The sequence below is a fragment of the Dechloromonas sp. H13 genome (genome assembly GCF_009469615.1).
Taxonomy (GTDB): Bacteria; Pseudomonadota; Gammaproteobacteria; order Burkholderiales; family Rhodocyclaceae; genus Azonexus.
In genome coordinates this window covers 170,507-228,177 of record NZ_SSXX01000003.1, presented here as the reverse complement: position 1 = coordinate 228,177, position 57,671 = coordinate 170,507, and the positions used below count along the sequence as shown (strand labels likewise).

The window sequence follows — 57,671 nt, the reverse complement described above, 5'->3', positions numbered from 1 at the left end:
GTCGAGCAGCAGGACCTTGGGTTCGACGGCCAGCGCCCGGGCCAGCGCGATGCGCTGGCGCTGGCCGCCGGAAAGTTGCGACGGGTAGCGGTCGGCCAGCCAGCCGAGCTGGACGAGGTCGAGCAGGCGGCTGACGCGCTTGCGAATCTCGGCTTCGCTCGGGCGATGTCGGCGCGGCCGGACACGCAGCCCGAAAGCCACGTTGTCGAAGACGGTCATGTGGCGGAACAGCGCGTAGTGCTGGAAGACGAAGCCGACCTGGCGCTCGCGCACATGGCGGTCGGAAGCGTCGTCGCCTTCGAGCAGGATCTGCCCGCGGTCGGCGTACTCGAGACCGGCGATGATGCGCAGCAGCGTGGTCTTGCCGCAGCCGGAGGGTCCGAGCAGGGCGACCAGCTGGCCGGACGGGATGTCGATCGACACGTCGTCGAGGGCCTTGAAGGCGCCGAACTTCTTGCTGACGTTGCGGATGGCGATGCTCATGATTCGATCTCCGAAGCTTTGATGGATTCCTGCCGCTGGCGGCGGGTCTGCCGTTCGACCAGGGTCTTCAGGCCGAGGGTGACGATGGCCAGCAGGGCAAGTAGCGAGGCGACGGCGAAGGCGGCCGCGTAGTTGTATTCGTTGTAGAGGATCTCGACGTGCAGCGGCATGGTGTTGGTCTTGCCGCGAATGTGCCCGGAAACCACCGACACGGCACCAAACTCACCCATGGCGCGGGCGTTGCAGAGGATCACCCCGTACAGCAGGCCCCATTTGATGTTTGGCAGCGTGGTATGCCAGAAGACCTGCCAGCCGGAGGCACCGAGGACGACGGCGGCCTCCTCCTCTTCCGCGCCCTGCGCCTCCATCAGCGGAATCAGTTCACGCGCGACGAAGGGAAAGGTGACGAAAATGGTCGCCAGCACGATGCCCGGCACGGCGAAGATGATGCGGATATCGTGCTCGGCGAGCCACGGCCCGAACCAGCCCTGGGCGCCGAACATCAGGACGTAGATGAGGCCGGAAATGACCGGCGACACCGAAAACGGCAGGTCGATCAGGGTGATCAGCAGGCGCTTGCCGGGGAACTCGAACTTGGCGATGGCCCACGCGGCGGCAACGCCGAACACCAGGTTGAGCGGTACCGCGATGGCCGCCGTCAGCAGCGTCAGCCGGATCGCTGCCCAGGCGTCGGGCGACGACAGCGAGGCGAGGTAGGTTCCCCAGCCCTTGCGCAGCGCTTCGGCAAAGACCGTGCCGAGCGGCAGCAGCAGGAAGACGGCGAAGAAGGTCAAAGCAATGGTGATCAGGACCACCCTGACCCACGCCGGTTCGCAGGTACTGGGCGTCTCGTAGCGCTCGAGGGCGCCCGGTTGCAATGCGATGCTGGCGCTCATCTCAGGCTCCCTTGGTGTAGCGGTTCTGCATCCAGCCCTGCAGGCCGTTGATGACCAGCAGCAGGACGAAGGAAATGACCAGCATCACCGACGCGATGGCGGTGGCACCCTGGTAGTCGTACTGTTCGAGCTTGGTGATGATCATCAGCGGGGTGATTTCGGAAACCATCGGCACGTTGCCGGCGATGAAGATGACCGAGCCGTATTCGCCGACCGCCCGTGCGAAGGCCATCGCGAAACCGGTCAGCAGCGCCGGCGTCACGTGCGGCAGGATGATTTTCAGGAAGGTATGCCAGCGCGAGGCGCCGAGCCCGGCGGCGGCTTCCTCGACCTCCTTTTCGAGATCGGCGAGGACCGGCTGCACGGTACGCACGACGAAAGGCAGGCCGATGAAGACGAGCGCCAGCAGCACGCCGTTGGGCGTGTAGGCGATCTCGATGCCGAACGGCGCCAGCAGGCTGCCGATTGGCCCGTTCGGGGCATAGATGGTGGCCAGGGCGATGCCCGCCACCGCCGTCGGCAGGGCGAACGGCAGATCGACCAGGGCGTCGACCAGCCCCTTGCCGGGGAAGCGGTAGCGCACCAGCACCCAGGCGAAAATCAGCCCGAAAACGACGTTGACCGCAGCAGCCAGCAGCGAGGCGCCGAAACTGAGCTGGTAGGAGGCGACGACGCGCGGGTTGCTGATCGCAGCCCAGAACGCCTCCCAGCCCATGCCGAAGGTCTTGCCGGCGACGGCGGCGAGCGGAATGAGGACGATCAGCAGCAGATAGAACAACGTGTAGCCCAGGGTCAGGCCGAAGCCCGGCAGCGGACTGAAACGTTTCAGTTTTCCCATGAACAAGCTCCCGATGGATTTTCTTGTGCGCACCGCTGTTGCAATGCAGCATCGATGACTGCAGTGTAGGGGGCGCTATTTATAAGCAGAAATACTTAATTCAAAAATGTAAATTCATATTTTGAATAAAGAAGGGCGGGCGCCATGCCGGCCGCCCGCCCTTCCCGCTTCAATTCCGAATCAGCGCTTGGCGCCCGGGGCGTAGATCTGGTCGAAGACGCCGCCATCCGAGAAGTGCACCTTCTGGGCATTGCGCCAGCCACCGAAGACTTCGTCGATGGTCACCAGATTGACCTTGGCGAACTGCTTGCCGTACTTGGCCGCCACCTTGGCATCGCGCGGGCGGTAATAGTGCTTGGCAGCGATTTCCTGGCCCTCGCCCGAATAAAGATATTCGAGGTAAGCCTGCGCCACGTTGCGCGTGCCGCGCTTATCGACGATCTTGTCGACCACGGAAACCGGCGGCTCGGCGAGGATGGACAGCGACGGCGTGACGATCTCGAACTTGTCGGGTCCGAGCTCCTTGACCGCCAGGTGCGCCTCGTTTTCCCAGGCCAGCAGGACATCGCCAATGCCGCGCTCGACGAAGGTGGTGGTCGAGCCGCGCGCCCCGGAATCGAGCACCTTGACGTTGCCGAAAACCTGGCCGACGAACTCCTTCGCCTTGGCCTCGTTGCCGCCCGGCTGCTTGAGCGCGTAGGCCCAGGCCGCCAGGTAGTTCCAGCGGGCGCCGCCGGAGGTCTTGGGGTTGGGCGTGATGATCGAAACGCCCGGCTTGACCAGGTCGTTCCAGTCCTTGATACCCTTCGGGTTGCCCTTGCGCACCAGGAAGACGATGGACGAGGTGTAGGGCGAAGCGTTCTGCGGCAGGCGCTTCTGCCACTCCTGCGGCAGGATGCCCTTGTCGGCGATGGCGTCGATGTCGTAGGCCAGCGCCAGCGTCACGACGTCGGCCTCGATGCCATCGATCACCGAGCGCGCCTGCTTGCCGGAGCCGCCGTGCGACTGGTTGATCGTCACGTTGTCGCCGGCCTTGCCCTTCCAGTATTTGGCGAACGCCGCGTTGTAGTCCTGGTAGAGCTCGCGCGTCGGGTCGTAGGACACGTTGAGCAGGGAAACATCCGCCGCCAGCGCATTGCCGGCGACAAGCGAAGCGGCGATCAGGCCGGCGACGAGGGATTTGAGTTTCATGGTGACTCCGTTGCGTTGAGGTGGAGCGGAGTCTAAAAACAACGAAACGGCGCCAGAACGAATCATTCTTCATTTGCTTATACGCCGATCGGCAAATAGCTTGTGCCGGGCGCTGATAAGCGGCTCAGGTGCCGGGATCATCGCCGGCGAGGCGGATCAGGTAGCCGTGGGTGCGCAGCAGGCGGACAGCCTGCTCGATGTTGCGGCGGCTCCCTTTCTGCCTGACCGATACGCCGGCCGCCGCCTCCGGCGGCTTCAACTCGCAGCCGCAGCCCTGCAGCCAGGCGGCGATCACCTGCAGGCCCTTCTGGCCGATGCCTTCGGCCTGCTGCAGGCGGCGATACCCCAGCGCCGCCACCTCGGCCGGCGTGAACTCCGGGCGGTCGAAGATCTTGCGCAGCGCGTTGCGCTGCAGCGTCGGCAGGCGGCGCAGGGCGCCGGCATCGAGCGTCGCCGGCGGCACCCGCTGCGGGGCGCCGGGCGGGTCGTCCGGACAGGCACACAAGTCATCGACCATAGGGAATATTTCGGGCGCCGGTTGGCCATGCAAGGAAACAGGCGCGAAGCATAAAACCGCGGCCGGCGCTCCCGAACGACAATTTGCTGATATCGATATGCCTGAAAGCTGCCCTTTCCCCGGGCGCTTGGCGCGCGTCGTCGTTCTTTGCTTATGCAAATATTTTCGTTGGCCGCGCGCCGCCCCTGCCGCACAGTCGAAGCGTTTGCAACCGCTCCCGGCTGGGAATGAGTTCGATCCTGGCCCCCCATAGACAGGAAATACCCATGAGATCCATCCTGCCCACGCTGTCGGCGCCGCTGATGCCCGAGCCCGGCCACATGGCCAACACCTGCTACTCGCTGATCGACGACCGCCGCGGCATCCATGTCGCCGCGGTGCACCGCTACGACGCCGAGAAGAAAGTGCCGCTGCTCGGTGCTGGAGCGAGCGGTGTGTCGCCGGGTCCGTCGGTCGAGGAAGGCCTGTTTACGCAGGCCCGGGCCGGGAACCTCCGGTCCGACACCCTGCCCTGAGCGCAAGGCCATGACCAAGGTGCTCATCGTTCCCGGCCTGCGCAACAGCGGCCCGGCGCACTGGCAGAGCTGGTTCGAGGCCCTGCTCCCGGAAACCCGCCGCGTCGAGCAGGCCGACTGGGAGCGGCCCCGCCTGGACGCGTGGGCCGCCCGCGTCGGCGCCGCCATCGACGCCTGTGCTAAGCCGCCCTGGCTGGTCGCCCACAGCTTCGGCTGCCTGGCGACGGCCAGCGCCGGGCTGACGCGCGGCACGCGGATACGCGGCGCCCTCCTCGTCGCCCCGGCCGACCCGGCGCGCTTCGGCGAGCCGGTGGCGCCGCTGGCCCGGAAGCTGCCCTTCCCGAGCCTCGTCGTCGCCAGCGCCAACGACCCGTGGATGAAAAGCGGCGTCGCCGCGCAATGGGCCGAGCACTGGGGCAGCAGCTTCGTCAATATCGGCGCGGCGGGACACATCAACGTCGACTCCGGCCACGGCCCCTGGCCGCAGGGGCTGCAATTCTTCGAGCAGCTGCGCACCGGCAGGCTGCCGGCCGCCGACACCGCCTGACGCTGTCCGGCGCGGCATTAGATGAATTTCATATAAGCAACTGAATATCCGTTCTTTTGCCAGGTCGCCGGCAAGCCGTAGACTGTGCGGATCACCGCTGTCGCGTGCCATCGCCCTCTGCAATTTTGCCCATTTTCGGGCGTCGACCGCAGCAGGCTGCCCCGGCGGCACCTGCAGCTCCGAACCGTCCATCGCCAACCCCATGCCCGCAACCATCGCCGACACCGAGACCGAATCGATCGCCAGGGGACTGAAGTCCGTCGCCCATCCGCTGCGCCTGGGCATGCTGTGCCTGCTGGCCGACGGCGAACTGTCGGTCGGCGACATCTGCCAGGCGCTCGGCACCTCGCAGCCGAACATCTCGCACCACCTGTCGCTGCTCGCCAACCGCCGGCTGCTGACGGCCAGGAAGGACGCCAACCGCGTCCTCTACGCGCTGGCCAACCGCAGGATGGTTCCCGCCATCGAACTGCTGCGGCAGATCTACTGTCCGTGACCGGATACGGAAAAGCATTCCGCTGACCAACGAATCGCATCCGACCTGACCGGCTCAGATCGACCCTCAGCGGCCCGTCGCGACGTCAAGGGTTCAGCGGCAGGTATCCGAGGGGAGCGGTCGCAAAGTGTCTATGAGAATTAGGGCGAATCAATACGACGGCGAATCAATTCTTTCTATTTGAATACCAAAACCTTCTTATTTCGTCAGCGGTATATGCGGAGACCGAACCTACTCCGTTTTTCCAAATAGCCCATTTAAATCCATCATGGCTAACACTCCATCCGCGATCTTGAAAATCGCGAAGCAATTTTTCTTTTTCAGGGTCGCTTGGCAGGGAGACTAGTTCGGGTCTAGAAGATGCAAGAGCTTGCATTGATTGTGAGGTCGCCGGCTGCAAATGATTGGATGCCCCGTCCCCATCCTTCCTTGATAGAACGTCTGCTCGTTTCTCTATCGCTGCTGTATTAAGAAGTCTGTCAAGGTCAAGTCTCGAGTATATTTTTGTATGCGCACCATCTGGTGCAATAGCTACATCAATGATGCCCAATCCAAAGGGTTGAAATTTGTATCCGGCCTCGATAAGCCTTTGTTTGCGGGATTCAAATCGTTCGTCAACTGGATTAGGTGGAGTATTGCTTTGTGCGAATGCCTCAGGGCGTATGTTGCCTAGCTTTTTATTGGTAATCGTGGCGTCTTCATGTGACTGCCCATGGCTCTCTGACTTGGAACGCGCACTCTTGGGATTGAGAATCGACTTGGGAACCCCTCGTGCTTGGGCACTTAGGAGCTTGTCAAAATCCCACGAAAACCAACTTAACCCAACCCTGGCATCTCTTGCTGCTAGACCTGCAAAGATCAATCCAGCGGTTTTCTCAAGATCAACAGTGTTCAACGTCATTACATCTGCAAGCTTATCCAGGTTGGCCTGCGGATGCATGGTCTCAATTGCGTACAGCGTCCAACTAGTAATGCTCTTGTCAATAAATCGCGCTTGCGGATGACGATAGAAGCGAAGCTTGGCATCCAGAATACGGCTCACCCTTACGTTTTGGATTAACCCGGCTTCTCCGAGATGGGCAATGGCACACTCTTCGACGTGCTCAAAGGACTCATCATCCATCTCAAAATTTCTTGAAGCAATGGTTCTTCTCAGTTGCTCCAATACAGTGTGATCAACACTGGTCACGATACGTGTTTTCGTGAGTAGGCCTTCAATGCTGTGTTCAACCTGCTTGATGAACAGTTGGAAATCTTGACCACGCGCCATCGAGTCAAAAGCCGCTCTAGTCAGGGTGACTGTGCCGGCATGGTAAAGCTCACAATCTAGAGAGCTTCCCTTGTGATGGACGAAACAGTGATTCTCCTCAGGCGTATGGCGAACCCGTTTGAATACCTTTCCGCCGCAAACAGGACAGATCAAGTTAAGTGCTTTTGCCTTGTCGTAAGTGACGGCCACTGCGCGGTGCTCAACTCCGTCCTTCTGGCTCAGTGCGTATTCCATATCAATTTGGCCACTAGGATCAATGTCGGGTTTCTGGAGCGGGCAGCGCCGCACGACGTCCAAGGTTCTGCGTAAATTATTCAACTTGCCATGGGGTTGCACATGCGCCCGGAACCGCGTCGACGATGCGTTCAATCGTAGAGACTATACTTCCGAATAATGAGCTTTGCTTCACCGCAATTGGGGCATATATACGGTCCGGGCAAGAAGTAGACAAACTCATCTCCTATAAACCATTCAGCAACCTGCCTCATCGGCCCGGCTGGCTCGGTCGACCCCAGTGCCAACTCGATATTCTTAGAACCACAGGATGAACAACGGGGCGAATCCTCTGTATTCAAACCGCTCCCCTGGCTCTCAGATGGATGCCACATCCCGAGTACCCATGGCGCGAGTTTGCCTTCCTCCAGAACGTTTGTGGTTCCAATGTGACCACAATCATTGCAGATCACGACGGCATTGCAGACGGTGGCGAAATTCGCCATGCCCCCGGCACAAAAGAGTTCATCGGACTGAAATCCGCATGAGCACCTAGCGATCGATGAGTGTCCCATTGTTTGCCCCGCCATTTCCATTTTTAGATGCTGATAGCTTACGCGCAAACGCATAACTCAAACCAGCGACCGGTATCGGATGAGTTACCTACCGTTCGCGTGGCTCGATTCTTCACAGTCGCTACGTCCGCAGTTGGCCGACTGCTGTCTGACAACCCCTAGCCAGGATGACAATATTTCGTGGTCAGCAGTAATGAGACCAGGTGGTCGACTCAATCGAAATTTCGCAACCAGACATCCCGGCCAATGAAAACGGGCCCGCTTGGCGGGCCCGTTTCGTTTCCGGCGGCGATGCCTAAGCGGCGACCTTGCCCTTGCCGCGCGCCAGGCGGCGGATGACGGCCAGCATGCGGTCGATTTCCTCGCAGGTGTTGTAGAACGCCAGCGAAGGACGCACCGTCGCCTCGACGCCGAAGCGGCGCAGGATGGGCTGGGCGCAGTGGTGGCCGGAGCGCACCGCGATACCTTCCTCGTTCAGCGCCCGCCCGACTTCCTCGGTCGAGTAGCCGGCCAGCACGAAGGAGGCCACGCTCGCCTTGTCCGCCGCCGTGCCGATCAGGCGTACGCCGGGAATCGAGGACAGGCCGCGCGTCGCATAGACCAGCAGGTCGTGCTCGTAGCGGGCAATGTTCTCGATGCCGATGCGTTCGACGTAGTCCAAAGCCGCACCGAGGCCCACCGCGTCGGCGATGTTGCCGGTACCGGCTTCGAACTTGTTCGGGGCCGGCTGGAACAGCGTGCGCTCGAAGGTGACGTCGGCGATCATGTTGCCGCCGCCCTGCCAGGGCGGCATCTGCTCCAAGAGCGCCTGCTTGCCGTAGACCACACCGATGCCGGTCGGCCCGAAGATCTTGTGGCCGGAGAAGACGAAGAAGTCGGCATCGAGCGCCTGCACATTCACGCGCAGGTGCGACACCGATTGCGCCCCGTCGACCAGCACTTTCGCGCCGGCTGCGTGGGCCATGTCGATCACCTTCTTGATCGGCGTCACCGTGCCCAGCGCGTTCGAGACCTGCGTCACCGAAACCAGCTTGGTCTTCGGATTGAGCAGCTTCTGGTACTCGTCGAGCAGCAGTTGGCCGGAGTCGTCGACCGGGATGACACGAATCTTCGCCCCGACCTGCGCCGCCAGCTGCTGCCAGGGCACGATGTTGGCGTGGTGTTCGAGCAGCGAGACGATGATCTCGTCGCCCTCGCCGATGTTCTGCACGCCCCAGGTCTTCGCCACGAGGTTGATCGCCTCCGTCGCACCGCGCACGAAGATGATTTCGTCGGCCGAACCGGCGCCGAGAAAACGCTGCACCTTGTTGCGCGCCGCCTCGTAGGCATCGGTCGCCCGCGCCGCCAGCTCATGCGCCGCACGGTGAATGTTGGAATTCTCGTGGGCGTAGAAGTAGGACAGGCGGTCGATCACCGACTGCGGCTTTTGCGTCGTCGCGGCGTTGTCGAACCAGACCAGCGGCTTGCCGTTCACCCGTTCGTTGAGGATCGGGAAATCGCGGCGCACGGCACTGACGTCGAAGGCGGGTCTTGCCGTCGGGCCGGCATCCGGAACACGCGCCGCGTCAAGGAAATAGAAATTCCCCGTCTGCTGCGGTCGACCGTCCAAATCGGCCGATTTCCGTTCGCCGCCGATATCGGCCAGTAGCGCCAGTAACTCGCCCTGCCCCGGCAGGCCGAAACTCTGTGCGACGACCCGGTTTTCCGGCACCGACGGCGCCCCACCCGACTGGGTGTAGGGACTAGCGTCGCCCAGGAAATAGTAAGGCGAGCCTGGAGGCGAAACCGGCAACTGGTCGGAAAACTGGCTGGGCGGCTGCGGCGGCGTCACGCTCGGCAGTGAAGCCGCGTAAGCCTCCGGCACACCAAACTCGGCGCCACCACTGCCGATCGGGTCGACCGGATCGGGCGCTACCGGCACCGGTACGATGCTCGGGCCGGATTGCACCAGACTCGGCTCCGGTGCCGGTGCGCTACCGGCGCCGAGCGAAGTCGGCAGTCCGTCGAACGCAGGCAGCGCCGCACCGGGCAAGGTGCGGAAGAATTCCGAGGCAAGCCGTCCAAGCGTGGCTTCGTCCGGGATGCCGGGCAAGGGTGTGCCCGCCAGCCGCGCGACGCCGTTACTTGTAGGTGTCGGGATAGTCATGGTACTTGCCGATCTCCACGTCTTCGAGAACCGCCAGCGCGTCCGGAACCAGCACGGCCAGCGAGCAGTAAAGCGAAATCAGGTAGGACGCGATAGCGTTGCGGTTGATGCCCATGAAGCGCACCGACAGGCCCGGCGACTGCTCGCCGGCCAGACCGGGCTGGAACAGGCCGACGACGCCCTGGCGCTTGTCGCCGACGCGCAGCAGCAGAATCTTGGTCTTGCCGCCGTCGACCGGCACCTTGTCCGACGGGATCAGCGGGATACCGCGCCAGGTCAGGAACTGCGCGCCGAACAGCGAAACGGTCGGCGGCGGCACGCCACGGCGGGTGCATTCGCGGCCGAAAGCGGCGATCGCCAGCGGATGAGTCAGGAAGAAGGCCGGCTCCTTCCAGACTTTGGTCAGCAGTTCGTCGAGGTCGTCCGGGGTCGGGGCGCCGGTCAGCGTCGAGAGGATCTGGTCGTCATGGACGTTGGCGAGCAGGCCGTAGTCCGGGTTGTTGATCAGTTCCGACTCCTGGCGCTCCTTGATGGTCTCGATGGTCAGGCGCAGCTGTTCCTTGATCTGGTCGTGCGGGCTGGAATAAAGGTCGGAGACGCGGGTATGGACGTCGAGGATGGTGGTGACCGCGTTGAGGAAATACTCTCGCGGCGCCTCGTCGTAATCGACGTAGGTCTGCGGCAGTTCGGATTCGTCGCGCTGCGAGCAGGCGACGCGGACGTCGCGCGGGTTCTTGACCTGGTTCAGCCGGTAGATGCCGGCCTCGACCGGCAGCCATTGCAGCAGATGCACCAGCCAGCGCGGGGTGATGGTCGACAGCTGGGCCGTCGTCTTGGTCGCATTCGCCAGTTGCCGTGCGGCGATGTCGCCGAGGGCGGTCGCTTCGGGATGTTGTGCCATGCAGCATTCTCCTCAGATGAATAAATTAAATGGTTATGAAAAAATCAGATAAGCATTGTCGAAACGGGGGCTGCCGGCTTCAACATGCTATAGCCATCAAATGCCCTCGCCGCCTAGGCGGCGCGCCGCTCGCAATGCGCGAGCAGCCCGGAGAGCGGCAATTCCAGCGCCGAAGCCAGCTTGGCGGCCGTCGCCAGCGACGGAATCGCCCTGCCGCGCTCGACCTCGCCGATATAGGAACGGTTGAGGTCGGCCTTCTCGGCCAGCAGTTCCTGCGACCAGCCCTGCGCCTCGCGCAGTTCGCGCACCGCCCGGCCGAAGCTGTGGATGAACCCGGTCATTGCGCGACCCGGCCGGCACCACCCGGCTCGTGCTGCAGGCTTGCCTGCGAGACGTGGCTCCCCGGCGGGACGCTGCGGGTCAGCCAGACGTTTCCGCCGATGCTCGACCCGCGGCCGATGGTAATGCGTCCAAGAATGGTCGCGCCGGCATAAACCACCACCTCGTCCTCGAGGACGGGATGGCGCGGCGCGCCCTTCTCCAGCGCCCCGCTTTCGTCCTGCGTGAAGCGCTTGGCGCCCAGCGTCACGGCCTGGTAGAGCCGGACATGCCTGCCGATGATGGTCGTTTCGCCGATCACTACGCCGGTCCCGTGATCGATGAAGAAGCCCTCGCCGATCCGGGCGCCTGGATGAATGTCGATGCCGGTGGCCGAATGCGCGATCTCGGACAGGATGCGCGCGATCAGCGGCACGCCCTGCGAATACAGGGCATGCGCCAGCCGGTAATGGATCACCGCCAGGATGCCGGGATAGCAGAGTAGCACCTCATCGACGCTGCGCGCCGCCGGGTCGCCCTGGTAGGCGGCGATCACGTCGGTGTCGAGCAGAGCGCGCAGGGCCGGCAGCTGCTGGGCGAAGGCACGGACGATTTCGGCGGCGTGCTGCTCGACGCCCTCCTTCTCCTCGCACTGCAGGCGGCGGTTGTAGCCGAGTTCCAGCTGTACCTGCTGGAACAGCGCGTTGAGCGCCGTATCCAGCGTGTTCCCGACATAGAAATCCTCGCCCTCCTGGTGCAGTTCGGGCGGCCCGAGGCGCATCGGGAAGAGTACGCCGCACAGCGCCCCGGCAATGTCGCGCAGCGCTTCGCGCGACGGGAATTCGCGCACGGCGAACTCGAGGCTGCGATGCTGCGCGGCCCGCCAGCGTTCGCGGGCGCCGCGCAGCTCGCCGACGATCTCCCGGACGCCCCAGCCCCCGATTTGCTCGTAGGCGGGAATTGCGCCGGCTGCCGGGAGGAAACTCATGCTGGCAGCCCCGCTTCGTTGAACTGCCCTTCGAAAAGCACCGAGCTCAGGTAGCGCTCGCCGGAATCGGGCAGCACGACGACGATGGTCTTGCCGGCGTTCTCTGGTTTCTGCGCCAGGCGGGCGGCGACCGCGACAGCGGCACCGCTGGAAATGCCGGAGATAATGCCCTCCTCCTTCGCCAGGCGGCGCGCGTAGGCCACCGCGTCTTCGTTGCTAACCTGCTCGACGGCATCGACCAGCGACAGGTCGAGTACCCCCGGCACGAAGCCGGCGCCAATCCCCTGGATCTTGTGCGGCCCCGGCTTGACCGGTTCCCCGGCGCGCGTCTGGGTCAGCACCGGACTGGCGCTCGGCTCGACGGCGACCGACTGGATGGCCTTGCCCTTCGTCTGCTTGATGTAGCGCGAAACACCGGTGATCGTGCCGCCGGTGCCGACGCCCGAGACCAGGATATCGATGGCGCCCTCGGTGTCGTCCCAGATTTCCGGGCCGGTCGTCGCTTCATGAATCGCAGGGTTGGCCGGGTTCTTGAACTGCTGCAGCAGCACATACTTGCCGGGATCGGCGGCGGCAATCTCCTCGGCCTTGGCGACCGCGCCGCTCATGCCCTTGGCACCTTCGGTCAGCACCAGCTTGGCGCCGTAGGCGGTCAGCAGCTTGCGACGCTCGACGCTCATCGTTTCCGGCATGGTCAGCGTCAGCGGGATGCCCTTGGCGGCAGCCACGAACGCCAGCGCGATGCCGGTATTGCCGGAGGTCGGCTCGACCAGTTCCTTGCCTGGGCCGAGCAGGCCCTTCTGCTCGGCATCCCATATCAGCGCGGCGCCGATCCGGCACTTCACCGAATAGGCCGGGTTGCGCCCCTCGATCTTGGCCAGCACCGTGGCCGGTGCACCGTCGATGATGCGGTTGAGTTTGACGAGCGGCGTGTGGCCGATGGAATCGGCGTTGTCTTTGAACCATTTGGACATGCTGTTCTCCCTGAGTCGTTCGTGAATTCAGTCCTGCACCCACGGCAAGGCGGCGTGCCGCCAGCCATTGAAGGCGCCGCGTCGCTGCTGTTCGTCGAGATCGCCCTCGAAGCCTTCGAGGATGTTGAAGACGTTGCGGAACCCTGCCTTGGTCGCCGCCTCGGCAGCAGCCGCCGAGCGCTTGCCGGAACGGCAGAGCAGCAGGATCACGTCGTCCTTGCCGGCCTTGCCTTCCAGTTCCCGGGTGAAGCGCGGATTGCGCGACAGCGACAGGCCAGTCATCCAGGCGACGTGCTTCGTTTCCGGTACGTGGCCGACGAACTTGCGCTCCTCGGCGGTGCGTACGTCGATGAGAACCGCCTCGCCGGCCTGGAACAGGGTCCACGCATCCTGCGGCGTCACGCTGCCGGCATAGGGCAACTGGTCGCGCTCGGCGCGATGGCGGGCGTTGGCCAGGATCGGCGAGAGCGGGCTGGCGATCCCGGCCCCGTCCGGCACGGCGATCGCGTCGGCAGCTTGTTTGATATCGGCAACGGCTTCGGACATTTGCATCTTCCTTTCGCATCGGGCAGTCGGCAGCAGTAGCGGCCGGCCGTCGGGTTGGCAGAAGCGCCGGGAAATCGCTTTCGGCAGCGCGGTAAATGGCAATTTATTCCTCGCTAGTCATGCCAAGAACGAATAAAAATTCCGATCGATATAACAATCCTTGAAGAAGCCTTGATGGCGATCGCCATCAAGGTAGCGCTCAGAATTTCCAGCCGTAGGCAATCCCGAGAATGTCTTCGGAAAGATCGATGTCGGCCTCTCCGCCGCCGTAAGCAGCGGGAATCGAGCCGGAACCGTTGACCGTTTTCTTGAACGCGTGGGTGTAGGCGAAGCTGAGTTCGCCGGCCTGGCCGATGTTCCACGTCGCACCGAGGCTGAGGTGGTTCTGGACGACGCCCGGCGCCAGGATGTTGAGCAGCGTCTGGCTCTGCGGGATCGGCTGCGTGGCATGGCTGTAGCCGGCACGCAGGATCCAGTCGGACAGCGCGTACTCGACGCCGACCTTGCCGACCGTCACGTCCTTCCAGCCGAAACCGGGGCCGTTCGCGGTGCCGAACAGGTTGCCCGAGAACAGCTCGGACAGCTGGTTGCCGACCGATCTGACGTCGCTGTACTGGATGCGCTGCACGTCCGCGGCCAGCGTCAGCCGGTCGCTCGCCTTCCACGCCACGCCGGCGCCGAAATTGGCCGGGATGTCGAAACCGCCGTCTTCAGCGAACAGGCCCTTGTACTTGTCGAAGTTGCCGCTCTTCGTCTTCGACGCCCAGGTAGCGCCGATGGTCACCTCCGGGGTGATGCGGCCGGTGTAGCCGAGGCGCACGCCCCAGCCGGTTGCCGAATCGGTGCCCTGGTTGGTGAAATTGCCCGGGCTGGCCGAGTAGGCGCCGAAGGGACCGATGCCCTCGGCCTTGAAGCGCTGGTAGGCAAAGTTGAGCGCGAGCCCGAGGGCATGGTTTTCGGTCAGCTTGTAGGCGACCGACGGCGAAACGTACAGCTGTTCGAGATTGACGCCGGCCGACCCGGTCGCGCCGAAAGCGCGGAACGGATTGTTGCCGTAATCGGTGTTCATGCCCCCGTTGCCGTAAATCGCCACGCCGAGCGCGACTTCCGGCGACACCTGCCGGACGAAGCCGAGTTCCGGAATGAAGAAGTTCTGCGTGTCGTTGGCGTCGTAGCTGCCGTTCAGCCCGGCGCCGTTGCCGCTGATCTCGCTGCCGCGCGCCGGGCGAAACCAGGTCAGGCCGACATCGAAGCGGTTGCCGACGAACGCCGTGCCGGCCGGATTCGTCGCGGCGGCAAGACCGTCCTGCGGCAGGGCGATGGCGGTGCCGGCAAGGCCCTGCGACTTGACGCCATAGCCGTGCGAAAAATAGCCGTTGGTGGCGAGTGCCAGGCCGGGCCCCAACAGCAGCGGCAGCACGGCAGTGTGAATGAGCGGGCGAATCTGCATGAAAAATCTCCGAAGCGAATCCTGTTGACATGGAGGCGTCACGTTAATGACGGCTTCCGGCTATCCGAACGAATCGCTTCTTCGATGCTTATTACGGGCAGGCCTGGGGCTACCCAGCTGCGGTCGACATATCGAAATAGCCAAAAAATATTTGTCGACCGCAGCAGGGCGACGCAGAATGGCCGAACCCCGCCGGATTTAATCGATAACTTGCCAGCGCGGACGACAAGTACTGGCTAAAGCGTCGCTCGCTCCATCCTTCCCGGGAGCCGGCCGCGCCGGACCGACTGGGAAGCAAGGAGCGACACCATGGTTCTGACCCTCGAACTGCCGATCCGCCATACGCGGACCGACCCTTTTTCCGATTACGAAAGCCGCTTCGGCGCCCTGCCCGGCTGGCTCGACGAGATCGGCGCCGCCGAGGCGAGCGCGCTGGTCCGCCAGGCCTTGCGCCGCGGGGCGCCGCTGTGCCCCGCCGACCACCTGTCGTGACGGTGCTCAGGCGCGGAGGCAGGCCAGCGCGCTGCTCAGCTGGCCGACGCTGCGCCGGCTGAAGACGACGGGCACGGCCATCTGGTCGGCCACCCGGCGAATCTTCCTGGCCAGCCCGTGACTGACCTGGTCGACCATGACGACGACGACCCGGGTATCGAGCGGAATCGGGCGATGCGCCTCGCTCTGGTTGCGCCCGCTCCAGTGGCGTACCGGCGTGAAGCACTGTCCGGCCAGAAAATCCCGATACGGCCCCACGCGGTCACCACCGACGATCAACGCTGCCATGACGTTCTCCTGCAATATCGACGGTGAAAATCTAATCGCGGGAAAGCGCGCCGGAAACGACGGAGTTGATCGAAGCAAATAAGGGCACGCGCCATAAGCATTTCGTGCCTGCGGCAGCTGCATATCCTTATGCCGATAAATTCGTTCCGCGACGACACGCGGCGACCTATCGTGCCGACTCATTTCAGAACGGGAACGAAAGCATGGGCGACCCGGAACTCCTGCGTAACCTCAGGGAAAGACGTCTGCCGGAAGTCCGATTACGGGACCAGGTCGTTCAGGTCGGCGTCATTCTCGGCATCGTTCTCTGCGGCTGGCTGATCTGGCGGTAAGCGCCGGTTCGTCGCAATCATCAACGGAAGCGGCCGCATTCACAGCGTCCCGAGCCGCCGCATCCGTGCCGCCACGAGCCATTCGTACGCTTCCATCCCGAACGCCATCGCGATGACGAACGCCGCCGCCGGCAGCTTGCCGGCGCCCAGACCGACCAACGCCGAACCGGGGCAAAATCCCGACAGCCCCCAGCCGATGCCGAAAATGACGCTGCCGAGGAGCAAGGGCGCATCGATCGCCGCATTCGCTTCCGGCGCGACCGGCGTTCCCAGCCAGGTCGTCGTGCGGCGGCGCGCCAGCGCATAGGCCGGTGCCGCAACGCCGATGGCGCCGCCCATCACCAGCGCCAGCGATGGGTCCCAGCGGCCCGCGATATCGAGAAAAGCCAGCACTTTCACTGGTTCGGTCATGCCCGCCACAATCAGGCCGATGCCGAAGGTGGTGCCGAGCAGCAATGCAAGGAGCCAGGCCATCTCAGGCGCCGATCAGGTGACGGCTAACGAAGACGGTCGCCATGCCGCTGCCCATGAAGCACAGGACGGCGATCAGCGAGCGCCGCGAGAACCTCGCCAGGCCGCATACGCCGTGGCCGCTGGTGCAACCGTTGGCCAACCTGGTGCCGAAGCCGACCAGCAAGCCCGCCACCACGAGAATTGCCCAGCCGCCAGGCGCATCGACGGCTGGCGTGGACAGCGACAGCGCCCCAGGCGTCACGACCGACCAGACGGCGGGGGCGATCAGCAGCCCCCCGAGAAATGCGAGGCGCCAACCCGCCTCCGCCATTTCGCCCTGCAGCACGCTGCCGAGTATGCCGCTGATGCCGGCGATCCGGCCGAGGCTCAGGAACAACAGAGCGGCCACCAGCCCGATCAGGCTGCCGCCGGCCAGGGCCGACCACGGCGTGAAATTGCTCCAGTCGATAATCATGCGCGCTCCCTTGAAAAGAGCCTGGGACCATAGCAACCGCGCGGCAATTCGGGAAACGACGTATCTTTCATATGGATATAAACGGCGCCGAATAAATACCGAAAAACAGAATCGTTCGCCACGAAAGTCTCATGGCTTAAATTCCCGCCCAGCCCGAATCGCGGCACCCAAACGCGTGAACCTCAAGGAGACCTGCCATGCCCCTCAGCGATCTGATCCGAACGCTCAATGCGCCATCGGGCGCCCTGCCCGGCCGCTATGCCCGCTCCGGGCTGGATCAGCCGTTCGTTGCGGTCTACGGCCGGGTATTCCTGCATTACGCCAACATTCGTCTCGAATCGCACTTCCTGCCCATCGTCGAAAGCCACAGCGGCAGGACGCACGGTCATGCCGCCTCGCTGCAGGCCTTCGGGCTTTCCAGCCGGCAGCCGATCGCGCCCGAAGCCGTCTTCGTGCTGCCGACCGACGACGCCGAATTTGTCTATCTCGACCGCCTGGTGCGCACCCTGCACGCCCTCAACTACCTGACGCGACCGACCCGCGGCAACCTGCTGCTGCAGGTCCACGCCCGCCACGTGATGAGTGTTCCCGCCGACCACGGCCTGGCGTTCGAGGAAATCCTGCGGCCATGCGGCCTGTTCCCCGAGCAGATCACGCTGGAAATCGACATCGAGGGCGTCGAGGACACGCCGCATCTGATCAGGGCCGTCGCCAGCTACCGTTCGCGCGGTTATGGCATCGCCGTCAGCCATTTCGGCCGCCGCCGGATCGATTTCGGCATCCTCCGCGAGCTGCGCCCGGATATCGTCAAGCTCGACGGCCTGCTGCTCTCGTCCGCCCGTCCGCTGAAGCGGATCATCGAGGTGCTGCACCAGCTGCCGGCACGGGTCCTGATCGAAGGCATCGACACCGCGGCCATGCGCAAGGGCGCACAGGCCGGCAACATTGATCTGCTGCAGGCGCACGCCCCGCTCCGCCGCCTGCTCCACGCGGTGCCGGTGGCGACCGCCAGCAATGCCATACGCATCAGGAGCGCCGCCTGAGATTGCGCGGTCGACCTTCACGGAAAGTAGAAAGTGCAAGGTTTCATCCCTGCCCCTTCCGCGTTCCGGCGATGCCCCCTCGGGGCCGATTAACACGCTGTAACACTTCATTACATTCCGAATGACATCCGGGCGGGAGCGGTGCGCGTTGTTCGCATTAGGCTTCGGGAATGCCTGCCGACGATTCCCGAAGCATTTCACCGACTCACAAGGAGACCACCATGCACACAATGGACCACTACCGTCTTTCCCGGATGCTCGACACCGGCAAGCGCCGGCCGCCAAACCTCGACGTCATGGGCGAGGAGGAACTGCTTTCCTTCCATCTGACGCATCACGGCGGCTTCAACCCCCAGCTGCTGTTCCGGAAGGCGGGCACCGCCGCCCAGTCGGCGACCGATCTCCTCGCGGTTTATGCGGATTGCAAGCGCAAGGCCATCGTTTGCCGGCGCGAAGGGAACGTCGAAGAGGCGCGCGGCTGGGAAATGCAGTGCGACAAGGCGTATTCAATGTTGCCGGAGTTCGCCCGTTGGTGACTCGGCGTCCACCGCGGGCCACCAAAAGGACAAAAGGCCGAAGGGAGCATTCCCTTCGGCCTTCCTGATCTGTCGGCGGGCAGGATCTGCCGGAAGCCTACCTGACCTCGATCGTGATCGTCTTTCCCGATTTGCCGCCGGCCCGGCGCAGCAGCTCGGCAATGTCCGTATTGGAATTCTTCAGGGCGATGTCGAATGCGGTTTCACCCGATTCGAGATTCTTGTTCGGATCGGCCCGGTTGGCGAGCAACAGCTTGACGATCTCGATGTGACCGCCGCGCGCCGCGACGATCAAGGCGGTGCTGCCGTTTTCGCTGGCCGCATTGACGTCGGCACCGGATTTGACGAGCAGCTTCGCGATATCCAGGTGACCGTTGAAGGCAGCGTAGATCAGCGGGGTCCAGCCCGACATGTTGACGTTGGCCCCACCGGCGATCAGCAGTTCGGCGACTTTCAGGTGGCCGCGAAACGCGGCCAGGCGCAGGGCCGTATCGCCGGCGGCGTTGCGGGCATTGACCTTGGCGCGCTGCTTGATCAGGTAATCGACCAGATCCTCGTGGCCGTCGCGCGCCGCCAGCATCAGCAGCGTATTGCCCTCGATGTCGGTCGTATCGACCGAGGCGCCGCGTTTGACCATCTGGGCGATATCGCTTGTGTCGCCCAGCTTGGCGGCGCTGATCAGATCGTCGTAGGTGGCCGCGGACGCGATGAAAGGCATGCTGGCGGCCAGCAGGAGCGCAAGAATGTTCTTTTTCATGATTGTTGGGGGCGAATTGCGTGTTTGAAAAGACTGAAGAAATTGGCGGTCGTCGCCGCGCCGACCTCTTCCGGAGAAAGCTGGCGCAGGCGCGCGATTTCCTCGGCGACGTGGCGGACGTAGGCCGGTTCGTTGGTCTTGCCGCGGTGGGGAACTGGGGCCAGATAGGGTGAATCGGTCTCGATCAGGATGCGGTCGAGCGGCGTCCTTTGCGCTGCTTCCTTGATGGCGAGCGCGCTCTTGAAGGTGACGATGCCGGAAAACGAGATGTAGAAGCCAAGATCGAGGGCCTGCCTGGCGACCTCCCAGGTTTCGGTAAAGCAGTGCATGACGCCGCCGACCGACGGCGCCCCCTCCTCGGCCAGGATGCGCAGCGTATCCTCGGCGGCATCGCGCATGTGGACGACCAGCGGCTTGCCGCTGGCGACCGCCGCGCGAATGTGCCGCCGGAAGCGGTCACGCTGCCATTCCGGACGGTCCTTCTGCCAGTAGTAATCAAGGCCGGTTTCGCCGATGGCGATCACCTTGGGATGAGCAGCCAGCGCGACCAGCTTCGCTTCGTCGGGCTCTTCGGCATCGGTGTATTCGGGATGCACGCCGACCGTGGCGTAGAGATGCGGATGGGCTTCGGCCAGCGCCAGAACGCGCGGAAAATCCTCGAGATTGACGCCGATGCAGACCGCACAACCCACGTCGTTGAGCCGCATGCGCTCGAGAATCTCGGGCAGGCGCCCGGCCAGATCGGGAAAATCGAGATGGCAGTGCGAATCGACCAGCATTCCCGAGGGGGTCAGAGGGTATGCGTCGGGCGGGTGGACTGCAGCACGCCGCCGAGCAGGCCCTCTATCTTGCGCCGCGCTTCCTGGCCGCTTTCGTCGTTGTTGAAATGCACGCCGATCCCCTGGGCCCGGCCGTTTTGCGCCCCCGCCGGGGTTATCCAGACCACCGTCCCGGCGATCGGCAGCTTGGCCGGGTCGTCCATCAGCGACAGCAGCATGAAGACCTCGTCGCCGATGTTGTAGTTGCGCGTCGTCGGGATGAAGATGCCGGCATTGCGCAGATGCGGCATGAACGCGGCATAGAGCGCCGATTTCGAATTGATGTTCAGCGAGAGAACGCTCGGGCGTTGCGCTGCGGCGGGTTTGGCGTCACTCATTGTCGTTCGGTCCTCAACAGACCTCGATAGTCCATGAACAGGCCCTCCAGGAACAGGCGGGCATTAAGCGGTTGCTCGGCCTCGCGGCGGCGCGTCAGCAGGAGCCGGTAGGCGCGCACGATTCGTGCGGGGGGAATCATATCAGCCAGCCCTGAAATTGTGGCCTGTTGCGGCAGAAAATATCGAACGGGCAGCCCGTTGCCGGCCAGGGTCAGATCGACCAGCCATTTCTGCATGGCTTCGACCACGGAACGCAGCATCAGCCTGCCCTTGCTTTCCTTGACGAACTTTTCCAGCTCGGCCGCCAGACCGAGTGGATCCAGTTCCTCCCCCGCGGCAAGGCGGCGGGTCAGGAGATCCAGCCAGCCGCCATCGCCGGCGGCGGCAAGTTCGCTCGCCAGGCAGGGCGATCCTCCGGCGAGCGCCAGCCAGCGCCCCGGCTGATCGAGCCCGTCGGCCGCCAGGGCGGATTCCGCGACGGCCGCCGGCGGCACGCTGACCGGAACGACCTGGCAACGGCTGCGGATCGTTGGCAGCAAGCGTAGCGGCTCATTTGAAACAAGTAAAAATAGGGTACTTGGCGCCGGTTCTTCAAGCGTTTTAAGAAGCGCGTTTGCGGTATTGCGGTTCATCGCATCGGCCGGGCTGATGACAACGACCTTCAGCCCGGCGCGATGCGCTCCGACATTCAGAAAGTCGTCGAGTCCGCGCACCTGGTCGATGGTTATCTGCTGGCTGGCCTTCTTCTTCCCGTCTTCCGCGTCAGCCTCTTCGCCAAGCGCCTGAGGTTGCAGCAGACGATAATCCGGGTGGTTACCCTGCTCGAACCAGTTGCAGGCGAGGCAGCGGCCGCAGGCCGTACCATCGTCCGCCGGGCTTTCGCACAACAGGCCCTGAGCGAATGCCTGGGCCAGCGCGAATTTTCCGAGCCCGCGCTGGCCGATCAGCAGAAGCGCGTGCGGCAGTCGCGCACGTTGGGCCTGGAGTTTTCCCCAGGTGGATGAATGAAGGCTTATAAAGTTCATAAACAAATACTTGAAACGATTTTTTCAAGTAATTTGCGAATATCTTCTATGCTCTGCTGGGCATCGATGACGCGCATCCGCGAGGGTGCCGAGTGGGCGCGTTCGAGATAGGCCTGACGGACACGCTCATGGAAATCGGCGCGTTCCTGCTCGAAGCGATCGAGGACCCGGCTCGCCAGCACGATGCGCTCGCGCGCCACGTCGAGCGGCAGGTCGAAGAGCAGGGTCAGGTCCGGCTGCAGATGCCCATGCACCCAGTGTTCGAGCTGCTGGAACTTCGCCCGGTCGAGCCCGCGCCCGCCGCCCTGATAGGCATAGGTCGCATCGCTGAAGCGGTCGCAGACCACCCACTCCCCCCTGGCGAGCGCCGGTTCGATCACTTTCGCCAGGTGCTCCCGCCGCGCGGCAAACATCAGCAGGGTTTCGGTTTCCAGATGCATCGACGAATGGAGCAGCAATTCCCGCAGCTTTTCGCCCAGTTCGGTGCCGCCCGGCTCGCGCGTGACGCGGACCACCAGCCCCTTCTGGCGCAGCAGCTCGGCCAGCCATTCGACATGGCTGCTCTTGCCGGCGCCGTCGATGCCTTCGAAGGTAATGAATTTTCCTCTCACTTGCCGCCTTTCTGGTATTTGCCGACCGCCTTGTTGTGTTCATCGAGCGTGCGCGAAAACTGGCTGCTGCCATCGCCGCGGGCCACGAAATAGAGGGCATCGCTGGACGCCGGATGGAGTGCCGCCTGGATGGCCGCCAGCCCCGGCATGGCGATCGGCGACGGCGGCAGTCCGCTGCGCGTGTAGGTATTGTACGGAGTGTCGGTTTGCAGGTCCCGCTTGCGCAGATTGCCATCGAAAGCCTCGCCGAGCCCGTAGATCACCGTCGGATCGGTCTGCAGCAGCATGCCCCTCCGCAGGCGATTGACGAACACCGCGGCAACCATTTCGCGATCCTCGCTGCGCCCGGTTTCCTTTTCCACGATCGATGCCATGATCAGCGCTTCGTACGGGGTCTTGTAGGGCAGATTGGCCTCCCGGCCGCTCCATGCGACGTCCAGTTTCTTGCGCATGGCCCGGTGGGCGCGGGCGAGCAACTCCAGATCGCTCGATTGCTTGTCGAAAAGATAGGTATCGGGAAGCAGCCAGCCGTCGATGTGGGCGCCATCGATCCCCAGGCGGGAGGCGATTTCGGCTTCCGGGAGTCCTGCCGTGTCGTGTTTCAGATCCGGATGCTGGTCGAGCCGCGCGCGCCACTGGCGGAAGGTCCAGCCTTCGACGAGGAGCGATTCGCCCTGGGTGACGTCGCCGCGCGCCAGCTTGGCCAGCAGTTCTTCCGGCGTCACGCCTTGCCTGACCGAATAACTGCCGGCCTTGATGCCGGTGGCGACACCGCGCCAGCGGGCGAGCAGCGCCAGCAGATCGGCATTGACGCCGACCCCCGCCTCCTGCATTTGTGCCACCGCCGAACGCAGCGTGCTTTTTGGCGCGACGCGGAAATCCACCGTGGCGTCGCGCAGCGCGATGGGCGAATTCGCCCACCAGGCGCCTGCCACGATCAGCGCGGCGAGCAAAATGCCCAGAAAAAATAACAACTTGAGGAATGAACGCAAGGGAACTCGCAGGCGGCAACCGGGTCACGCCCACCAGAAACGGGCATAATCGAACGGACGCTATAATATCCCAAACCCCAACAGGAGCCCTCATGAACCCCAACTGGCGCAGCTTTCTGGAATCCAAGGGAGCCGTATTCGGCGATGGATCCGACGAAATTCAGAGCTTCGGCGATGCTGCCGGCGAGCTTCAGGCAGCCCGCGAGCAGACCGTTATGGTGCCGCTGGCGCACCTGGCCCTGATCGAAGCCACCGGCGAGGATGCCAAGGCGTTTCTGCACGGCCAGTTCACCAGCGACATCAACCACCTGGGCGCCGATCAGGTGCAGCATTCGGCCTGGTGTACGGCCAAGGGACGCATGCAGGCCAGCTTCCTCGCCTGGCGCACGACCGATGCCTACCAGCTGGCCCTGGCGGCGGATCTCGAAGCCGCCTCGCTGAAACGCCTGCAGATGTTCGTGCTGCGCGCCAAGGTCAAGTTCGCCTCGCTAGGCGACCGCCGCGCCCTGCTCGGCCTCGCCGGCCCGCAGGCCGCCGCGGCGCTCGCCGATGCGGCGTTGCCGGCGCCGTCAGCCGCGATGACCACGGCGAGCAGCGAACAGGCGACGGTGATCCGGCTCGAAGCGGACCGCTATATCGTTTCCGCGGCCGTCGATGCGCTTCCCGCGCTATGGCAGCAGCTTGCGCCCAAGGCCAGGGCGGCCGGCCTGCCGGCCTGGCGCTGGCTCGACATCCAGGCCGGCTTTCCGCTGGTGACGGCAGCGACCAAGGAAGAATTCGTGCCGCAAATGGCCGATTTCGAAAAGCTCGGCGGCGTGAGTTTTCACAAGGGCTGCTATCCCGGCCAGGAAATCGTCGCGCGCACCCAGTATCTCGGAAAGGTGAAACGCCACCTGTACCGCGTCAGGAGCGACCAGGCGCTGGCGGCCGGCACCGACCTGCATTCGCCGGACAATCCGGACCAGACCTGCGGCATGATCGTCAGCGGCGCGCCCTCGCCGACCGGCGGTTACGAGGCGCTGGCGGTGGTGCAGTCGAATTTTGCCGACAACCTGCATCTCGGTTCGCGCGAAGGCCCCCGGATCGAGGCTGTTGCGGTCAACCCCTGAAAAAGGGCAAAAATGTGCCTGATCGTCGTCGGCTGGCAGGCTCACCCGGATTATCCGCTGATCGTTGCCGCCAACCGCGACGAGTTCTATGCGCGCCCGACCGCCTTTGCCGATTTCTGGGCGCCCTCGCCCGAAGTCTTCGGAGGCCGGGACCTAGAAGCCGGTGGCACCTGGCTGGGAATTACCCGCAGCGGGCGTTTCGCCGCCGTCACCAATGTTCGTGAGCCGGGAGCCGGCAAGGGACGGCAATCGCGTGGCCGGCTGACGCAGGATTTCCTCGCCGGCCGGAAGACGGCGGCCGACTACATGGACCAAATCGACATGGCCGCCTATTCAGGCTTTAACCTCGTGGTCGGCGATGGCCGCTCGCTCTGGTACTGCAGCAACCGTGGCGCCCCCCCGCGGCAACTCGCGCCGGGCATCTACGGATTGTCGAATCACCTGCTCGACAGCCCATGGCCGAAGCTGCTGACCGCGCGCGAGGGCTTTGCGCGAGCCATCGGCCGCCTGCCCGACCGCGCCCCCCTGTTCGAGGTGCTGGCCGACGACGAGATCGTGCCCGACACCGAGTTGCCGAATACCGGCGTTCCGCTCGACTGGGAGCGGCGCCTGTCGGCGATCTTCGTCCGTTCGGAAGAATACGGAACGCGCGCCTCGACCGTCCTTATCCAGTCCGCCGACGGCAGCTTCGCCTTCGACGAACGCAGTTTCGGCCCGCTGGGCCGGCCGCTTCAAGCCTCGGTGATGTCGACCGGCGTATAGACCGGGACCAGGTCGAACAACTCGACGATGTCGGCATTGCGCATGCGGATGCAGCCGTGCGATCCCGGCTTGCCCATTTCCGCCCGTTCCGGTGCCCCGTGGATGTAGATGAAACGGCGCATCGTATCGACCCTGCCGAGACGGTTCCGCCCGGGCTCGCAGCCGGAAAGCCACAGGATGCGCGTCAGGATCCAGTCGCGCCCGGGATGGTGCTGATCAAAAGCTGCCGACCACTGTTCGCCGGTCGCCCGGCGCCGGACGAAAACCGTGTTCTCCACCGCCCCGGCGCCGATTTTGGCCCGGATCAGGTGTCGACCGCGCGGCGTCTGGAAACTGCCGAAGACCTCACCCACACCGGCCTTGCCTGTGGATACCGGATACTCGCGCACGACCTTGCCGGCATCGTCGAACAGGGTCAACAGCTGGCGGGCGACCGAGATGTGGATTTTCATGGCGTCTTGCGCCTGCGTTCGGCAAAGAAGGCGGTCAGCACCGCGCTGCACTCCTCGGCAAGGATGCCGCCGGTCACCGTCGTGTGGTGATTGAGACGCTCGACGCCGAAGAGATCGACGACGCTGCCGTGCACGCCGGTTTTGGGATCGCGCGCGCCATAAACCACGCGTGCGATGCGCGAATGCAGGATGGCCCCGGCGCACATCGCGCAGGGTTCGAGGGTCACGAACAGCTCACAGCCAGGCAACCGGTAGTTGCCGAGATTGCGCGCGGCATCGCGCAGTGCGGCAATTTCGGCATGCGCCGTCGGATCGCTTTCGCCGATCGGGCTGTTGAATCCCCGCCCGACGATCTTGCCCGCCTTGACGACGACGGCGCCGACCGGCACCTCGCCCAGGCATTCGGCGGCGCGGGCCAGCGAAATGGCCTCGCGCATGAAGAAATCGTCGCCGAGAACGACGACCGTTTCTTCATTCACTCCCATTCGATTGTCAATAGCACCATCCATCTTCAGTGTTTACGCCACTTTCCGTGGATTATGACTTGTTGATACCGTCACCGATACCGTCAAAACCACTTGCCTTGGGAACGCTGCCCGTAGGCAGTCCTCTTGCGGCTTCATTCCGTCTCGGACCGCGCCCAGTGACAAGAAACCGCGCCCTTCATGAGCGTGTCTCCTCAAGCTGGCAAGCCTCTTTATGCGCACTTTACACACCGTTATCGCAGCAAACCAAACTACCATTGATATGCATATTGATCCCACGCGGGATATGAACAAGTACCATAGTATTCCCAAGCCTTCGTATCGAGAACAATGACGTGTCCGCCCCAATAGGCAGAGTCATCAAGTTGGAATACTCCCCACCACCCGCTGTTCTTCGGAATCTGGTCCCAGCGCACTTTCTCATGCTTCCTGACCGCTTTTCTCTTGAACCAGTCCCACATTTCCCGTGCTCGGATCGGGCGGCGTTCCATTGGACATTTACAGTTTCCCTTGTCGCAGCGATAGAAGGACGTATCGGTGAGCAATTCGGCAAAGCCACACCGAATCAACGCGTCGGAAAGAAAGTGCGCGCAATTGTTATCGAACTTTTGAAGTCCTTTGCAGCATGAGACAGGCTGCGCACCACCGCAATCTCGGCAGACGCCGCTCCAGACTCCTGCGATGCCTGAAAGGGTGGGAACTTCGCCTGGAGCTAGTTGAAGTTCCACAACCTCTGCTGTGCTGAGTGCCGGCGCAGGTGCGCCCGGCACACTCTTAGGAGCCGGAGGAGCGAAGTTCTCGGAATCCCAACGAGACTCACCGAATGGAAGAATTGAGTGTGCGGGCCCTTCTACTGTAAGTGACATCCCTTCGTGTGAAATTGAAGTAGAGATCCGTGTCAGTCCCTGCGGAAAAAATGCTACGTGTTGAGCGAGCAGTTCCCGTAGCAAACTCAGGTAAACACTATCTTCTTCGCCCTGAACGACTCTATTAGCTTTCGAAATACCTACGCGATTGGGATCCTTGGACAAACCCGCTTGGCGCGGAGTGGTTTTCTTCCTGTCGACCATGGCTTAACTCCTATGTAAAGTCAGTCACGAACCATGCCGGCCCGTTGAGGCGTACCCTTTTCCGGAATGTCATCGTCGCGAGCACCTCAGCGCTAGCGGTGGGAAATGAGAGCTGGCTAAATGGGGACAAAAGCGTTATCAAGTTGTACCAGAGATACACGCCCGATCTTCTCGAATGGCCCACCGCGAACGTTGATATCGAGGGAGATCGCTCTACGCTGGCCCGGCGTCAGATCGATGGTCGCCTCGTTGAGCGCGTCCACGACGTCTCGTGCCACTTGTCGGGCGAAAGCCTGCACTTCCGCAACGGTGCGCAGAGTCAGGTTTGGCTGCAGCACCAACGGATGGAAGTACCAGTAACGGTCTGGTACATCCTTAGTGGGGTCGGTGATGGGTCTTGGCCCCCCGCCCTTAGGAACACAGAGTCGGCCTTGGAGAGTGAGGTTGAGTGGGGCCGACTCCGATATCGTAGCCAGCAAAGACGTCAGGTAACGCTCAATCGCATTGGCAGGCAACTGCGAGGCCGCTCTCGGAAGCACCACATTCGACTGAGCAGTGCTCGGTGAGACCGGCTCTCCGGCTCCGATCTCCTGCGACTCATAGACGAATTCCCTGTTGGAATCGACGCCGCCCCCCAGTTCCTTTAGGTTCCTGTATGCCTTGAACTTCGATACCGCCGCCTGCCGCTCAAGAACGGGCAACCGCGTCCGCGTCAGCACCAGCGGACTGTTCGTTAAGCTGAAATCAGCGGGCGGAGGAGTCTTCTCGAACTCCCATTTCGTGTTGGTGAAGACTAGGAGTTCAGTCTCGACGTCCGGGAGCGCCGACAACGTCATGACTCGAGACTGAAGCACATCAACCAACCTGTAGCCTTCGCGGATAAGAAGGTCGAGAGCCTCGGGCTTGGTTGAAAGTGCCCCGGATTCGAGGTTCTGCCGGATGCTGGCCATGCAATCGAAGAGTGTTGCCCCGACTTGACTAGCCATCTCGCTGCGTCCGACGATAGGTGCTGGATACTCTATGGTCCACGAAATCATGTCCCCGTCCACCGTGCTCTCCGCAGGCGTCAGCGCAACGGAGTATTCCCACGAGAGGCTGGGAGAAGGAGTCGCGGCTAGGTTGCCCGTGAACTTCGCCCTCTGCTCATCGATCTTCGGCGGTCGAGGGACCAAACGTGATGGCAACCTTGCCTTGAACTCGTTCTGGACCCAGGATTGACTGCTGGGTCGGATCAGCTCAAGCCACTTGCTGCGTCCGACGTCAAGGTCTGATGCCAGTGCGAGCCCCTCATCGTCACGAATCTGGAGGTAGCGCGGCTCGAATGCGAGGGTGCCATCTATTTCGCCTCGCCTTCCGTCCGCATAGCTATTTCGGGGCACGTAGAACGCTACGTCTGCCATGTAGTTACCGCGTCGGTCGAGCGGAACCTTCGCCATGGTCGAGAAAACGACTTGAGGCGCCACACCGTCCATCTTCGCGCGAGCCTCACGGATCTCGATACGGCCAAACGCCGACACCGTGTCCAAGCCGTAGAGCTTGGGGGCGATATTCATCGGCACCTGAAGGAACGCGCCAGGTGCAAAGGCAACCGCGAGATTGCGCAGGAACTCGTCGTGGGCGACAAACCTCGTTCGATCGTTCACTGCACTGCTCTGCATGCGTGTTACCCACTCGATCCGGAGCTTGAAGATCTGCGCCAACTCGCTCTTCATATGAACCGCCCGCGCAAGCGTCTCCAACGCATCGCTGCGCCCGGAGATCGGCACAAGGGTGCGCTCGAGCAACTCCGTGAAGCGGTACATCGTTTCGTCGAAGTCCACGTCCTTCACGAACATCTCGACCTGGGTTTGGCTGCCCGGTCGCAAGACCAGCGCTTGACCCGAAGCCAAGGACTGCCTGAGGGGTTTGGTCGCGCAACTCAGCACCTGCGACGGGTCCGTCGGACTCTCTATGCGCACAAGGGCCTCAGGTACAAGGTAGACCTCGGTCGATTCGGTCGCAATTCCAGATGCGCGTCGGTCAACCAGCCTTGCTACCTTGAACTGGTTGTATTGGGCCTCAACGCGTGCCGAGAACTCGCCCCAGACAGCATCGGTGGAAAGCTGGTCCCGATGGTCCAAAGTTGGATAGATTTTTGATTCCGCCTGCCCGCAGCCTTCAACAGCTGCTCCGGTCGTGGGGTCGGTCCACACCAGACTGCTGTCTCGAAAGACAACGAGGTTGAGGCGAAGTGCGAGTTCAGATGGCGAAAGACCAGCGCGGGGCTTGGTCAGATTGAGGTTCGACTGGGGCTGGATCAGCCAAAGCGCATCCTTTACGCGGTCGGGTTTCTCGACGCTACCTTCGTCGCACCACAGTCCGAGCGCGGGTTCTGTCTTGGCCAGCACACTATCAATCAGGTCACGTACATCCGTAAGGAAGCGTATGATCTCCGCATTTATCGAATTCACGCCACCGGTCAAAGGGCCATGGATTCTCACCTCGGCATAAACCTTGTTACTCGGATCAAGCTGGCATAAACACTGGACAAAGCGTTTTCTGAACTCCTTTAGGCGCTCCTCGATCATTGCTGCCGGATTGTGCGGCTGCCCGGGATCGCGCGTCTTGTAGGAGTCCTGCAGCATGCGGCGCAGGACAGCAGTCTCGAATCGCAGCGCGACCTCCACACCACGGCCCGCTTGCGCGAACGAGTAGCTCATCCGAACTCCGGGCAGTTCCCCAAGGGGAATCAAGCGATCAAAGTACTTGAGGTCGCCCTGACTGCGCTTCTCATAGCCCGGCAATCTGTTGCCATAGACGTCTCGCAACCCGAACTTGACCGTGATACGGTCTCCGACCCCGGCGTACGGGTTCGGCTCGGCTGCAGTTGATCCCTTATGAAAATTCTTGATTGGCAGCGCGACGTTATAGCGATCCTTGTCGTTTGGGTCAGCGCGGGTGTAAGGCACGATCTTGTTTGGCGACACCGCCTGGAAGGCGGCGGATGCCTCGGTGGAAATCTCCAGCAGGTCGAACTTGTCTGCCAGCGATCCCAGCAATCCGTCATGAATCTCCTGCTTCTGCACGGCCCGAGGGCCTGAGGCAGCGAGGCGAACAATTGGGGACCGGACTCCTTCGATGCGCTGCGGGCGAAACCGGATCCAACCATGCGGCTGCACCGGCCGCAGCACGGAACGATTGAACCGCATCACTGCGACACGCGGAGGTTCATCGGCCCCCTGCAGGGTGGCCTCCTTGACGAAGGCAGCATTGAATGCATCGGACCAGGCGTGCTGGTGGCTGGCAATCGGCGCTCGCTTCGATTTCAAGAGGAGCGTAACGGCCAACTCAGCTCTATCGCCAAACAGCTGACTGAGTTCGTCGCCGAGGGGCCTACTGCAGATTAGCCAGTATCCCCCCGAGCTAAGCACGCTCGCATCCTTCAGCATGGTCAGCGCACGCGGTAAGTCCTGCTCCAGAGCAAGGCTAGCCAGATAGGGCGCCTCGTCGGGCGCTGAGCTTAGCAAACTAACCGGTGGCTGCGTGATCCGTGCTAGGTTCGAGCGGTAGATCCACGGCCCTTCGTCCTGCTGCAATTGAAGAGATTGCTGCGGACGCAGATAGATGCCAGGCTCGTTTGGCTCGAGTCCGAGTACTTTGCCGATGCCTTGCGCGTCGACGTGCTTGACATAGCTGTTTTTCGAAAACGGCCGCAAGAACTGCGCAGGCAATTCGAATTCCACGCTTCCAGACTGAATCGCCAAGGCAAGCATCTCGAGGTGACGCTGAGCGCGGTAGTTGCCACCAACGATTTCGAACCCCGTCCGGTTGCCGGAACTTTCTTGGGCTTGCCGCAGGATAATTTCCACGACCGACGCCGGAGCGAAGTCAACCTCCACATCCGCGGTGTGTATCGAACCCGATACAGTCAGGCTTTCCCGACGCTCCCTCAGCAACAAGGTTGCAGCAAGCGGTGGGGCGCCGCGGTCGCTGGCTCTCGGCGCCTGGTCGTCCGGCAGTAGCCACAGCGCTCCCTTATCGGTGCCGCCGACCTCGTATCGTGGTCCAAACGGGATCTCGACGGGGCTCTCTGCAGCGGGCGGAAGCTGGTCCATCCTTGCAAGTTGAATCTGATTGCCGATAGACGGGGCATCGGCCGCCAACGCAGCCATGATGTCTCTGTCGACTGGCCACTGGTAGGGTAGGGTCGTGCCACTCGCGGGATCAACAGCTGGCGATGTATCGATCAAGACCCATGGAGTGCCCGACTGCGCCTTTAGGTACAGCGTGCCCTTGTCCGGCCAATGCGAGTCCAACCATGCCAGGCCGACTTGCTGGCCGGTTAGAGCAACAAGCGGCATCGCGGATGTATCCACGCTGCGGGAGCGCGGGCGCTTGCCCGCAACGTGCGCTTCCGCCCACGACTGCAAGCGGGCACCTGGGGCGGGAACTCTCAATCCGGCTAGATGCAGCGTGCTGGCCTCGGCATAGACCTTATGGAGGCTGTCCAAGGTCTCAGAGGACGGGGTCATCATTGCGAGCTCGAGGTCTCGCCAGCCGATCGGCTTCTGTTGAACCGAGCGGATCACAAATCTGAGCCCGGCCCGCAGTACCGACAAGAACCAATCCTCGAAGATCAGCTGAGTTGCCGGTCTTGTCGCAGCACTCTTCTTCCGTGCGATCCTGGTGTCGCGTTCCTTCAACTGCTCGACCGCGTCCTCAAAGTACTTGCGTAACGCGTCTTCATAGCCCGCATTGACAACCTCTGCTCCTGGAATGCCGACCGTATGTCCAGTGAAGTCATCGCGGTCGTTCAATGCGAAGCTGAGTTCGGGGAATGTCGGGAAGTAGGCAGCATCAAGAGCCTTGGGGGGCGTACCGCTGCCAACCTGCGGCCGCGCGCTGGCCGGATGTGAGATGACGAACTGCAGATTCTTCGCGAGAAACGATGCGATCTGTGAATAGGCCGGTCCGCTCTTTGCGCCCTTTTCTTCGAGAGAATCCAGAACCGTTTGCACGTCATTCGGCCGAACGATGAACTTGTTCCAGTCACCCCCATAGAGTTGGTCCAGCACAGGCTTCAGCGCCCACGCCATGGCCACCACTAGGAGGCTAGCCGCCGGGAAATCACCTGTAGTCCTAGCTTCTGTGTCGCACAGCAAACCGACTTGAAGCTTGGCTTCAGCCTCTTCACGTCCCGCGTTGCTGCTGGTCTCGAGCGAATAGTCGATAATGAGGAAAAGTTTGAACGGCTGCGGGTGCGCGAAGTACTCGAATGCCGTCCAGGGGTTGGCGAGCCTCAGCATCGCTCCCGGCAGCCCAGCCGCCCGAATGTTGAGCGTGCCCAGGCTCCAATCCTGGTGAATCACGGTCTCGAAATGCAGGTCGACTGCAATCTCGAGCGTTCCGTCGAACGGAATGCCGATGCGTGCAATGACCAACCTGAGCGACACGCTGACGCCGAGGTCGATGCTGAGAGTGATCGGCGCCCTGGGCTCAAGGGCAAGTCCAGCCTCTGCCCAGGCAGCCAGCATGAACCCGAACTTGATGATGGCGAAATCAACGACTGCGTAACCCTCGAGGAGAAGTCCCGCAGTGCCAACTATGCGCCAATGGACGGCCGATGGCTCCGGGGTTGGATAGGGGGGATCAAGTTTTGCCAGCCGGCCAAAAGCACCTTCCAGAGTGGCGTAAAGCGTAAGCGAAATACCCGCGCGGAAGATTCCCGCCTCGATCGTTTTTCCCAGTCCGAAGCGCCCGGCGAGGCCGAATTCGATGACTGGTGAATATGCATAGTGGCCGTTGTAGCTAGGATTCCATTCGCGAGGAACTAGGCTCAATACCTCAGCGCCCTTCTCCCCAAAATAGACGCCGCCGAAGCCGATGAACGGAAACAGTTCCGCACTGAAGGACCTCGAATAGTCGCGACCGCGCGGGAAGCCAAGGTCAAGGCGCCAGTTACCGTTTGTGTAGATGTCAAGGCCGAGGTTGCCAAGCACCACCGTCACAGCGCCGAGGTCCATGCGACGGAAAGCGGCCGGCGGTGCGATCTCGATGGCGTAGAGCCCGATCTCGTCAGAGATCTTGCGATACAGAACGTCGATGTCGATGAAACTCGCCGTCGCGGGCACGGCGACATGTACACCGTACAGTGCCTGCTGCTCGTCGCTCATGACGAAATGCACATTGGCGGCGTCGCCGAGTTTCACCTCCGTCGCAACGGTCCAGTCGGTACCTCTGTCGTAGAGGATCCCACTTTCCGAGAACAGTTTCTTGAGGCGCTGCTTGAACTTTGGGCCATCGGTTTGCGGATTAAACGTGGCGCTGTCGCCGTCTTCGTTTAATTTTCCATTTAGTAGGTTCTTTCGCGCCTCCACAACCAGTGCGCGCGCATTCCACGCTGCACCGGATTGAGCCAGCCATTTGAGGCGTTGCCCTAGTATGAGGACTGGGATCTCGAATCCACCAACAATCTTGTAATCGCTACCGCCGACCAGCCATCCGGCGGGCCCACCCTCAGCGAACACGACCATTAGCGTGACATTCTTCTTCTCGGGAACGGCTTTTCCGAGTACCTCGACGAAGGCCCCGGCAAGCGCAAGTGCCGCCGTGAGCCCCTGGTTTGGCGGCAAATCACCTGCCGTTAGCAGCGCGACCTCTTGGGCAATGAAACGCACGACGCCCTGGATACCGATCTCAAGCTTGCCCTCGACCCCCGATAGTTTGAACCCCAGCGCTGGCATCTGGACACTGCCGACATTCCACTGCCAGCCGAGCAGGACGCGCCCCGTAAGTTTGTTCTGCAGCCCAAGGAGTTTGCCAAGGCCACCGAGTGCAACTTCCACCTCGAGCGCGAAGTCGAAGCCATCCTTGATTTCAATACCCGGGAACTTGAGGTTGAAATAGCCGAAGTCGCTGGGGAACTTCGGCAGTTTCGCGGCTACGGTCCCGCTCGCGTCCGCACGAGTCCGGCCTGACCAGACGAAACCTCGGAGTTGGGCTCCGATTCGCTCGAGCAGTCCACCGGGACGAGACGTCTTTATTTCAGCTTGCATTGCACCGGCCTCGAATCCGAATTTCGGGCTCACATCGCCATCAGCCCGATCGAATTCAAGAGTGACCGCCGTATTGGAGAACGCTAACTCATCGAGAGACAGCAGATCGCCCTGTGTTTTCTTGAATGCGAGCTTGCCTGTGACTGCAAAGCGGGTGTGGACGTGCTCCGGCGCTCCCTTCGTGACAGTACTGCGTAGCTCGACGCGTTCGACCGTGACGGACTCGAGGATGGGATTGTCCGTTCCAAACGGCAACGTCTTGATGTCTTCGTTAACGAAGGTGTAGATGTCTTCCGAATGGCCATCGCGCACTCGCACCTCGTAGCGACCTTGGATCTTCAGGTCGTGTGCGAACGCATCCGAGGTCCTGCTCTTCGGCTTTTCCTCGAACGAACCACCGGCGATCGAGCCGAGCCTGAGTGTGAGCAAAGCATCAAAGCGCCGAATCGCCGAGTCCTCGAACTGCACCGCAAGACGATCGACCCGCATGCCGTATCGGTTTTCGTCGTGGCCGCGCAGGATCGGATCAGTTTCATTGAGCAGTTTCGAAGCGCTCTTGCGCCGGGTGCCCTGTGAAGCTGGATTCTTGTATTCGTAATCGACTAGTCCAAAGAAGGAACTACGCGTGATCTTCAGAGAGGCATCCGATTGTGCCTCGATCCTGTTTGTGTCGATACCGAAGTAGGGAGCGGAGAAGTTCGATTTGGCGATCCCAGCCTCCATGCCCGCTGCTTGCTCGGGAAACCCCACTGGAAGCGCGTCGAAGACCATGACGCCGTTCCAGTTGTCGGCCACGATTCGCTCCTTAAAGCCGCGGTACATCTCCTTCTGGTCGGCGTTTCCCGAAGTCGCCCGCCTCTTGTACTCTGCTATGTCATTCTGCAAACGCTGCTGCACGCCCCGGGCCGACCCGGGCTTGTTGAACACGTCCGGAAACAGCCAGGAGGTGAACTCGCTTACCAAGCTTTCGGTCGACTTCTTGCCGAACTTCACCACGAGTATCGGCGGCTTGCTCGGCACGTTCGTAGAGAGTCCGCTCGGCGGCACAGGCAGCAGCAGGTCGAACTTCCAGCCACGCACGTGGACCGTTGCTTCGACGCGGCCCACATCGCCATACTGGCTTGGATCAAGTGGGAAGCTGATGACGAGAAAAACTTCCGCGTGCCGGAGTGCATCTTCAATGACCCAGCGCGGCGATCCCTTGGGTCGGTGAAACGTCAGCTCTAGGTTGGTCTTTGCGTCCTCGTCGAGGCTGGAGGCGATCCTGATTTCCTGCCAAGTCTCGTTCTCGATGCGGACCAGAAAGCCTTGCGGCGTAGTGATCCATCCATCCGTTGTTAGCCTCGCCTGTGAGAGAAGCCTCGCGGGTGCATCCCCGATCGTCCGGACACGAACTGGCGAAAGCACGCTCTGCTCGAAGAACGCGTAGGCGTCGCGCGCCGCTGGCTTGGAATAGTCGACGCCTCCTGCGGGCGACAACGGAATTAACACTGGGTCTTTTCGTATTGGGTTCTTCGCGAAGCCCCAGGCGGCCTCCGGCGACTTGCCGTTGGGTGGCTTTGGTGCCGTGGGCGAGTACGCCGGGGCTTCATGTGGTTGAAGCACGAACTCGACCAGGTCACCACTCCGCGGCACCAGTTTCGCCCAAGAAGTCTTGCGGTAAGGCTCGAGATTCTGGCCGAGACCGCCTTTGAAGGACCGCGCGAGCCAAGAGGGCAGTTGCAGAGACTTATTCAGGCTCGCGGGCATCTCGATGGGCGAATAGGCGTTCATGCCTGGCACAAAATCGATGTACTCCCGGCGTTCTGGATCGTTCGATATATGCATGAACTCTGTGGCCGCCCCCCCAAGGAGCAATGGCGCCACCGCCCCGGGGCGCCCAACTTTAGTGCCAACCTGTATCCCGAAACGTCCCGAAGGAACGAGATCAGACTGTCCGTGCAGTTGCTGCTCGACTACGAACTCACCCAGGTCGGGCTGGAGGTATACGGCAGTGCCGTCGGCGATCCGCAACGTCGAGAGAAACGCGCGTTGCGGGTTCGGGGTTGGTCCCGGAGTGGTTAGCGTAATGATGCGGACCGACGAGCAGAATGGATCGCCTGGATTATCGCCATGCCAATGTCGAAACGGGTTGAGTCGAGCCCGCAGGCCCACGCGCACGTCCCTGACCCACGGCGCGAGTAGTGGCAACCTTATGGTCTGCGCTTCGCCGAAGTAGTAGCTGATGCCGGGATTCCATAGCTGCGCAAAGGAGCCTTGATTGACATCCCCGTCCAACACCATCCGGGCCGAGTTCCACCCTCCCCTCTGGCTCGCGTCCTTTGTTGCCTGAATGAATGTCAGGCTGGTATTGATGGTGTTGCCGCTGCCGCCCGCGAGCGTGATCGACTGCGCGCCGCGAATACGCAACTCGTTGTCAGCCGATGCCTCCAGTACGCACATCCGACCCGCGCCCACAACAATGGAGATGCGCCAATCCTCGATTGAGACAGTGTCCGTTCGAACAGTGGCGGCCGCCACATCGCCAAGAATGCCGTCCTTGATGCTAGGTCGACCAGTCGCATCCAGCGCAAGAACAATCAGCACGTTGCTCGAGAACGCTGAGCTCGATTCCGAATCGTCGACGGCCATCTGGAGCAGTCTCCACGTCGGCGGAGTCCAAAACCCGCCATCGCAGAGCAGGAAACGTCCCCTGCCGAGGCCCTGCGCCAGAGAAATCGATGAGGGGAGCGAAGCGCCGAGATCTGCATCAGCCAGAAAGGCAATAAACCCACATCCTGGCTCCGCGCTAAAGCTCACTAGCTCTGGAATGAATAACCGCCCGCCCGAAACCCTGCTTAGAGTAGTCATTTCCACGATACCTCATCGTCAGGCGCCAGAATCAGATCGCCGATCTCCTCGAAGCTGCGATAGTCGAGCGATGCATAGCGGAAAAGCGGCGCGATGCGTCGAATTTCGACTGATCTGGGCTTTGGGCTTGTTATGCTTCGGTTGGAATTGGAACCGCTTCTCTCGTAGGCGACAGCGCCCAGGGTTCCACGATCGGCTTGAACCACATCGCGGATTCGGGTGCCCATTTCGACCCAGCTCAGCGCACCATTGATTGAAATTCTGATCTCTGGAATGGGTAATGCCCTAGCACTGATCAAGAAGCAGCGCCCGTCGACGCAGCTCTTGCGTAGGGTGTCACGCGCCTCTGTTCCTTCTGGTGAATCACCGTCCACTAAGTTTGCATTATGCGAGAGATTGATGGCACCTGCGTAATTGTCGGCCGCGAAGATCATCGGTAGAGCAAGCACCTTGATCCTGGTCTTTGAAGCCATGTCCTTCTGGCCCACCACCAGAGATGGATAGCGTAGGACTAGGACACCGCTCTTGCCAGTACAAGCGGGGTTAACAAAATCCCACGAACCGTTGATCAGCCTGAAATTCTTGACGACGAAGTCCGGTTCCGGACTGCTAGCGTTCATCTCCAGCACCTGTGACAGGTCTGTGGAATTGAAGTCGGCGATGTCGGATCCATAGATCGTTGGCCGCCATGCTGATAGGGTGGTGCATCCACCGCGTTTCACCACGTCGTAGACCACGCTGGATGTTCCCGCACTTGCCCAACCTTCGCGCAACTCTGAGAGATTGGCGGCCGAATAGAAATGACTGAAGACAAGCCGCAATCGCATTCCAGGACGCAGCGCAACTAGCTTTTCGTTTGAGTCAGGGTCAAAGAGATAGTTGTGCCACAAGTCCTCGGTAAATGTTCGTGGTATCAGCGTGGATACCAATTCGATTAAGTTAGACCGAAATGTGCTCCGCGCTTCTTCTGGCACTTCCACAAAGCATGTCCCGGATTGCGCCAACCCAGCGTTGATCGATTCCTCCAACCGTCTCGGATCGATTCGATCCGGCGATGCCATCCGCACTCTTGTGTGCGCCGACGACCTAAATCCCCAGGCTGGCTGTAGTCGAACATCCTCGTCGGAACCTTCGCGTGCTGCAAATGGGATTTCGAATCCATCGCACTTCGCGACCCATGGCATCGGCAGGACAATTGAGAGGTTCTGCGATGTGGAAACTCCCGGTGGAACTAGTAGAGCTTGTGTAGACTTGGTGCCTATGGTGACGGAGTAGTTTCCCGTCCCATAGCTCGCACACCCACTGGCACCTGCCGCTATCGCCGCAAGAAATATGTATTGGGCGAGAACAGCTGCGCGCCCGAAGTTGCCAAGAAAGCTATTCACAACTCCCCTCCCCTAAGGATCAGCGACCGCCTCCTACCCGACGATTTCCCACTACTAAATTGCCAATGTCACTTCATATCGTCGTCCCGATGACTATTCTTTTGAATTACGTTTACTCGATATCACATCAGCATTGTACCAAGTTGAGCTATGCATATCGATTCGTCGACACCTTACGTAAACCAGGATCTACCCTACCCCGCCGCCAGCCATGTATGCCAGAGCCACGGCCCGCTCCTTTAAACCGGACGTAAGAACTCCCTATTGCTTCGGCTTCACGGCGAACGCAGCATAAAGGGCACCAACGAGCGTCCCTACCGTCGCTGTTCGAATGCCATCCCACACCCCCTTAAGCTTCGTCGCGACGTTGCGTTGCGTCTCTGCAATGAATTTCGAGTTCTCGCTCAGGACGTTGGAAAAATCGTCCGGGGCTGTGAAGGCTTGAAGGGACATCCACCCGGAAACGATAGCCCAAGAGACGAATAGAAGGACTATTCCCAAAGCAAGCCATCGGCTGTCGGCAAACGTAGTCAATCTCAAAAAGGGCTTCGCGCCGTTGGGGTTCTGTACCACCTCGATGGCTAGCAGAGCTGCGAGTACAGCCGAGATTGCAGCATGCAAGCCATAGAACGTGCTTACTGTGGCATCATTTAATTCACGAAGTCCCTGGCCGAGTTCTTTGGCCAGCGCTTCTACCTTTGCCGGTTCATCTCCTGTTTTAGCCTCAGCAATGCGCTGTACCATTGAAATAGTAAACTTTGAAGCCCTCCCCGTTTCGAACGCGGTGAACCAATAGGCAAACAGTGCTAGGAGGACGAGTAACCACCTTAGTGTCGTAGTATTCATGCATACCCCAATGACTTTTCAATATATTGCTCGTACCTGGAAGCGGAACGGTATGCTCGTGATCTCTCCGAGGCACACTTCTCCAACACTGTCCTTTGTATGTTATAGCAATGTAGGATGAAAGTACCTGAAAATCAATTACCTTCGCGGACCTCACGATGAGGTAGTAGCTTCTCAGCTCGCCTGTGCTATCAGCAGGCATGTTCGGATATTCTTCAGGTGGGCATTAGAATCATGCCTCGTCATGCGAACGGACTGCCGCAGGCTAACAATCGCGATCATCCGCTTGCCCGCCCGCAGCGAGCCCTGTACCGATTTTGTCGTTGCATCGCGCCGGGAACGCACACATAGCGTACGATTTCTTGGACCGAGCCCGCCGCGGCAAAATGCACCCCGCGAGAATGTCTTCCCACCTCCTGACCAAGGCAACCACCTGTTGGTCGGTCATCAAGTTGACTTGATGCGTGATCGGCAAGGCTTGCCGGCTCAGCCCTTCACCCTTACATACGCGTAGGCCGCCACGGCCTGCTGTGTCTGGCCCGTCAACGCCATCCTCTGTGCGGACAACTGGATGACATCCGACAGGAAGGGCTGCGTCTCGGCGAACACCAATTCCGTATGTCCAGCGCATTGTTCGCAACCCACCTCAGGTGGCAACCGAGCGGGTTCCTGCATCATGGGTTTATTGGGGTCGGCAGAGCTTGCCCACGGCCAAGCACCGAAATCGGAAGACTCTACTTACTTGAAACCCCAGCCAGGCAGCGCATAGAGCGTTTGTCTACATCGAAGCCTTGGGCCACCCAAGATGGTCATGTAAACTCCTTAGCGGTACATGCCGATATCGTGCTCGGTCAAGTCGGCCATAGCGCAACCGGGAGTCAGTCCACGTGAAATTCATCCATGCTGCAGATCTGCATGTCGATAGTCCGCTACGCGGCCTGGACAGCTATGATGGTGCTCCCGTGGCGCGCCTGCGCGGCGCCTCGCGCCAGGCGCTGGTGGCCTTAGTCGAACTCGCCCTCGAGCAACGTGTGGCGATCGTGCTACTGGCCGGCGATATCTACGATGGCAACTGGGCCGACTTTCGAACGGGCCTGTTCTTCCGCGAACAGATGCTGCGGCTGCGGCGCGCCGGCATCCTCGTCTTCATGGTCAAGGGGAACCACGACGCGGAAAGCCAGATCACGAAACAGCTACCCGAAGTCGAAGGCGTCCACGTCTTTAGCGCTTACAAGAGCGAAACGATCGACCTGGAGGCACTCGGCGTAGCTGTACACGGGCGCAGCTTCCCGCATCGCGCGGTGCCGGAGGACTTGGTGCCCCTCTATCCAGATCCGCTGCCGGGGCGCTTCAACATCGGCCTTCTACATACGAGCCTGACTGGACGCGAGGGCCACGACTCGTATGCGCCTACTTCCGTCGAGGCGCTGTGCGAAAAGGGCTACGACTATTTCGCGCTAGGCCACGTGCATACGCGCGAGGTGGTCCGGCCGTCTGATCCCCGCATCGTGTTTCCGGGTAACCTGCAGGGGCGCCACGCCAAAGAGACCGGCCCGAAGGGGTGCGAGTTGGTCACGGTCGAGGGCGGCGTCATCACCGCGGCCGAGTTTGTTCCCCTGGAGGTAGTGCGTTGGCATCAGTTTCGCCTCGATGTATCGGGGCTAAGTTCCCTCGACGCTTTGGCGCGGCACTTCGTGGGCCAAGCGCGCGAACTCGTCGCCGATGCCCGGGACCGTCTCCACGCTGTGCGCCTCCTCATCCAGGGGGAGTCGGCGCTGCACAGGCTGGAGGCTGAGGAGCCCGGTTCGATCGCCGCGGCGATCCAGGCGGCAACCCAGGACCTGGAAGATACGGACATCTGGATCGAGCAAATCCGCCTCGACCTGCAGTCGCCCATGGATCGCACTGCCATGGCCGCGCGTGCCGATGCGGTTGGCGAAGTCGTGAGGCTGGTTGACGTGGTCAGCACTGACGAGGGACAACTCAAGGCGTGGTTCTCACAGCAGCTGGCCGAGATGAAGGACCTTCCGGGCGCGCTCGCTGACGTCGACCCGATGACATTCGACTTCGCCACTATGCGCGCGTTTCTCGCGGACGCCGAAGCAACGGTGCTTGCTCAGATTTCCGGTATCACGACCGAAGGGGGCGTCCAATGAAGCTGCGCCGCCTGCACCTGAAGGCTTTCGGCCCTTTCACCGACCGCGTGCTTGACTTTGGCAGGGCCGCGCAAAGACTCGTGCTCGTGCATGGCGCCAATGAGGCAGGCAAGTCATCCACCTTGCGCGCCATCTCGGATTTGCGATTCGGGATCCCATTGCAAAGCAAGGACAACTTCATACACGCTCACCCGGACATGCGGGTGGGTGGTGAGTTCGTTGATCGGCAGGGCAACGAGTATTCGCTGATACGCCGCAAGGGTCGCGGTACAACGCTCTGCTTCGCCGACTTCGAACTTGGGGGCTTCGCCTTGGAAACGCCCGTTCCACCAGATGTCGAGATTCTGCTGAACGGCGGGCTTCGCAAGGAAGAGTACGAGTCAATGTTCGGACTCGACCACCGCCAGCTGCGAGAAGGTGGTCAGGCACTCCTGAAAGGCGAAGGTGACGTCGGGGCAGCCCTGTTCGAAGCGAGTGCTGGTATTCGCAGCATCCCACAAATCCTTGAGCGTCTGGATGCTTCAGCGCGCAGGTTCTTCATGCCCGGCGCGCGTGGAAAAAACGCACGCATCAACGAAGCGATGAAGGCGTACGAAGAACGCCATGGTGAGTACAAGCAGGCCCTGGTGAGACCGGCGCACTGGGCCGATGTCTTCAAGAAACATCAGGCGGCGGCTGCCGATGTTGCCGAGCTTGAGGCGCGCCGCGGGGAGCTGAATACCAAGTTGCTTCTAATCAAGGAACTGCGCGCCGTGGCACCGGTAATCAGCACGCTGCAGCATGCGTCGCGGATCCTGGATGACCTGAAGTCGGTGCCACTCCTGTCGCTAACCGCAGCCACCGAGCGGGCCGCCGCCGAGTCCGGCCTGTCTGATGCGCAGCATAATGCCAAGCTAGCCTCGGCAGAGGCTGTGGGCCAGCAACAGCGGCTCGACGAACTCAAACTGGATGTTGCGATCCTGGACGTAGCACCGGCGGTCAAGCGACTCGCGGCCTCCGCGGAGGCGATCGATCAGCATCGCCGCGATTTGGCTGACGCCACTGTCGACGTGGCTACGGAAACGGAACAGGTCGTCCGGCTCGCAGCCAGAATCGACGCGTCGCGATCCGCTGAGGCGGTCGGCGAACACGCACCTGCGAGAACAGCACGGGTCAGCATCGAGCAGCTTCTGCATGCCTTAGAACTCGCCGAGCAGGCGCTTAAGCAGCACCAGGAATCCGGGCGCCAGAGCATGGACGCCGAGGAATCTACGGCCGAGGCACTGCCCTCGCCGGAATCGCGAACGATGCTGCGCATCGCCCAGGCCGAACTCGCGCGCAGCGATTCAGATCTCAAGCGTCTGGCTTCGCTACCCGGTGAAATCAAGGCCGCGCGACGCGCGGTGGCCAACGGGTTGGAAGCCGTCGGTTTGGTGGATGAAGCGGCCCTACGCAGGGTGCAACCACTGCTGGACGCGCAGATCGACGTCGCGATGAAGCAAGAAAATGCCTCCGCGACACGGCGCGATGCGCTCGAAAAACGAATCGACCAGATTTCCGAGGCGCTGCGCAATGAACTCAGCCAGCGCGATCGTCTGCTTGCCAAAGGTGAGGTCCCGACGCGGGACGATGTCGAGACGGCACGCTCGCATCGGGACGCCGAGTGGACACTGCTGCGCGGAATCTACATTGACGGCACGAGTTCTCCCACCGATGCGCGCGCCAGCGACAAGCCGCTCCCGGCGGCTTACGAGGACGCGGTAATTCAGGCCGATCGCCTGGTCGACGAGTTGGCCAGTGACACCGAGCGCGCGGCAGCACTGCAGTCGAGCAAGCGGGCAATCGAGACCTTGGAGACGGATTGCAGCGAACTCAAGCACCAACTCGAAGAACTCGACCGGGACGAAGAGACCCGGCAAGCGATTTGGCATCAGACGCTTGCTGCGGCAAATCTGCCTGCCCTGTCGCCGGCAGCGTTGCGCGACTGGCAGGCCCTGTTGCCAGTTGCTCGGACGGCGTGCGAGACGCTGCAGTCGAAGCTCGACGAGTTCGAGCAGGTTCAAGCCACCGAGCAGGCGCTCGCCAGCCAATTGCGCGCAGCGATCGTCGCTACCGGCCGCGCCATGCCTGCGGGAGAGGCACGGCTCAGTACGCTGGCGGCGACGGCGTCGGAAGTCGATGCAGAAATCAAGCAGCGCGAAACGGCGATTAACCAGGCCGCTGGCAAGCGCCTCGAACGCGAACGGCAGTTCCAGCAGCGGGCCGCCCACGAAGACGAGTTAACTAGCGCCCTGCGCAATACGAGGGATGCCTTAAAGCCAGCATTCGCCGGACTGCTCCTGCCCGAGGATACGACGGTCGCGGTCGCCCGGGCGCGCATGCGCGAATTTGAAGATCTCATGGACGCCAAGGACAGGCTCGCTTCGGCTCAAGCCAAGGAGCGCCGGGCGAACCAGGCGCTCGCCCTCCTGGACGACGCCGCCAAGGCGATCTTGCAGGCGCTTGGTGGCTCCGAGCCTCTCGATCTTCGTTTGTACATCGAGCAGGTCTCCGCGCGTCTAATCGCTGCCGAGGAGGTCCAGACAAAGCGCACGCTGGCGCAGCAAGCGCTGGAGGCTGCCCAGAAAACGCAGCGCGAACACGAGGACACGGGTGCGCGTCACCAGCAAGTCTTGTCAACCCTGTGCCTCGCTGCCGGCGTCGACTCAGCAAATCACCTTCCGGAAGCCGAAGAGCAGTCACGGCGCAAACGGGATACACAGAGCGAGGTCGATCGCTCGAGCTCACACTTGGCGCAGGCATCACGGCGCTCGGTAGACGAACTGCGCACCCTACTGGCCGACTATGATGCGGCGCGTATGGATGCCGACGAGACGAACTTCTCGGAAGAGCTGAACCAACTCGAACTGCGCCTGCGGTCCGCCCGCGAGTGTGAGGAGTTGGCCCGGCGCGCCCTGGAGGCCATCGACGGCTCCGACACGGCCGTCGCGGCGCGTGAGGATATGGAACGAGCGGCTGCCAGCATACGCGCCAATATGTCCCCTTGGATTCGTTCACGGCTCGCGCATGCGCTTCTCGCCGAAGCGCTCAAACGGTTCCGCGATCGGGCTCAGGGGCCCATGCTGACTGCAGCGTCGAGTTACTTTAGCCGGATGACGCGCGGCGAATTTGTCCGGCTGATCAGCGACGACTCCGACAAGGAGCCGGCCCTGATTGCCGAACGCACTAGTGGCTCGAGAATCCGCGTCGAAGAGATGAGCGAGGGTACCCTTGACCAGCTCTACTTGGCGCTACGCCTAGCTGCCTTGGATCTTCGGCGCGCTGCCGGCGTCGACCTGCCGGTCATCCTTGACGATGTTCTGATGACCTCGGACGAGGATCGCTCCGGCGCCATTCTGGAAGCGTTGGCTGATTTCGCGGGCGAGAACCAAGTGCTGGTGTTTACACACCATAGGCATTTGGTTGAGTTGGCGCAGCGTCACGTGCCGGCCGAGAATCTCGCCCTCATCGCATTGTAGTGCAGCAACCTGTTTCGGCCGAGGATACGTCCGTCGAGGTTATCTCTACCCTGCGACCTTACAGTTCGTTGCGCCGCTTCGAACTCACATTCCCAGCCCCGCGTTGCATCTGGATAGAGCTGCGGTAGGCCACGTCATTTTCGAAGTTCCGGGCGGGCGTTACGCTGACGCTCTCGCTGTTACCAATCGCCAGGAAATAGGAACCTGCGCATAGTCCCGTGAAATGGACGTTGCCACCTGAAGATTGCGCGACATCGACGATGGTGGAACTTCCTGGGTAGCCCCTTCTCAGCTCAACTAAGACCCCCTCGCCAAAGGTCTCCAGCGATATGTCGTAGGTAGATGTGCAATACGGATTCGCAGGCGGCCGAACGTTGGCAGGAGCTGGCAACGGCGCGGGAGCTGGAGCAGGTGGTGGTGCAACCGGAAACTGCGCTACAGGTTCTGGGGGAGGTGGCGCCGCCATCGCCATCTTCGGCAGGACGCCCAGTATGTCGGTCGGGATCGCCCCCAGTTTCAAGGCAGAGTTGGCCGCCTCGATATCGGCTGCTGGTGCTGAGCCGACATTGAATGAGTATCGAATATCTCCTATGCGGAACACGAGGTGGTCAGTGTCCCGATAGACACCTTTGACGATGACACCTTTGATGCCACCCTGTAACTCAACCGGCTCACCGTCGTCAGCATCCGTTTGCAGTGCTTTTCTGGCTGAAATAGCGCCGGCACCGCATGCCATGGACACGCAGTCCGGTTCTGATCCGACAGGGATGTGGTAGCTGTCAGCCGTGGCTTGGATACCGAACGTTCCGTTGTTCAGGGCGTATGCCACAATCGGATTGCCCTCGTAACCCAACGGAGCGAACGTGGTTGGCAAGAAGACCGGAATTTCGACGTTGGCGAGATTCCCTAAGGCAGGTTTCAGGAATTGAGCCACCACCGATGAGTAGTTTGCCGCCAGCGCCGCCCCGACCGCGCTCTTGACGGCTGGAATCTTCTCCTCCCGGTAGGATGTCAGCAGTGTCTGCCTGAGCGTCTTGGGCGCCTTCGAGAACTGGAAGGCCAGCGCAAATGCGTTACTGGCCTTGTCGGAGGCGCTGTTCAAGGCAAATACCTTAGCCAAGCCACCCCAGGCCGATGCCCGGCGCGCACTGCGCATCAGGGCTGCCAAATAGGCCTTTTTGGCGGCAACGGAGTCCCCAACGTTGAACAGAACGTAGCCAAGGTTGTCCGCAATCTCCGGGTCGTACGGATTCAGCTTGTAGGCAGCGAAAAACTCCTTGGCGGCGAGATCGTCGTGACCTTCCTTGTGGTATTGAAGGGCAGTCTTGTTCTTTGCGCGTGAATCCTTGTACACGGCCTTGTCGATAGTCGGCTTCGATGACAAGGCTTCGATGGCAGAGGCTGCATTCTCGATTGCGGTTGCGTCACCCGACTGGCTGGCTTGTAACAAGGCATTGATCAATCGATCCTGTTCGCTGCTGATGTCCGGAATACCAATAGCGTAGACGGACGGTGGTGGCGCCGAGGGAACTGCGTACTGCCTTTGAGATGAGCCACTGTCATTGCGACCACCGGAGGCGAACACAATGACCAAGAAAACGACCACAACCACAATGCCGATGACCCACGTCCCTCCTCCGCTGGAATTGGGCAGCGTGGGTTGCACTGAACTTTGTTGCGCAGTAGCAGAAGAACTGGCGTGAGGAACTGGCCGAGGCTCAGGTGTAGGCTCCGAACGAGGCGCTGGCTCGGTCTTTACAGGCTGCTTTGAGGGCTGAGGAGAAAGGGCACCCGAAATATCGGAAACCAGATCATCCAGCCCGCTGAACCCCTTCTTGTCAGAAGACATCGACCTCTCACATATCCGACCGGCTGGACATCTTGCTCTTTACGATGTCGAGCTTGGCCTTGTGGGACATCGGTCGGGAGAAGACCTTCTTTTCAATCTGAGGCATGACGTTCCCAAGGGGGATGTAGGCCATACGAAGCAATTCAGCGGACGCCTGCTTTGCCTCGGCGAAGTCGTAGGGGAAGTTGTAGCAGTAATTGTGGAAGCCGCTGAACTGGCGTGGCTCATTTGCTATACGGAACCCCGGAGGAGCCTTCCTGGAACGTCTCGGATGGTAGAGATCGACGAAGAAGATGTACCACCCACTGCCAGAGTACGTCACGGCCTCGAAGACATCGACGGTGTTTATCGCACCAATCCGATGGAACATCACCCTCTCGCCATTGGTTGTCTCCAGCCTGGATAGGTAGGATAGTTCGCCAATCGCACCATTGACGGGAATTGGGTTGCGCTCATCCAGCCCGAAGGCACCTTCCCCATCGGGGCGCTCGTCGATGGCCGGGGTGTTCTTCAGCAAAGCCTCCATATCATCGCCGAGAAGCGTGTTCTGGAACTTCTCGTCGTCGACGATTTTCCAGATCATCTGCATGGCTTCCCTGAGGGCCTTGTTGCCCTCTTCTTCCTTGCCGAGTAGCTTGGAAAAGAATCCCATGATTCCTGCTCCCTGGTTTGTTGTCGGTTGTTGTTTAGTCTTCGAGGATGCTGCTCAGCTTGGGATTGCCGGTCTTGAATAGCGTCCGAATCGCGGCCTCCAGAACGTGCGCGTTGTTGGCACCCTGATACGGCAGTGTCAGAACGGCCTTCTTGTCGTTGGTCTTGCCGATACAAAGCGAGCCATTGGCGCTCCAGATTTGCAGCTCAGCCCAAGTCGCCTTGATCTTCTCATCAGCACTGAACAGATGGCTCTTGGTCAGTTCAAAACCGGAATCGTCGAGAACTGCATCGCCAAAGCGATATCGCTCGCCTTCACGCAGGCCACTTACCATGTCGGTCAAGAGCCGAACACCAACCGCCTTCCAGAGCTTGTCGATGAAAGTCGAATAGACGTTTTCTCGGTTGAGCTGGACCCGCGTGACGTTATGCTGGTCGCACCAATAGATGAAGTAGTCGGTACCGGTCGGTACCCCATTGACCGAATTCCGGGTCGCCCCCCAACCGACTCCGGTGACGTCGTCGAGTGCAACTCGGGAGCCCTTCCACTCGACACCGTTCGGTGAAATTTTCAGAGTGTCCTTGAAGACCAGCCCAATCTGGGCCTCGAAGGTGATTTCCCTTACCCAGTCGTCGGCTCGCTTCTGTTCTCTCTGGCGATCCCTGTGGATGTTCGAAATGGCGACCGAATCCTCTTCGAGACGATTAGCCACCTCTGGCAGTTCGGCAAACACATCTTTCAGGAGATGCGTGATCCGCTCTGCCTGATCCAGCATTTGGTGCTCATTGAACAGATCAATCCCGAGGCTTCTCACATCGAGTGCCATACGTCGGCTTTGGTCATGCTCAAGCCCACGCGATTTCATGCTGACCTGTATCGGCTGAGCCACCCGATCCCAGTTGCGGATAACCGAATCGAGCTTGTCGATCAGAGGCGCCACCGCCCTAACCCCACCGCTCGCGCAATTTCTGATCGATCCGATTAGCTTCTCGACGTTCTCAGCCTCGCGATCAAGGAACGAGCGAACACCCAGCTCATAGCTATCGATCAATTCGTCGATCAATAATGGCGCTGCATCCTCCCCCGACACCGTTGCCGTATCAACGACATCAGTCATGACATCAATCATGCGCTTGGTCGGTAGGCGATCAATCGCGTTCTTGATCGAATCCTTGAAGTACCGGCGGCGGTTCGAGACCTCCTCCTCAACGAGTTCAGGAGCTGAGACGAGAGGAAATCCAGCAACAGCACGATCTTCGTTGATGAGCCGGAAGACATCCTCGGCGTCAATCTGGTCGGACTCCGAGGCCAATTGGCAAATCCATGTTGCCCAGTCGTCGGCGTCCATGTCGGCATCGAACAGATCCAGCGCCGCCGCGATCAGGTTCGACTTAACCAGCGGCGACTCATCCTCGGCTACTGACATGAACTTGTCCAGGTCGTGCTTGATGAGCGTGCAGTAGGCTGATGCCCGCTTTGGCGAAATACCCGGAAGCCAGGAAATTTCCACGGAAAGGCGATTGCGCGGATTGGTTAAGTCCGAGCGAGCCTTCGTGCAAAGCTCGTGATCCATCGAAAGGCTACGTTCTTCCGCCTGCTCGACGATCCTTCGACGGTTGTCCCTGGTCGTTACATCCAGGATTGCGAACGCTGTCTTGTGAAGGTCGGTGTTCTCAGGAGCGTCGCGCCGGACCTTGAAGCTTGTGGCCTCGGCTGGACTTGGCCGAGGCGGCGACGATGAGGGTCTTTGAGACTCCTGGCTTACGTTCTTGACCACCAGACCCAGCATCGATACCAATTGCGGGTCTTTGAGCGCCTCGCGAGCTTGATCAAGAACGCCAGGTCCAAACACCAATCTCCGATGCCGACGGATGTCCTCGGCGAAGACGACCAGTTGTTGGCTCGAATGCATGTGCTCGCACAGAGCCATTGAGGTTTCGAGCTGTTCCTGGTTGCTTGGGGCCGCCTTGCATGCGGAGCACTGGGTAAATGCCCCGAACTTCTCAGCTCCGCAATTGAAGCAAATTGCCTTAGTCATTATCGCGATCTCATGAGTTGCCGCGATACACACGAGTTGTACGCCGCAGGCCCGTTCAGGTACTTGTCCTGGGAGCAAGCCAGCTCTATCGAATTTCTGTCGTTTGAAGAAAGTCCAGCCAAAGACGGGCGACTCCCGCTTTGGCTCAGGGCGGCTAGCTGCCGGTTAAGGCACGAGTTGTAGGCTGCCGGACCATTCAGATACTTGTCTTGCGAGCACGCAGCCTCAATTGATTCGTGCTCGGCAGAATTCAGGCCTGATAGGTTTGGTCTGCCGGATTGTCTATTCACCGCCGCAAGCTGATTCGTCAGACATTGGTTGTAAGCGGCTGGGCCGTTGAGGTATTTGTCCTGTGAGCAGGCTGCCTCAATCGATTCCCTCTCAGCCGAACTTAGTGCCGACAAGTTCGGCCTCCGATTCCCTCGGCTGAGCAAGGCGATTTGATTCGTAATGCATCGGTTGTACGCTGCTGGTCCATTGAGGTACTTGTCCTGAGAGCACGCGGCTTCAAGCGATTCCCTTTCGGCGGAGGTCAAGTCTTGCACGCTACTCGCGGAAGACTGTGGTGTCGAAGGTGCTAACGGTGCTGCCGCCACGGAATTTGCTAATGGCGGCGGTGAGGGTTGAACAGCGGCTCGTTGCGCATTCGCACCCGATGATGGTGCGGCCAACGAACTGATGCCTAGTACCTGCCTAACCCACGTGCTTTGAGCTGCGTTCCGTATCTCATCGGCCCTTGCATCAACTTCAGACCGAACGCCTTCCAGCATCCCTCTCCGATAGCGGAAATGACTGCAACGGCTGTTGTAGTCATCGACCATCGCGTTGTACGCTGCGACCTCGTTGCTGCGTGTGTTATCGACAATGCTTTCAATGGCTGAGACGCGATATTTCTCAGTCAGGCAATAGCGAATTTGCTCCCGATTGAAGGACAGGCCGTTCCCCGCCGGCGGTTTCTCACCATTTGAGGAAACAACTGCCGGAGCGGGTGCAGCCGCTGGCGCAGGAGCAGGTGCAGGTGCAGGTGCAGGCGAGGAAGAATAGGACGGCGACGGCGAGTAAGACGTGTTGTTGTTCGACTTGCCAGAGTTTCCGAAGACCCAGATCAAGAAGAGGATGATGCCGCCCCATACGAGCCAATTCTTCCCTCCTGAAGGTTGCTTGCCTGAAGCAATCGGAGTTGGTCTCGATTGTGGCGTGGGCTGCGGCTGTACCGGCTCCGCCTGAACCGAGGGCGGACTAGGGGGCGTTGTTCGGGGTGTTTCCTGGCGGGGCTGTGCAGGTTTGCTGCTTACGTTCCGAACATCGTCCGAAACGTCGGACACCAGCGAATCGAGCCCAGCAAATCCTTTTCCGTCGTTCTTTCTATCTGACATGGCTGACTCACTTCAAACGAACCCGATCTTCCGATGTCCGCCGTCCTCATCCCTGGCAGGGGAAGCTTCAAGCGCCTTAGCCAGACTCTCCTGGTTCAACTTGTCCTTGCCGGATCGTGCGGCGATCCGAGCCCCTTCCCTGACCACGAAGGCGACATCCGATAGGGGACGCCCAGAAAGCTTCTTGGCCAGCGACGACAGGTCGATCTCGCCCTCCTGTGGCAACTGGCCCACCAGGTTTTGAAGTAACGACAGCACTTCGTATTCCGATGCCATATCGACCTTCACGACGTGATCGAACCGGCCTCGTCTCAGAATCGCCGGATCGATCATCTCGATTCGGTTGGTCATCGCGACGATCAGGACCTCGTTCTTGATCGCCTCTGGAATACGGCGAAGGAACTCAGCCACCTCTTCTACCCTGTGGTGGCTTGACCCGGCGCCCATCTGCCGATCTGCGAGGAACGCTTCCATTTCGTCGATGACGAGAACCGATGGCGAGTTTTTGATGGCCTTGTCGAAGACCTCTGCAACCTTCTTGCTCGTCTCGTGAATGAATGGGCTGGCAACACTGGAGGCTTCGATCTGGAAGCTTGGCCAACCCAGATACTCGACGAGGCGTTCAATCGCGAACGTCTTGCCGCAGCCAGGGGGTCCATGAAGAATGATCGCCGAAGGAAATTCGATACCAAGGGCCTTGTAGCGCTCCTTGTTCTCGATGATGTCGATGACGTGCTCAATCAGGAAATTTTCGAGTTCCGGCCTGCCGGCCAATGAGAATGTCTCGGGTACCGGTTCCTTCGGTTCTTCCCCTGGTTGTGCCTTTGCGTCGGCTACCTTCGCCGCAGCACGTGTTCTTCCTGAAGTTGCCGGCGCCGTGAAGCCAGCCCGCTGCACAACTTCACGCAGGTGTTGCTCACCCAACCAGCTAACGAGTGTCCGGAGCCGCCGGAAGGCCGTGACCGAAACCGGCACGCCTCCGGTGATCCAGGAGCCGAATACCACATCGTCGGGAACTCGGGCTGTAAGGCTGTAGGTCGGCAGAAGCCTGGAGAGCTTCTCGACATAGATCGCATCCTGGAAAGGGCTTTCGGGATCGAGTTGCCTCGTGGCAAGAAGGGCATCGGCAAAGGCCAGCGCCTCGTTCTTAGAGTCAGGGGACTTGCAGGCCGTGATCGGAGAAAGAACATGCCCGCTTCCGCAGGACGCCTCGAAGAGGCTATCGCCACCAAAGGAGAACGGTACAAAGACGCCTGGTTCGATGAGCTTCGAGTCAACCCAGTGCTGGTGCAGAGATTCTTTGACCACCAAGGCATGACCGCCACCCTGCGCCTCGAAGATTTGCCAGTCGACGCCCTCATGCAAAACGAGTCGCACCTTTGCCCCATCAGGCAGCGAGAGTCCTACCGGCAACCAAGCATCAAGGGGCATGGATCATCCCCGAACGATATTGGCAGTCGCGAACATCTCGTCTTCCGCAGCCGTGCCAACCTTCATGTTGTCGAGTTCCCAGACGACGCGCCGGAGCTTGTCGATCTCGTCGGCCTTGATCGCTTCCTGTCCGATTGCTACCAGTTCGGCGTGCTTGCGCTTGTCCGGGAAAAGGTATGTTTCCTCGGCAAGGTTCTTAAACCAGTCGACCACGAACCAGTCCTGGCGCCAGAGGATTTCGAAGTTCTTTCCTCTGAGCTGCCCAAGGTGGCTCTCAAAGTCTGAGCTGTTGCTGTCGATGGAACGCTGAGCGGTGCGAGACAGGTTATCGAATGCAGAAACTTCCGTTGGTCTCGCGTATTGGCGAACGCTTTCATTGAAGAAATTGACGCACCGATCCAAGTCGAGCTGTCGAATTTCCTTGATGTGTTCCTTCCTGACCTGCGCCAGCAGCTTTTTGGCTTCGAGAACGCTGTCCATGGCTTGCTTGGCAGTTTCCGGGTCGCTCTCACCGTCCTTAAGGTTGGCGGCCTGGTGGAGCTTCTCCATGGCTTGATCCAACTTCGGGTTGTCGACCTTCTGGGATACGGCCTGGACACGGGACCGAACCGTTTCCGCATCCTCGCGAACCTGCAATGAGGCGCTGGTGTAATCGATCAACCCGCCATCACGCGAATAGAAGTTGTGAGTGCTGTTGAACGTGCCACCGATGCTGGGCACGGTGACAGACAACCAGATGTTGCCGGAGTCGGATGCTTCGTACTCGCAGATCAGGTCAGCACCGGCCGAGATCACGCCGCTTTCGAAGTCGTGGCCACGGATCGTAAAGAGACCAATCGGCCGGTTGTCGGTCACTGGGTCATCAATGTCCCCTTCCCACAGCTTGAAGTTGATGACGCCGTTACTGCCTGCCTTCAAGGATTCACCGGCCTTGTAGGTCTTCTGGCCTTTCTTTGGTAATGAATCACCTTCCTTGACGATGAAGTCGAGCACCGCGCGGCCACCGAGCTTGTCGAGGACCTCGATACCAATGGATGACGAAGACGGAATGCCATCGATGGTGGCAGCCGTTCTGGTGATAACGATCTTGCTGTTCTCCAGCGAGATCGGCCCACCAGTCGAATCGAAGACGAAAATCTTGAAGGTGTTTTCGCCAGGCTTGGAGAGGGTAACTTCGACCGTGGCCCCATCCTTCAAGGCGACGCGGCCTGATGACCACCCGGTGTCCAGGCTATCGACCTGGAAGGCAGCACCAGCCAATGCGGTACCGCCAAGCTTGACGGCGATCTTGGCGCGCGAATCCGGGGTACGGGCGATGTAATTGAACGCCAGATCGAGCCGACCGCCGGCACTGATGGCGCCACGGGTGCTCTTGCGTCCGCGCGTCATCGAATTCCAGTCGATGGATTCCGCGAATACGGCAGCACCTTCGGCAACAGCGGTCATCGGATTCACGTCGGTCGACGGCGCGATGCCAAGCTCGAAGGCCACCTTGTCGCGCAGTGGCTTGTAGTGGGTTGGGCCGCCAACGAAGACTACACGCTCGATGTCGTGCGGTGTCAGACCCGCCTTCTCCATCGTCTCCCGAGCTGCCTGGATCGATTCACTAATCTTGGGCTCGATCAACTCGTCGAGCAAAGAACGCGGGAACGGGATGTCGAGGTACATTTCCTCGCCCGACGCGTCCTTGGCTCCCAGTTCGGTTTCGGACAGGCCAATGACGGCTTCCTCTTTCGAGGACAGCTCAATCTTGGCCTTCTCCGCCGCCCACGTCGCCATCCTGACGAGCGACTTATATTGCGGATTGACGGTGAAATCCTCAGGGAGATCGAAGTTATTCAACAACCAGGGCTTGACTACATTGTCGAGCAGGATGCGGTCGAAGTCGCGTCCGCCGCACATGGCTATGCCGCCGTGGGCCAGCAGATTCACTCTCCCGGCGATGCTTTCGGCGATGGCGATATCCAGTGTTCCGCCGCCGAGGTCATAGACGAGGAACACACCGTCGCCCTTGCGATGGCGCATGACGCTCATCACCGCCGCGACCGGCTCTTGCATCAGAGCGACCTTGCCGAGGCCCGCCGCTTCGGCGGCCGACATGGTGGAGTCCTTCTGCATCTGATTGAAGGCCGCCGGAACAGTGATCACCGTTCCCGTCTCAGGATCGTTGCGGATTTCCTCGGGCAGAAAGCCGAACAGTACCCGCAAAATCTCCGCCGAGCATTCCTCGGGGCGCATCGTCAGGTTGATCGCCGGCAGCTTGATCGGGGTGCTTGTGCCCATCAGGCGCTTGAAGAGCACAGCGGCGTTGTCGGGATTTCGGGCCGAGTTGTTGTAGGCCCGTGCGCCGACGTACTTGTTGCCGCGCTTGTCGATGAAGATCGCGGAAGGCGTGACATCGTGCTGCTCAGGGCTCTTGTAGAGCTTGACGTTCTCGCCGTCGTAGGAGCAGATGGCGCTGTTGGTCGTTCCGAGATCAATCCCTACGTAGTTCTTCATTCTGCTACCTTCCGAAGCATTACCGTTCCTGAGCGTACAAGGCCGTCAGGCCCCATGATGATGGGCTCAACCATCTGATCGACGAGAAGCACGTCATCGGGTCCGAAATCACCAATATTGAGCGCGCTGGCAGCCATGCCTGCGTCGTAGGGGTGACCTTCGATGTTTGCAACGTGAAATCCGGCCTGGCTCAGGCAATCGTCCAGGCGCTTGAGGTAGTAGCGGTATTGGTTGATGTAACGGGTGCCTTCGCCGGCATCAACCTTCGTCAGAAGACGCTGGAAGAGCTTGGTGAAGCGCCAGCTCTCAATTACGAGGTCGAGGAGAGCCTTTTCCAGCCCCTCGGCTGTCGGGTTGCTGCTTTCATCCCCCATTTTCCGTCCCTTGTAGACCGCCTGACGAAGATGCCGCCACGTCTTGTTGTTGGTGCTTTTGCTTTTCGGTGAAAAGCCCACAAATTATGCACTGATGATGTTCCTGGAACAACTTCAGATACTCGCTACAACTAAAGTCATAGTCACGAATTCGCCTTTCTTCACCTGCTCTGGCATCGGTCGTATCTGACTCATCCCTTCACCTGCCCCGGCGCATCGAGTTCATACGCTTGGGCGATGCGGGCCACCAACTCGGCGACAGTGACATCGCCGAGTTGCAGCGCTTTCGGTTCGATCGAGGTATCAGACGCCACCACGGTAAGGAACTGGGTCATGTCATCGCCGATTTTCTTGTCGAGCGGAATGCGCGTCGCGGGCGCCAGCAGTTGCGACAGGCGCAGCACATCGTTGAGATGCTTGCGCACGTCCTTGGCGTCCACCTTGGCGCCCTGCTCTTTCCGCGTGTTGAGGTCTAGCCACGCGATCGCTTTCAACGGAATCAAGCGGTCTTCGCCCACCCACGGCAGACCACCGACTTCACGGCGCCCAGCCATGATGAATGCGTAATAAGACTCGTCCAACAGGATGGCGGACAGGCTGGAGACGGCTTCGTCCAGTGGTATCGGTGTGAGTCGACTGCCTTCGGCCGGCTGCAATCCGTGGGGTGCTCGCGCGAACAGTTCGAGCATCGCCGGGTAGCGGTCATCAGCGGGTTTCTGGAATCGATAGAAGATCGGTTTTCCCGTATCGCTGGCTTGGCGAATCTCGTATCCGCCGGCGTCCACAAACTTCCAGAAGGCCAGGCCGAAGGCTGCGGTCAGCGCCTCGACGTGCAGGACGATATCGAGGTCTTTGGTGGCGCGGAACGCCAGCCCGGCCTCTTCCATGGCCAAGCTGGCGGCCGTGCCACCGATCAGAACGTATTGGTCGGCGTAGTCCGCGAACCAGCCCTGGAAAACATCCAGGCCTCTCACCATGGCAGTTGCCCTTTCAGTTCGTCCAGCGCGAGTTGGATGCGATCATCCGCGTTGTCTTGCAGGCTGAGTGTCAGCGAGAGCGGGTCAACCGTGGCAGCGCCAAGCAACAACGCCGGGCTGTAGCTCCACACCTGCCATTCGCGCGCACCGGCAACAGGTTCGGGCAACGCCTGAAGACCTGCGTCTGTCGCCGTCTTCCATTCCGTGGCGCTTAGGGCGTACACCGGCCACCTGGGCTCGGTCAGCATTGAATAGTGCGCCAGCGCGCTCAAGCCGGCCAATCGGCCCAACTGCTTGACCATGGGGTCTTCAGCAAGCGCCCAGACGGTCCGCTTGACCGGAGTTCGCAACGCAGGTTTTGCCCGCTCCCATGTCTGCTGTGGAGGCTGCTCCATGCGCAGCCAGCGAGACCGGCCCACGGTGTACGCGGCGGCAAGTCCGGCCGCAGTCAGTTCCTTGACCACGCGCGACACGGTCATCGGCGTGTAGCCCAAGGCGACCGCAACCGTCGAAGGTTGCCATTCGGCCTGCCAAGGCTGGTGCAGCAGGGCCGTGATCAGCATGGCCTGCGCGGATGGACTCAGTGCCGACTCCGCCGTTGGCGAGCGCTGCCGGAAGTATTCACGAAGGTCGAGGCCTAAGTCCGGCAAATAGAGTTGATTGCCTGGAACGATGAACGGGATTTTTTGCTCGATCAGCCGTCGACGTTCGTAGGAGGCCAAGGCATCTGTGACGTAAACCGCTGGCTGTCCGGCCAACGCCCTGACCTTGTCCAACCACGTTCGAACCTCGCTGAGAGACTGTTTTTGTTCAGCACGTCCCATTGCCAGCACAATGGAGTGTCCCAGCAGTTCAATCTCCCCGAACTGAAAGGTGTCCCGCAGGAAGTACGGCAACTCGTTTTCTCGCGCCCACGGCTTCACGATGGACGAGGGAATACCCAAGACGTCGTGGAGGTAGTGTCGAACGGCGGTAGCGAGGGCCAACATGGATAAACGACCAAGGTAACCAATATTACGCACGATAACACATGCAATGTTATCGTGCAAAATAAAGTTATCCAATTCCTCCATCCCCTACGCGCACGCTTCGATGATCGGTGATCGACAGCCCTCGGCAAGCAAGTCTTCTTCAGCAGTTCGCACTACAGTCGGGCATACGGTTATTTGTCGCCCGAATTGCAATCCGCCCGGAACGCACAGGCATCGCACGTTTTCAGGGATGAGGACTTGCGAGGCAAAACACCACGTCCCGCGAGAATTTCTTCCCGCCTCCTGACCAACGCAACCACCTGCTCGCCAGTCATCAATTTGACGAAATGCGCGATCGGTAAGGCTCGCCGGGTCGGCGCCTTCACCATCACATACCCGTAGGAGGCCACCGACTGCCCCGTCTGCCCCATCACCGCCATCCTCTGGGCGGACAACTGGATCACGTCCGACAGGAAGGGCTGGTTGCTCCAGCGAGTCTTGAACTCCACCAACACGAGCAGACCGGAGGGCATCCGGTATGCTCGGTCAAGTCTCGCCACCAGTCCGACGGGCGTGGAAATCCGGAACAGTCTTTCCATATAGACCAACTCGGCATCCCGCAGCGCTGCCGGTCGTGAGGCCCGCTCAGCCTGAGCGGCATGGGTCTCAACTGATTGTCTCCGCGCAATGACAAGCGCGAGGCACACGATAGCAACGGCGCAACCGACGCCCCATGTTAGTGCCGACACTTGCCGCCCCCACGCAAGCCTGACCACCACCGAAGCGCCGTCGCTATCGCCCCCAACACCATGCGCATAGGAACTTGCAAGGCAG

49 protein-coding genes (3 of these 49 only partly in view) are annotated in these 57,671 nt (G+C 60.9%); 11 read left to right on the top strand and 38 right to left on the bottom strand.

Features of this window, described 5'->3' with window-relative positions; translation table 11 throughout:
- From GH660_RS09365 to GH660_RS09345, 5 genes are all read right to left on the bottom strand, one after another.
- On the bottom strand, nt 1-483 hold the beginning of the coding sequence (locus GH660_RS09365) for a sulfate/molybdate ABC transporter ATP-binding protein (protein ID WP_153146399.1). Its footprint begins 585 nt before the window's first position; the window shows 483 of its 1,068 coding nt (coding positions 1-483); it begins with the start codon at nt 481-483; the stop codon falls past the left edge of the window.
- The gene (gene cysW, locus GH660_RS09360) at nt 480-1,379 is read right to left on the bottom strand and encodes a sulfate ABC transporter permease subunit CysW (protein WP_153146398.1); all 900 of its coding nucleotides are present in this window, start codon (nt 1,377-1,379) and stop codon (nt 480-482) included. The genes GH660_RS09365 and cysW overlap by 4 nt, the downstream gene beginning before the upstream one ends.
- Before the next feature lies 1 nt (nt 1,380).
- Nucleotides 1,381-2,217 carry a sulfate ABC transporter permease subunit CysT gene (cysT, locus tag GH660_RS09355; RefSeq protein ID WP_153146397.1) on the bottom strand — a complete coding sequence of 279 codons (837 nt, stop codon included), beginning with the start codon at nt 2,215-2,217 and terminating at the stop codon, nt 1,381-1,383.
- 180 nt (nt 2,218-2,397) lie between these two features.
- A complete protein-coding gene (locus GH660_RS09350; RefSeq protein WP_153146396.1) occupies nt 2,398-3,408 on the bottom strand; it encodes a sulfate ABC transporter substrate-binding protein in 1,011 nt (336 codons plus the stop codon).
- 124 nt (nt 3,409-3,532) lie between these two features.
- Nucleotides 3,533-3,925, bottom strand: coding sequence for a hypothetical protein (locus tag GH660_RS09345; protein WP_153146395.1), 393 nt, complete (start codon nt 3,923-3,925; stop codon nt 3,533-3,535).
- Nucleotides 3,926-4,191: 266 nt separating this feature from the next.
- Here GH660_RS09345 and GH660_RS09340 point away from each other — a divergent pair, with 266 nt between their 5' ends.
- The 3 genes from GH660_RS09340 to GH660_RS09330 all read left to right on the top strand — a co-directional run bounded on the left by GH660_RS09340 (nt 4,192) and on the right by GH660_RS09330 (nt 5,483).
- On the top strand, nt 4,192-4,440 hold the full coding sequence (locus GH660_RS09340; RefSeq protein ID WP_228276438.1) for an FCSD flavin-binding domain-containing protein: 249 nt from the start codon (nt 4,192-4,194) through the stop codon (nt 4,438-4,440).
- Nucleotides 4,441-4,450: 10 nt separating this feature from the next.
- Nucleotides 4,451-4,987: an alpha/beta hydrolase gene (locus tag GH660_RS09335; protein ID WP_153146393.1), complete on the top strand. Its 537-nt coding sequence runs from the start codon at nt 4,451-4,453 to the stop codon at nt 4,985-4,987.
- A 202-nt stretch (nt 4,988-5,189) separates the two neighbouring features.
- The gene (locus GH660_RS09330) at nt 5,190-5,483 is read left to right on the top strand and encodes a helix-turn-helix transcriptional regulator (protein ID WP_153146392.1); all 294 of its coding nucleotides are present in this window, start codon (nt 5,190-5,192) and stop codon (nt 5,481-5,483) included.
- A gap of 166 nt (nt 5,484-5,649) precedes the next feature.
- Here the strand turns inward: GH660_RS09330 and GH660_RS09325 are convergent, their stop codons facing one another.
- From GH660_RS09325 to GH660_RS09290, 8 genes are all read right to left on the bottom strand, one after another.
- Entirely contained in the window at nt 5,650-6,987 is a 1,338-nt protein-coding gene (locus GH660_RS09325; RefSeq protein WP_153146391.1) for a hypothetical protein, read from the bottom strand.
- A gap of 849 nt (nt 6,988-7,836) precedes the next feature.
- The gene (locus GH660_RS09320) at nt 7,837-9,687 is read right to left on the bottom strand and encodes a family 2A encapsulin nanocompartment cargo protein cysteine desulfurase (RefSeq protein WP_153146390.1); all 1,851 of its coding nucleotides are present in this window, start codon (nt 9,685-9,687) and stop codon (nt 7,837-7,839) included.
- A complete protein-coding gene (locus GH660_RS09315; RefSeq protein WP_153146389.1) occupies nt 9,662-10,588 on the bottom strand; it encodes a family 2A encapsulin nanocompartment shell protein in 927 nt (308 codons plus the stop codon). The genes GH660_RS09320 and GH660_RS09315 overlap by 26 nt, the downstream gene beginning before the upstream one ends.
- Before the next feature lie 113 nt (nt 10,589-10,701).
- Nucleotides 10,702-10,929 (bottom strand): helix-turn-helix domain-containing protein, encoded by a 228-nt coding sequence (locus tag GH660_RS09310; RefSeq protein ID WP_153146388.1) that lies wholly within the window; start codon nt 10,927-10,929, stop codon nt 10,702-10,704.
- Entirely contained in the window at nt 10,926-11,894 is a 969-nt protein-coding gene (gene epsC, locus GH660_RS09305) for a serine O-acetyltransferase EpsC (RefSeq protein ID WP_153146387.1), read from the bottom strand. The genes GH660_RS09310 and epsC overlap by 4 nt, the downstream gene beginning before the upstream one ends.
- Entirely contained in the window at nt 11,891-12,868 is a 978-nt protein-coding gene (gene cysK / locus GH660_RS09300) for a cysteine synthase A (protein WP_153146386.1), read from the bottom strand. Before cysK ends, epsC begins: the two co-directional genes overlap by 4 nt.
- 27 nt (nt 12,869-12,895) lie before the next feature.
- The gene (locus GH660_RS09295; protein WP_153146385.1) at nt 12,896-13,414 is read right to left on the bottom strand and encodes a rhodanese-like domain-containing protein; all 519 of its coding nucleotides are present in this window, start codon (nt 13,412-13,414) and stop codon (nt 12,896-12,898) included.
- 199 nt (nt 13,415-13,613) lie between these two features.
- Nucleotides 13,614-14,864: an OmpP1/FadL family transporter gene (locus tag GH660_RS09290; protein ID WP_153146384.1), complete on the bottom strand. Its 1,251-nt coding sequence runs from the start codon at nt 14,862-14,864 to the stop codon at nt 13,614-13,616.
- A 309-nt stretch (nt 14,865-15,173) separates the two neighbouring features.
- On the opposite strand from GH660_RS09290, the gene GH660_RS09285 reads away from it, so the two are divergent.
- Entirely contained in the window at nt 15,174-15,356 is a 183-nt protein-coding gene (locus GH660_RS09285) for a hypothetical protein (protein WP_153146383.1), read from the top strand.
- Between the two features lie 6 nt (nt 15,357-15,362).
- Here the strand turns inward: GH660_RS09285 and GH660_RS17895 are convergent, their stop codons facing one another.
- Nucleotides 15,363-15,644 (bottom strand): DUF2325 domain-containing protein, encoded by a 282-nt coding sequence (locus GH660_RS17895; RefSeq protein WP_194266277.1) that lies wholly within the window; start codon nt 15,642-15,644, stop codon nt 15,363-15,365.
- A gap of 65 nt (nt 15,645-15,709) precedes the next feature.
- On the opposite strand from GH660_RS17895, the gene GH660_RS17890 reads away from it, so the two are divergent.
- Entirely contained in the window at nt 15,710-15,976 is a 267-nt protein-coding gene (locus GH660_RS17890) for a hypothetical protein (RefSeq protein ID WP_194266276.1), read from the top strand.
- Nucleotides 15,977-16,015: 39 nt separating this feature from the next.
- Here the strand turns inward: GH660_RS17890 and GH660_RS09275 are convergent, their stop codons facing one another.
- Nucleotides 16,016-16,450 (bottom strand): DUF6691 family protein, encoded by a 435-nt coding sequence (locus tag GH660_RS09275; protein WP_153146381.1) that lies wholly within the window; start codon nt 16,448-16,450, stop codon nt 16,016-16,018.
- 1 nt (nt 16,451) lies between these two features.
- Nucleotides 16,452-16,904, bottom strand: a complete 453-nt coding sequence (locus tag GH660_RS09270) for a YeeE/YedE family protein (RefSeq protein WP_153146380.1) — start codon at nt 16,902-16,904, stop codon at nt 16,452-16,454.
- Nucleotides 16,905-17,101: 197 nt separating this feature from the next.
- Between GH660_RS09270 and GH660_RS09265 the strand changes: the two genes are divergently transcribed.
- Together GH660_RS09265 and GH660_RS09260 are read left to right on the top strand one after the other, a co-directional pair.
- Nucleotides 17,102-17,947: an EAL domain-containing protein gene (locus GH660_RS09265; protein ID WP_153146379.1), complete on the top strand. Its 846-nt coding sequence runs from the start codon at nt 17,102-17,104 to the stop codon at nt 17,945-17,947.
- Nucleotides 17,948-18,168: 221 nt separating this feature from the next.
- Complete coding sequence (locus GH660_RS09260; protein WP_153146378.1) at nt 18,169-18,483, top strand: hypothetical protein; 315 nt, start codon at nt 18,169-18,171, stop codon at nt 18,481-18,483.
- A 97-nt stretch (nt 18,484-18,580) separates the two neighbouring features.
- Here GH660_RS09260 and GH660_RS09255 read toward each other — a convergent pair whose 3' ends face one another.
- The 6 genes from GH660_RS09255 to mltG are packed head-to-tail and all read right to left on the bottom strand — an operon-like array spanning nt 18,581 to nt 23,024.
- Nucleotides 18,581-19,240, bottom strand: a complete 660-nt coding sequence (locus GH660_RS09255; protein ID WP_153146377.1) for an ankyrin repeat domain-containing protein — start codon at nt 19,238-19,240, stop codon at nt 18,581-18,583.
- On the bottom strand, nt 19,237-20,019 hold the full coding sequence (locus GH660_RS09250) for a TatD family hydrolase (RefSeq protein WP_153146376.1): 783 nt from the start codon (nt 20,017-20,019) through the stop codon (nt 19,237-19,239). Before GH660_RS09250 ends, GH660_RS09255 begins: the two co-directional genes overlap by 4 nt.
- A gap of 11 nt (nt 20,020-20,030) precedes the next feature.
- The gene (locus tag GH660_RS09245; protein ID WP_153146375.1) at nt 20,031-20,396 is read right to left on the bottom strand and encodes a PilZ domain-containing protein; all 366 of its coding nucleotides are present in this window, start codon (nt 20,394-20,396) and stop codon (nt 20,031-20,033) included.
- Nucleotides 20,393-21,421 (bottom strand): DNA polymerase III subunit delta', encoded by a 1,029-nt coding sequence (gene holB, locus GH660_RS09240; RefSeq protein ID WP_153146374.1) that lies wholly within the window; start codon nt 21,419-21,421, stop codon nt 20,393-20,395. The genes GH660_RS09245 and holB overlap by 4 nt, the downstream gene beginning before the upstream one ends.
- Entirely contained in the window at nt 21,418-22,032 is a 615-nt protein-coding gene (gene tmk / locus GH660_RS09235) for a dTMP kinase (RefSeq protein WP_153146373.1), read from the bottom strand. Before tmk ends, holB begins: the two co-directional genes overlap by 4 nt.
- Entirely contained in the window at nt 22,029-23,024 is a 996-nt protein-coding gene (gene mltG / locus GH660_RS09230; protein WP_153146372.1) for an endolytic transglycosylase MltG, read from the bottom strand. Before mltG ends, tmk begins: the two co-directional genes overlap by 4 nt.
- Before the next feature lie 92 nt (nt 23,025-23,116).
- On the opposite strand from mltG, the gene GH660_RS09225 reads away from it, so the two are divergent.
- On the top strand, nt 23,117-24,133 hold the full coding sequence (locus GH660_RS09225) for a folate-binding protein YgfZ (protein WP_153146371.1): 1,017 nt from the start codon (nt 23,117-23,119) through the stop codon (nt 24,131-24,133).
- A gap of 12 nt (nt 24,134-24,145) precedes the next feature.
- On the top strand, nt 24,146-24,895 hold the full coding sequence (locus GH660_RS09220) for an NRDE family protein (protein WP_153146370.1): 750 nt from the start codon (nt 24,146-24,148) through the stop codon (nt 24,893-24,895).
- Here GH660_RS09220 and GH660_RS09215 read toward each other — a convergent pair.
- The 6 genes from GH660_RS09215 to GH660_RS09190 all read right to left on the bottom strand — a co-directional run bounded on the left by GH660_RS09215 (nt 24,865) and on the right by GH660_RS09190 (nt 39,017).
- The gene (locus tag GH660_RS09215) at nt 24,865-25,347 is read right to left on the bottom strand and encodes a L,D-transpeptidase (RefSeq protein ID WP_153146369.1); all 483 of its coding nucleotides are present in this window, start codon (nt 25,345-25,347) and stop codon (nt 24,865-24,867) included. The two genes, GH660_RS09220 and GH660_RS09215, sit on opposite strands and share 31 nt — an antisense overlap.
- A complete protein-coding gene (gene tadA / locus GH660_RS09210) occupies nt 25,344-25,826 on the bottom strand; it encodes a tRNA adenosine(34) deaminase TadA (protein WP_228276437.1) in 483 nt (160 codons plus the stop codon). Before tadA ends, GH660_RS09215 begins: the two co-directional genes overlap by 4 nt.
- 257 nt (nt 25,827-26,083) lie before the next feature.
- A complete protein-coding gene (locus tag GH660_RS09205) occupies nt 26,084-26,902 on the bottom strand; it encodes a hypothetical protein (protein ID WP_153146367.1) in 819 nt (272 codons plus the stop codon).
- A gap of 116 nt (nt 26,903-27,018) precedes the next feature.
- Nucleotides 27,019-36,567, bottom strand: coding sequence for a hypothetical protein (locus GH660_RS09200; protein ID WP_153146366.1), 9,549 nt, complete (start codon nt 36,565-36,567; stop codon nt 27,019-27,021).
- 215 nt (nt 36,568-36,782) lie between these two features.
- Entirely contained in the window at nt 36,783-37,847 is a 1,065-nt protein-coding gene (locus GH660_RS09195; RefSeq protein ID WP_153146365.1) for a hypothetical protein, read from the bottom strand.
- 585 nt (nt 37,848-38,432) lie between these two features.
- Entirely contained in the window at nt 38,433-39,017 is a 585-nt protein-coding gene (locus GH660_RS09190) for a hypothetical protein (RefSeq protein ID WP_153146364.1), read from the bottom strand.
- An 887-nt stretch (nt 39,018-39,904) separates the two neighbouring features.
- Between GH660_RS09190 and GH660_RS09185 the strand changes: the two genes are divergently transcribed.
- The gene (locus GH660_RS09185) at nt 39,905-41,173 is read left to right on the top strand and encodes a DNA repair exonuclease (RefSeq protein ID WP_153146363.1); all 1,269 of its coding nucleotides are present in this window, start codon (nt 39,905-39,907) and stop codon (nt 41,171-41,173) included.
- Complete coding sequence (locus GH660_RS09180; protein WP_153146362.1) at nt 41,170-44,670, top strand: YhaN family protein; 3,501 nt, start codon at nt 41,170-41,172, stop codon at nt 44,668-44,670. The genes GH660_RS09185 and GH660_RS09180 overlap by 4 nt, the downstream gene beginning before the upstream one ends.
- Before the next feature lie 58 nt (nt 44,671-44,728).
- Here the strand turns inward: GH660_RS09180 and GH660_RS09175 are convergent, their stop codons facing one another.
- Nucleotides 44,729-46,519, bottom strand: a complete 1,791-nt coding sequence (locus tag GH660_RS09175) for a tetratricopeptide repeat protein (protein ID WP_153146361.1) — start codon at nt 46,517-46,519, stop codon at nt 44,729-44,731.
- A gap of 7 nt (nt 46,520-46,526) precedes the next feature.
- Nucleotides 46,527-47,171 (bottom strand): hypothetical protein, encoded by a 645-nt coding sequence (locus GH660_RS09170; RefSeq protein ID WP_153146360.1) that lies wholly within the window; start codon nt 47,169-47,171, stop codon nt 46,527-46,529.
- Between the two features lie 34 nt (nt 47,172-47,205).
- Nucleotides 47,206-49,209: a hypothetical protein gene (locus GH660_RS09165; protein WP_228276436.1), complete on the bottom strand. Its 2,004-nt coding sequence runs from the start codon at nt 49,207-49,209 to the stop codon at nt 47,206-47,208.
- Nucleotides 49,210-50,597: 1,388 nt separating this feature from the next.
- Entirely contained in the window at nt 50,598-52,016 is a 1,419-nt protein-coding gene (locus GH660_RS09160) for an ATP-binding protein (protein WP_153146359.1), read from the bottom strand.
- A gap of 3 nt (nt 52,017-52,019) precedes the next feature.
- Nucleotides 52,020-54,515, bottom strand: a complete 2,496-nt coding sequence (locus tag GH660_RS09155) for an Hsp70 family protein (protein ID WP_153146358.1) — start codon at nt 54,513-54,515, stop codon at nt 52,020-52,022.
- Nucleotides 54,512-54,970, bottom strand: a complete 459-nt coding sequence (locus GH660_RS09150) for a hypothetical protein (RefSeq protein WP_228276435.1) — start codon at nt 54,968-54,970, stop codon at nt 54,512-54,514. Before GH660_RS09150 ends, GH660_RS09155 begins: the two co-directional genes overlap by 4 nt.
- Nucleotides 54,971-55,080: 110 nt before the next feature.
- Nucleotides 55,081-55,866, bottom strand: coding sequence for a hypothetical protein (locus tag GH660_RS09145; RefSeq protein WP_153146357.1), 786 nt, complete (start codon nt 55,864-55,866; stop codon nt 55,081-55,083).
- Entirely contained in the window at nt 55,860-56,939 is a 1,080-nt protein-coding gene (locus tag GH660_RS09140; RefSeq protein ID WP_228276434.1) for a hypothetical protein, read from the bottom strand. The genes GH660_RS09145 and GH660_RS09140 overlap by 7 nt, the downstream gene beginning before the upstream one ends.
- Before the next feature lie 89 nt (nt 56,940-57,028).
- Nucleotides 57,029-57,671, bottom strand: partial view of a PD-(D/E)XK nuclease family protein gene (locus GH660_RS18005; protein ID WP_228276433.1) — the 3' portion only. The gene runs 5 nt beyond the window's last position; only the last 643 of its 648 coding nucleotides appear in the window; its start codon lies off the right edge, out of view; it ends in the stop codon at nt 57,029-57,031.
- Nucleotides 57,574-57,671, bottom strand: the final stretch of a protein-coding gene (locus GH660_RS09130; protein ID WP_153146355.1) for a CFI-box-CTERM domain-containing protein. 376 nt of this gene lie beyond the right edge of the window; 98 of the gene's 474 nt are visible here — the last part of the coding sequence; the start codon falls outside the window, past its right edge; it ends in the stop codon at nt 57,574-57,576. Before GH660_RS09130 ends, GH660_RS18005 begins: the two co-directional genes overlap by 103 nt.

Coding starts and splice junctions, on each gene's coding strand:
- GH660_RS09325 (WP_153146391.1), bottom strand. CDS start 6,987: ATGGAATACGCACTGAGCCAGAAGGACGGAGTTGAGCACCGCGCAGTG.
- GH660_RS09140 (WP_228276434.1), bottom strand. CDS start 56,939: ATGGAGGAATTGGATAACTTTATTTTGCACGATAACATTGCATGTGTT.
- GH660_RS09350 (WP_153146396.1), bottom strand. CDS start 3,408: ATGAAACTCAAATCCCTCGTCGCCGGCCTGATCGCCGCTTCGCTTGTC.
- GH660_RS09195 (WP_153146365.1), bottom strand. CDS start 37,847: ATGGCATCGCCGGATCGAATCGATCCGAGACGGTTGGAGGAATCGATC.
- cysW (WP_153146398.1), bottom strand. CDS start 1,379: ATGAGCGCCAGCATCGCATTGCAACCGGGCGCCCTCGAGCGCTACGAG.
- GH660_RS09335 (WP_153146393.1), top strand. CDS start 4,451: ATGACCAAGGTGCTCATCGTTCCCGGCCTGCGCAACAGCGGCCCGGCG.
- GH660_RS09315 (WP_153146389.1), bottom strand. CDS start 10,588: ATGGCACAACATCCCGAAGCGACCGCCCTCGGCGACATCGCCGCACGG.
- GH660_RS09205 (WP_153146367.1), bottom strand. CDS start 26,902: ATGGTCGACAGGAAGAAAACCACTCCGCGCCAAGCGGGTTTGTCCAAG.
- GH660_RS09345 (WP_153146395.1), bottom strand. CDS start 3,925: ATGGTCGATGACTTGTGTGCCTGTCCGGACGACCCGCCCGGCGCCCCG.
- GH660_RS09290 (WP_153146384.1), bottom strand. CDS start 14,864: ATGCAGATTCGCCCGCTCATTCACACTGCCGTGCTGCCGCTGCTGTTG.
- cysK (WP_153146386.1), bottom strand. CDS start 12,868: ATGTCCAAATGGTTCAAAGACAACGCCGATTCCATCGGCCACACGCCG.
- GH660_RS09145 (WP_153146357.1), bottom strand. CDS start 55,866: ATGGTGAGAGGCCTGGATGTTTTCCAGGGCTGGTTCGCGGACTACGCC.
- cysT (WP_153146397.1), bottom strand. CDS start 2,217: ATGGGAAAACTGAAACGTTTCAGTCCGCTGCCGGGCTTCGGCCTGACC.
- GH660_RS09330 (WP_153146392.1), top strand. CDS start 5,190: ATGCCCGCAACCATCGCCGACACCGAGACCGAATCGATCGCCAGGGGA.
- GH660_RS09270 (WP_153146380.1), bottom strand. CDS start 16,904: ATGATTATCGACTGGAGCAATTTCACGCCGTGGTCGGCCCTGGCCGGC.
- GH660_RS09310 (WP_153146388.1), bottom strand. CDS start 10,929: ATGACCGGGTTCATCCACAGCTTCGGCCGGGCGGTGCGCGAACTGCGC.
- GH660_RS09165 (WP_228276436.1), bottom strand. CDS start 49,209: ATGACTAAGGCAATTTGCTTCAATTGCGGAGCTGAGAAGTTCGGGGCA.
- GH660_RS09215 (WP_153146369.1), bottom strand. CDS start 25,347: ATGAAAATCCACATCTCGGTCGCCCGCCAGCTGTTGACCCTGTTCGAC.
- GH660_RS09180 (WP_153146362.1), top strand. CDS start 41,170: ATGAAGCTGCGCCGCCTGCACCTGAAGGCTTTCGGCCCTTTCACCGAC.
- GH660_RS09160 (WP_153146359.1), bottom strand. CDS start 52,016: ATGCCCCTTGATGCTTGGTTGCCGGTAGGACTCTCGCTGCCTGATGGG.
- GH660_RS09260 (WP_153146378.1), top strand. CDS start 18,169: ATGCACACAATGGACCACTACCGTCTTTCCCGGATGCTCGACACCGGC.
- GH660_RS09295 (WP_153146385.1), bottom strand. CDS start 13,414: ATGTCCGAAGCCGTTGCCGATATCAAACAAGCTGCCGACGCGATCGCC.
- GH660_RS09255 (WP_153146377.1), bottom strand. CDS start 19,240: ATGAAAAAGAACATTCTTGCGCTCCTGCTGGCCGCCAGCATGCCTTTC.
- GH660_RS09265 (WP_153146379.1), top strand. CDS start 17,102: ATGCCCCTCAGCGATCTGATCCGAACGCTCAATGCGCCATCGGGCGCC.
- GH660_RS17895 (WP_194266277.1), bottom strand. CDS start 15,644: ATGGCAGCGTTGATCGTCGGTGGTGACCGCGTGGGGCCGTATCGGGAT.
- GH660_RS09225 (WP_153146371.1), top strand. CDS start 23,117: ATGAACCCCAACTGGCGCAGCTTTCTGGAATCCAAGGGAGCCGTATTC.
- GH660_RS09170 (WP_153146360.1), bottom strand. CDS start 47,171: ATGGGATTCTTTTCCAAGCTACTCGGCAAGGAAGAAGAGGGCAACAAG.
- GH660_RS09250 (WP_153146376.1), bottom strand. CDS start 20,019: ATGCTGGTCGATTCGCACTGCCATCTCGATTTTCCCGATCTGGCCGGG.
- GH660_RS09275 (WP_153146381.1), bottom strand. CDS start 16,450: ATGGCCTGGCTCCTTGCATTGCTGCTCGGCACCACCTTCGGCATCGGC.
- GH660_RS09220 (WP_153146370.1), top strand. CDS start 24,146: ATGTGCCTGATCGTCGTCGGCTGGCAGGCTCACCCGGATTATCCGCTG.
- epsC (WP_153146387.1), bottom strand. CDS start 11,894: ATGAGTTTCCTCCCGGCAGCCGGCGCAATTCCCGCCTACGAGCAAATC.
- GH660_RS09320 (WP_153146390.1), bottom strand. CDS start 9,687: ATGACTATCCCGACACCTACAAGTAACGGCGTCGCGCGGCTGGCGGGC.
- GH660_RS09175 (WP_153146361.1), bottom strand. CDS start 46,519: ATGTCTTCTGACAAGAAGGGGTTCAGCGGGCTGGATGATCTGGTTTCC.
- GH660_RS09340 (WP_228276438.1), top strand. CDS start 4,192: ATGAGATCCATCCTGCCCACGCTGTCGGCGCCGCTGATGCCCGAGCCC.
- holB (WP_153146374.1), bottom strand. CDS start 21,421: ATGAACTTTATAAGCCTTCATTCATCCACCTGGGGAAAACTCCAGGCC.
- GH660_RS09190 (WP_153146364.1), bottom strand. CDS start 39,017: ATGAATACTACGACACTAAGGTGGTTACTCGTCCTCCTAGCACTGTTT.
- GH660_RS09200 (WP_153146366.1), bottom strand. CDS start 36,567: ATGGCCGTCGACGATTCGGAATCGAGCTCAGCGTTCTCGAGCAACGTG.
- GH660_RS09245 (WP_153146375.1), bottom strand. CDS start 20,396: ATGAGTGACGCCAAACCCGCCGCAGCGCAACGCCCGAGCGTTCTCTCG.
- GH660_RS09155 (WP_153146358.1), bottom strand. CDS start 54,515: ATGAAGAACTACGTAGGGATTGATCTCGGAACGACCAACAGCGCCATC.
- GH660_RS09285 (WP_153146383.1), top strand. CDS start 15,174: ATGGTTCTGACCCTCGAACTGCCGATCCGCCATACGCGGACCGACCCT.